This window comes from Pseudomonas sp. FEMGT703P, assembly GCF_002786345.1.
In the GTDB taxonomy this organism is placed as follows: Bacteria; Pseudomonadota; Gammaproteobacteria; order Pseudomonadales; family Pseudomonadaceae; genus Aquipseudomonas; species Aquipseudomonas peli.
Genome location: NZ_PGCM01000012.1, coordinates 169,061 through 225,204, shown reverse-complemented (window position 1 = coordinate 225,204; position 56,144 = coordinate 169,061). Strand labels below are relative to the sequence as shown.

General features: G+C 60.6%; 56 protein-coding genes (1 of these 56 cut by a window edge). 28 read left to right on the top strand and 28 right to left on the bottom strand.

Annotated elements, in window-relative coordinates; all coding sequences use genetic code 11:
* Positions 1–553, bottom strand: the 5' portion of a protein-coding gene (locus CUR33_RS18710; RefSeq protein ID WP_289240543.1) for an alpha/beta hydrolase. It extends 77 nt beyond the left edge of the window; only the first 553 of its 630 coding nucleotides appear in the window; it begins with the start codon at positions 551–553; its stop codon lies off the left edge, out of view.
* A gap of 154 nt (positions 554–707) precedes the next feature.
* Between CUR33_RS18710 and CUR33_RS18705 the strand changes: the two genes are divergently transcribed.
* Entirely contained in the window at positions 708–1,145 is a 438-nt protein-coding gene (locus CUR33_RS18705; RefSeq protein ID WP_090255468.1) for a YhcB family protein, read from the top strand.
* An 83-nt stretch (positions 1,146–1,228) separates the two neighbouring features.
* On the opposite strand, the gene cysN is transcribed toward CUR33_RS18705, so the two are convergent.
* The 3 genes from cysN to CUR33_RS18690 all read right to left on the bottom strand — a co-directional run bounded on the left by cysN (position 1,229) and on the right by CUR33_RS18690 (position 5,081).
* The gene (cysN, locus tag CUR33_RS18700) at positions 1,229–3,127 is read right to left on the bottom strand and encodes a sulfate adenylyltransferase subunit CysN (protein WP_282876757.1); all 1,899 of its coding nucleotides are present in this window, start codon (positions 3,125–3,127) and stop codon (positions 1,229–1,231) included.
* Position 3,128: 1 nt separating this feature from the next.
* A complete protein-coding gene (gene cysD / locus CUR33_RS18695) occupies positions 3,129–4,046 on the bottom strand; it encodes a sulfate adenylyltransferase subunit CysD (protein ID WP_069517898.1) in 918 nt (305 codons plus the stop codon).
* A 276-nt stretch (positions 4,047–4,322) separates the two neighbouring features.
* Positions 4,323–5,081, bottom strand: coding sequence for a Nif3-like dinuclear metal center hexameric protein (locus tag CUR33_RS18690; RefSeq protein ID WP_289240542.1), 759 nt, complete (start codon positions 5,079–5,081; stop codon positions 4,323–4,325).
* A gap of 111 nt (positions 5,082–5,192) precedes the next feature.
* Here CUR33_RS18690 and algW point away from each other — a divergent pair, with 111 nt between their 5' ends.
* From algW to CUR33_RS18675, 3 genes are all read left to right on the top strand, one after another.
* Entirely contained in the window at positions 5,193–6,335 is a 1,143-nt protein-coding gene (algW, locus tag CUR33_RS18685) for a Do family serine endopeptidase AlgW (protein WP_090255473.1), read from the top strand.
* A gap of 96 nt (positions 6,336–6,431) precedes the next feature.
* Complete coding sequence (locus CUR33_RS18680; RefSeq protein WP_289240541.1) at positions 6,432–8,516, top strand: TonB-dependent siderophore receptor; 2,085 nt, start codon at positions 6,432–6,434, stop codon at positions 8,514–8,516.
* A gap of 23 nt (positions 8,517–8,539) precedes the next feature.
* A complete protein-coding gene (locus CUR33_RS18675; RefSeq protein WP_289240540.1) occupies positions 8,540–9,268 on the top strand; it encodes a DUF4198 domain-containing protein in 729 nt (242 codons plus the stop codon).
* A gap of 66 nt (positions 9,269–9,334) precedes the next feature.
* Here CUR33_RS18675 and hisC read toward each other — a convergent pair whose 3' ends face one another.
* From hisC to CUR33_RS18625, 10 genes are all read right to left on the bottom strand, one after another.
* Positions 9,335–10,387 (bottom strand): histidinol-phosphate transaminase, encoded by a 1,053-nt coding sequence (gene hisC / locus CUR33_RS18670; RefSeq protein WP_289240539.1) that lies wholly within the window; start codon positions 10,385–10,387, stop codon positions 9,335–9,337.
* Positions 10,388–10,447: 60 nt separating this feature from the next.
* Positions 10,448–11,758, bottom strand: coding sequence for a histidinol dehydrogenase (hisD, locus tag CUR33_RS18665; RefSeq protein ID WP_289240538.1), 1,311 nt, complete (start codon positions 11,756–11,758; stop codon positions 10,448–10,450).
* A 124-nt stretch (positions 11,759–11,882) separates the two neighbouring features.
* The gene (gene hisG, locus CUR33_RS18660) at positions 11,883–12,518 is read right to left on the bottom strand and encodes an ATP phosphoribosyltransferase (protein ID WP_090255484.1); all 636 of its coding nucleotides are present in this window, start codon (positions 12,516–12,518) and stop codon (positions 11,883–11,885) included.
* Positions 12,519–12,522: 4 nt separating this feature from the next.
* Positions 12,523–13,788 carry a UDP-N-acetylglucosamine 1-carboxyvinyltransferase gene (murA, locus tag CUR33_RS18655; protein WP_090255485.1) on the bottom strand — a complete coding sequence of 422 codons (1,266 nt, stop codon included), beginning with the start codon at positions 13,786–13,788 and terminating at the stop codon, positions 12,523–12,525.
* A gap of 12 nt (positions 13,789–13,800) precedes the next feature.
* Positions 13,801–14,040 carry a BolA family protein gene (locus tag CUR33_RS18650; protein WP_090255487.1) on the bottom strand — a complete coding sequence of 80 codons (240 nt, stop codon included), beginning with the start codon at positions 14,038–14,040 and terminating at the stop codon, positions 13,801–13,803.
* A gap of 121 nt (positions 14,041–14,161) precedes the next feature.
* Entirely contained in the window at positions 14,162–14,470 is a 309-nt protein-coding gene (locus tag CUR33_RS18645; RefSeq protein WP_289240537.1) for an STAS domain-containing protein, read from the bottom strand.
* Entirely contained in the window at positions 14,467–15,099 is a 633-nt protein-coding gene (locus CUR33_RS18640; RefSeq protein ID WP_160089116.1) for an MlaC/ttg2D family ABC transporter substrate-binding protein, read from the bottom strand. The genes CUR33_RS18645 and CUR33_RS18640 overlap by 4 nt, the downstream gene beginning before the upstream one ends.
* A 14-nt stretch (positions 15,100–15,113) precedes the next feature.
* Entirely contained in the window at positions 15,114–15,584 is a 471-nt protein-coding gene (gene mlaD, locus CUR33_RS18635) for an outer membrane lipid asymmetry maintenance protein MlaD (protein ID WP_090255493.1), read from the bottom strand.
* Complete coding sequence (mlaE, locus tag CUR33_RS18630; protein ID WP_090255496.1) at positions 15,584–16,381, bottom strand: lipid asymmetry maintenance ABC transporter permease subunit MlaE; 798 nt, start codon at positions 16,379–16,381, stop codon at positions 15,584–15,586. Before mlaE ends, mlaD begins: the two co-directional genes overlap by 1 nt.
* A complete protein-coding gene (locus CUR33_RS18625) occupies positions 16,381–17,190 on the bottom strand; it encodes an ATP-binding cassette domain-containing protein (RefSeq protein WP_289240536.1) in 810 nt (269 codons plus the stop codon). Before CUR33_RS18625 ends, mlaE begins: the two co-directional genes overlap by 1 nt.
* Before the next feature lie 246 nt (positions 17,191–17,436).
* Between CUR33_RS18625 and CUR33_RS18620 the strand changes: the two genes are divergently transcribed.
* From CUR33_RS18620 to CUR33_RS18575, 10 genes are all read left to right on the top strand, one after another.
* Positions 17,437–18,411, top strand: a complete 975-nt coding sequence (locus CUR33_RS18620; RefSeq protein ID WP_160089120.1) for a KpsF/GutQ family sugar-phosphate isomerase — start codon at positions 17,437–17,439, stop codon at positions 18,409–18,411.
* Complete coding sequence (locus tag CUR33_RS18615) at positions 18,411–18,938, top strand: KdsC family phosphatase (RefSeq protein ID WP_289240535.1); 528 nt, start codon at positions 18,411–18,413, stop codon at positions 18,936–18,938. Before CUR33_RS18620 ends, CUR33_RS18615 begins: the two co-directional genes overlap by 1 nt.
* A 7-nt stretch (positions 18,939–18,945) precedes the next feature.
* The gene (gene lptC / locus CUR33_RS18610; protein ID WP_289240534.1) at positions 18,946–19,515 is read left to right on the top strand and encodes an LPS export ABC transporter periplasmic protein LptC; all 570 of its coding nucleotides are present in this window, start codon (positions 18,946–18,948) and stop codon (positions 19,513–19,515) included.
* On the top strand, positions 19,502–20,044 hold the full coding sequence (gene lptA / locus CUR33_RS18605) for a lipopolysaccharide transport periplasmic protein LptA (protein ID WP_090255504.1): 543 nt from the start codon (positions 19,502–19,504) through the stop codon (positions 20,042–20,044). The genes lptC and lptA overlap by 14 nt, the downstream gene beginning before the upstream one ends.
* Positions 20,045–20,046: 2 nt before the next feature.
* Positions 20,047–20,772, top strand: a complete 726-nt coding sequence (gene lptB / locus CUR33_RS18600) for an LPS export ABC transporter ATP-binding protein (protein ID WP_090255506.1) — start codon at positions 20,047–20,049, stop codon at positions 20,770–20,772.
* Positions 20,773–20,910: 138 nt separating this feature from the next.
* A complete protein-coding gene (locus CUR33_RS18595; RefSeq protein ID WP_160089126.1) occupies positions 20,911–22,425 on the top strand; it encodes an RNA polymerase factor sigma-54 in 1,515 nt (504 codons plus the stop codon).
* A gap of 193 nt (positions 22,426–22,618) precedes the next feature.
* Entirely contained in the window at positions 22,619–22,927 is a 309-nt protein-coding gene (hpf, locus tag CUR33_RS18590) for a ribosome hibernation-promoting factor, HPF/YfiA family (RefSeq protein WP_090255510.1), read from the top strand.
* A gap of 15 nt (positions 22,928–22,942) precedes the next feature.
* A complete protein-coding gene (ptsN, locus tag CUR33_RS18585; RefSeq protein ID WP_108488228.1) occupies positions 22,943–23,416 on the top strand; it encodes a PTS IIA-like nitrogen regulatory protein PtsN in 474 nt (157 codons plus the stop codon).
* A gap of 2 nt (positions 23,417–23,418) precedes the next feature.
* The gene (rapZ, locus tag CUR33_RS18580) at positions 23,419–24,276 is read left to right on the top strand and encodes an RNase adapter RapZ (protein ID WP_090255514.1); all 858 of its coding nucleotides are present in this window, start codon (positions 23,419–23,421) and stop codon (positions 24,274–24,276) included.
* Positions 24,277–24,288: 12 nt separating this feature from the next.
* Positions 24,289–24,561: an HPr family phosphocarrier protein gene (locus CUR33_RS18575; RefSeq protein WP_090255517.1), complete on the top strand. Its 273-nt coding sequence runs from the start codon at positions 24,289–24,291 to the stop codon at positions 24,559–24,561.
* A 67-nt stretch (positions 24,562–24,628) separates the two neighbouring features.
* Here CUR33_RS18575 and pmbA read toward each other — a convergent pair whose 3' ends face one another.
* The gene (pmbA, locus tag CUR33_RS18570) at positions 24,629–25,975 is read right to left on the bottom strand and encodes a metalloprotease PmbA (protein WP_160089128.1); all 1,347 of its coding nucleotides are present in this window, start codon (positions 25,973–25,975) and stop codon (positions 24,629–24,631) included.
* Positions 25,976–26,078: 103 nt separating this feature from the next.
* Here pmbA and yjgA point away from each other — a divergent pair, with 103 nt between their 5' ends.
* On the top strand, positions 26,079–26,600 hold the full coding sequence (yjgA, locus tag CUR33_RS18565) for a ribosome biogenesis factor YjgA (protein WP_160089130.1): 522 nt from the start codon (positions 26,079–26,081) through the stop codon (positions 26,598–26,600).
* Positions 26,601–26,648: 48 nt separating this feature from the next.
* On the opposite strand, the gene tldD is transcribed toward yjgA, so the two are convergent.
* From tldD to mreB, 8 genes are all read right to left on the bottom strand, one after another.
* Positions 26,649–28,106, bottom strand: coding sequence for a metalloprotease TldD (tldD, locus tag CUR33_RS18560; protein ID WP_289240533.1), 1,458 nt, complete (start codon positions 28,104–28,106; stop codon positions 26,649–26,651).
* Positions 28,103–28,972, bottom strand: coding sequence for a carbon-nitrogen hydrolase family protein (locus tag CUR33_RS18555; protein WP_289240532.1), 870 nt, complete (start codon positions 28,970–28,972; stop codon positions 28,103–28,105). The genes tldD and CUR33_RS18555 overlap by 4 nt, the downstream gene beginning before the upstream one ends.
* Positions 28,973–29,057: 85 nt before the next feature.
* Complete coding sequence (locus tag CUR33_RS18550) at positions 29,058–32,891, bottom strand: YhdP family protein (protein WP_289240531.1); 3,834 nt, start codon at positions 32,889–32,891, stop codon at positions 29,058–29,060.
* Between the two features lie 31 nt (positions 32,892–32,922).
* Positions 32,923–34,380 (bottom strand): ribonuclease G, encoded by a 1,458-nt coding sequence (gene rng, locus CUR33_RS18545; protein WP_160089138.1) that lies wholly within the window; start codon positions 34,378–34,380, stop codon positions 32,923–32,925.
* A gap of 61 nt (positions 34,381–34,441) precedes the next feature.
* On the bottom strand, positions 34,442–35,062 hold the full coding sequence (locus tag CUR33_RS18540) for a Maf family protein (protein ID WP_170049175.1): 621 nt from the start codon (positions 35,060–35,062) through the stop codon (positions 34,442–34,444).
* Between the two features lie 45 nt (positions 35,063–35,107).
* Positions 35,108–35,593 (bottom strand): rod shape-determining protein MreD, encoded by a 486-nt coding sequence (gene mreD / locus CUR33_RS18535; protein WP_289240530.1) that lies wholly within the window; start codon positions 35,591–35,593, stop codon positions 35,108–35,110.
* The gene (mreC, locus tag CUR33_RS18530) at positions 35,593–36,504 is read right to left on the bottom strand and encodes a rod shape-determining protein MreC (RefSeq protein ID WP_448703206.1); all 912 of its coding nucleotides are present in this window, start codon (positions 36,502–36,504) and stop codon (positions 35,593–35,595) included. The genes mreD and mreC overlap by 1 nt, the downstream gene beginning before the upstream one ends.
* 136 nt (positions 36,505–36,640) lie before the next feature.
* On the bottom strand, positions 36,641–37,678 hold the full coding sequence (mreB, locus tag CUR33_RS18525) for a rod shape-determining protein MreB (RefSeq protein WP_090255536.1): 1,038 nt from the start codon (positions 37,676–37,678) through the stop codon (positions 36,641–36,643).
* 266 nt (positions 37,679–37,944) lie between these two features.
* Between mreB and gatC the strand changes: the two genes are divergently transcribed.
* The 6 genes from gatC to CUR33_RS18495 all read left to right on the top strand — a co-directional run bounded on the left by gatC (position 37,945) and on the right by CUR33_RS18495 (position 43,178).
* Positions 37,945–38,232: an Asp-tRNA(Asn)/Glu-tRNA(Gln) amidotransferase subunit GatC gene (gene gatC, locus CUR33_RS18520; protein ID WP_160089142.1), complete on the top strand. Its 288-nt coding sequence runs from the start codon at positions 37,945–37,947 to the stop codon at positions 38,230–38,232.
* Between the two features lie 15 nt (positions 38,233–38,247).
* Positions 38,248–39,699 carry an Asp-tRNA(Asn)/Glu-tRNA(Gln) amidotransferase subunit GatA gene (gene gatA / locus CUR33_RS18515; RefSeq protein ID WP_289240529.1) on the top strand — a complete coding sequence of 484 codons (1,452 nt, stop codon included), beginning with the start codon at positions 38,248–38,250 and terminating at the stop codon, positions 39,697–39,699.
* Positions 39,700–39,710: 11 nt separating this feature from the next.
* The gene (gene gatB / locus CUR33_RS18510; RefSeq protein ID WP_289240528.1) at positions 39,711–41,159 is read left to right on the top strand and encodes an Asp-tRNA(Asn)/Glu-tRNA(Gln) amidotransferase subunit GatB; all 1,449 of its coding nucleotides are present in this window, start codon (positions 39,711–39,713) and stop codon (positions 41,157–41,159) included.
* 71 nt (positions 41,160–41,230) lie between these two features.
* Positions 41,231–41,602 carry a septal ring lytic transglycosylase RlpA family protein gene (locus tag CUR33_RS18505; protein ID WP_090255544.1) on the top strand — a complete coding sequence of 124 codons (372 nt, stop codon included), beginning with the start codon at positions 41,231–41,233 and terminating at the stop codon, positions 41,600–41,602.
* A gap of 100 nt (positions 41,603–41,702) precedes the next feature.
* Positions 41,703–42,797 carry a calcium/sodium antiporter gene (locus tag CUR33_RS18500; protein WP_289240527.1) on the top strand — a complete coding sequence of 365 codons (1,095 nt, stop codon included), beginning with the start codon at positions 41,703–41,705 and terminating at the stop codon, positions 42,795–42,797.
* 3 nt (positions 42,798–42,800) lie between these two features.
* The gene (locus CUR33_RS18495) at positions 42,801–43,178 is read left to right on the top strand and encodes a carboxymuconolactone decarboxylase family protein (protein ID WP_289240526.1); all 378 of its coding nucleotides are present in this window, start codon (positions 42,801–42,803) and stop codon (positions 43,176–43,178) included.
* A gap of 55 nt (positions 43,179–43,233) precedes the next feature.
* Here the strand turns inward: CUR33_RS18495 and CUR33_RS18490 are convergent, their stop codons facing one another.
* Positions 43,234–44,175, bottom strand: a complete 942-nt coding sequence (locus tag CUR33_RS18490) for an AEC family transporter (RefSeq protein ID WP_282876775.1) — start codon at positions 44,173–44,175, stop codon at positions 43,234–43,236.
* 350 nt (positions 44,176–44,525) lie between these two features.
* Here CUR33_RS18490 and CUR33_RS18485 point away from each other — a divergent pair, with 350 nt between their 5' ends.
* The gene (locus CUR33_RS18485; protein WP_289240525.1) at positions 44,526–45,833 is read left to right on the top strand and encodes a CitMHS family transporter; all 1,308 of its coding nucleotides are present in this window, start codon (positions 44,526–44,528) and stop codon (positions 45,831–45,833) included.
* A 56-nt stretch (positions 45,834–45,889) separates the two neighbouring features.
* On the opposite strand, the gene CUR33_RS18480 is transcribed toward CUR33_RS18485, so the two are convergent.
* On the bottom strand, positions 45,890–46,450 hold the full coding sequence (locus CUR33_RS18480; RefSeq protein WP_090255553.1) for a response regulator transcription factor: 561 nt from the start codon (positions 46,448–46,450) through the stop codon (positions 45,890–45,892).
* 13 nt (positions 46,451–46,463) lie between these two features.
* On the bottom strand, positions 46,464–47,717 hold the full coding sequence (locus tag CUR33_RS18475; protein WP_090255554.1) for an ATP-binding protein: 1,254 nt from the start codon (positions 47,715–47,717) through the stop codon (positions 46,464–46,466).
* Between the two features lie 258 nt (positions 47,718–47,975).
* Here CUR33_RS18475 and CUR33_RS18470 point away from each other — a divergent pair, with 258 nt between their 5' ends.
* The 6 genes from CUR33_RS18470 (at position 47,976) to CUR33_RS18445 (ending at position 54,827) form a co-directional block, all read left to right on the top strand.
* Positions 47,976–48,689 carry an SIMPL domain-containing protein gene (locus tag CUR33_RS18470; RefSeq protein WP_289240524.1) on the top strand — a complete coding sequence of 238 codons (714 nt, stop codon included), beginning with the start codon at positions 47,976–47,978 and terminating at the stop codon, positions 48,687–48,689.
* Positions 48,690–48,912: 223 nt separating this feature from the next.
* Entirely contained in the window at positions 48,913–50,511 is a 1,599-nt protein-coding gene (locus tag CUR33_RS18465) for an ABC transporter substrate-binding protein (RefSeq protein ID WP_289240523.1), read from the top strand.
* A 285-nt stretch (positions 50,512–50,796) separates the two neighbouring features.
* Positions 50,797–51,807 carry an ABC transporter permease subunit gene (locus CUR33_RS18460; protein ID WP_282876779.1) on the top strand — a complete coding sequence of 337 codons (1,011 nt, stop codon included), beginning with the start codon at positions 50,797–50,799 and terminating at the stop codon, positions 51,805–51,807.
* 152 nt (positions 51,808–51,959) lie between these two features.
* Positions 51,960–52,871 (top strand): ABC transporter permease subunit, encoded by a 912-nt coding sequence (locus CUR33_RS18455; RefSeq protein ID WP_160089164.1) that lies wholly within the window; start codon positions 51,960–51,962, stop codon positions 52,869–52,871.
* 10 nt (positions 52,872–52,881) lie between these two features.
* Positions 52,882–53,856 (top strand): ABC transporter ATP-binding protein, encoded by a 975-nt coding sequence (locus CUR33_RS18450; RefSeq protein ID WP_289240522.1) that lies wholly within the window; start codon positions 52,882–52,884, stop codon positions 53,854–53,856.
* A complete protein-coding gene (locus tag CUR33_RS18445) occupies positions 53,856–54,827 on the top strand; it encodes a peptide ABC transporter ATP-binding protein (RefSeq protein ID WP_289240521.1) in 972 nt (323 codons plus the stop codon). Before CUR33_RS18450 ends, CUR33_RS18445 begins: the two co-directional genes overlap by 1 nt.
* Positions 54,828–54,854: 27 nt before the next feature.
* Here the strand turns inward: CUR33_RS18445 and CUR33_RS18440 are convergent, their stop codons facing one another.
* On the bottom strand, positions 54,855–55,631 hold the full coding sequence (locus CUR33_RS18440; RefSeq protein WP_289240520.1) for a YdcF family protein: 777 nt from the start codon (positions 55,629–55,631) through the stop codon (positions 54,855–54,857).
* A gap of 26 nt (positions 55,632–55,657) precedes the next feature.
* Positions 55,658–56,101, bottom strand: coding sequence for a hypothetical protein (locus CUR33_RS18435; RefSeq protein WP_160089172.1), 444 nt, complete (start codon positions 56,099–56,101; stop codon positions 55,658–55,660).
* Positions 56,102–56,144: the final 43 nt, after the last annotated feature.

Here is a 56,144-nt window from a genome sequence, read left to right as displayed (position 1 = left end):
GCAGCTCATGGGCACGCCCGAGTGCCGCCGACCACTGGGACACCACCTGAGGGTCGATCACTTCGTCGTCTTCAGGCTGGATCAGGATCAGCGGGCAATGGCTGGCTGGGGGCGTTTCTTCGCTCAGGCGCTGCACGGCCGGCGCCACCATAAATAGCTTATCGAGCGTCACACCCTGGGCTTCCAGGCGTGCGCCGAGCGCAGCAGCGACAAAGCCACCAAAGGAAAAACCCAGCAGGGTCACGGGTAATTCGGGATGCTGCGCACGTAGCCAGTTGGCCACGGCCTCGGCATCATCCACCTCACCGCTGGCCATATCGTGGCTGCCCGCACTGGCGCCGACGCCACGGTAATTGAAACGCAACGTGGCCAGGCCACAGTCACGGGCCGTGCGTTGCAGGGTGGAGACCACCTTGTTGAGCATGGTGCCGCCCTGCACCGGATTGGGGTGGCAGATCAGCGCCACGCCACGGGCATCGGGGGTGTCCAGCCACAGGGCTTCGAGTTGGCCGCAGGGGCCGGCAATCATTAGAGGGGTTTCGCGGGTGAGCAACAGGGAACTCCGTGACCTCGCAGTGGGTCGACTCGTCTAGCTGACAGCCTGCGCCATACACACACCACCGCAAACGTTTCGGCATTGCATTGCGGTATACAGCACAGGTTCGAGCCGTTAACGTAAAGCAAAGCCGTTTAGAGAGGAAGGACTCGTGGAACAGACGCTCACCGCCTGGTTGCTACCCGCCATTACCCTGGTAGCTGGCATTGCCATTGGCTTCCTGATTGCCCGCCTGGCACCCAATGCGGCCCCTAGCCGCACCCAGCGTCAGCTGGATGAAATTCAAGAACGCTTCGACACCTACCAAAGCGAGGTGGTGACTCATTTCAACACCACCGCCAACCTGGTGAAAAAGCTCAGCCAAACTCAACTGGACGTGCAACAGCACCTGTCGGACGGGGCCAATCGCCTGGCACTCGACGAGCTGACTCGCCAGCGCCTGCTCGCGACCCTGCACGCCGATGAAAGCAGTGAAAAGCGCGAGCGTATCAAGGCACCGGTCCATCATGAAATGCCAAAGGACTACGCGCCGAAAAGCGCCGATGTGCCAGGTATGCTCGATGAAAGCTACGGTTTGAAGAACAAATAAACGCCGCTGACTCGGTCGTTTCGGCGACCGAACAGGCAATAAAAAGCCCCGCACTAGACGGGGCTTTTTAATGTGCAGCAGATTTAGATGGCGCCGCGCTCACGCAGCAGAGCCAACACCTGCTTGACGCCCTCTTCCACCGACAGCGACTGCGTATCGATCACCAGATCGGCATTCAGCGGCACATCATAGGGGAAGGATTCACCCGGGATATTGTCACCACCCGCCGCGTACAAGCCCTGCGGATCACGCTCAGCGCATACCTGCGGAGACGCCTGCACATAGACAGTGATCAGGCGCTCTGCACCGATCAATGCTTTGGCCTGTTCACGGCCTTCGGCATCCGGCGCCACAAAGGCGGCCAGGGTTAGCAGACCGGCTTCGTTGAACTGACGCGCCACATGCGCGGCACGGCGCCAGTTCTCGGTGCGCCCGGCACGATCCTGCGGCAGACCTTTGTTCAGGTCATGGCGCAGATTCTGGCCATCCAGCACATAAACCGCCCGGCCCATGTCGAACAGCTTGCGCTCTACGGCGTAGGCCAAGGTGCTCTTGCCCGCGCCGGACAGGCCGCTGAACAGCACGGTGGCCGGCTGCTGGCCGAAGCGCGTGGCACGCTCTTCGGTGGACACGTGCGCCAGCTTGCCATGATGGCCACCCGCGCCAGCCTCAACCGGCTCAGCGATGATCATGCCAGCGCCCACGGTGCCATTGGTCAGACGGTCGATGACGATAAACGAGCCAGTGGTGCGGTTGTGCGCATAGCCATCAAGCGCAATCGGCGCATCCAGGGCGATACGCACCTGGCCGATTTCGTTGAGCTGCAAGCTGCTCGCCGCGCCATGCTCCAGGGTGTTCACATCGACCCGGTGGGTGATGCTGGCAATCGAGCCCGGCACATAGCTGGTGGCACGCTTGATGTCGTATTTCTTGCCCGGCAGCATCGGCTCTTCGGCCATCCATACCAGCATGGCGTCGAAGCTGTCGACCACCTGCGGACGGTTGTCGGCATGCACCAGCATGTCGCCACGGGAGACGTCGATTTCGTCTTCCAGGGTGATGGTGATCGCCTGACCTGGACCGGCCTGCTCCAGCTCACCTTCGAAGGTGACGATGGATTTGACCTTGCTGCCCTTGCCCGACGGCAGCGCAATGATTTCGTCGCCCTTACGCACGATGCCACTGGCCAGGGTGCCAGCGAAACCACGGAAGTTCAGGTTCGGACGGTTGACGTACTGCACCGGGAAGCGCAAGTCGTCGAAATTGCGATCGCCCGCCACTTCCACGGTTTCCAGAATTTCCATCAGCGACTGGCCGGTGTACCAAGGCGACTGCTCGCTCTTGTTCACCACGTTGTCGCCCTTCAGCGCCGACATCGGCACGAAGTGCAGCGAGCTTGGCTTGAGCGCAATACCTTCGGCGAACTTCAGGTAATCGGCCTTGATCTGCTCGAATACGCCTTGATCGAAGCCCTTGAGGTCCATCTTGTTGATGGCCACAACGATGTGCTTGATGCCCAGCAGGCTGGCGATAAAGCTATGACGCTTGGTCTGGGTCTGCACACCGTAGCGCGCGTCGATCAGGATGATCGCCAGGTCGCAGGTGGAGGCACCAGTGGCCATGTTGCGGGTGTACTGCTCATGGCCCGGGGTGTCGGCGATGATGAATTTGCGCTTGGCGGTGCTGAAATAGCGGTAGGCCACGTCGATAGTGATGCCCTGCTCGCGCTCGGCCTGCAGGCCGTCGACCAGCAATGCCAGATCGACTTCCTCGCCAGTGGTGCCGGACTTCTTCGAGTCACGGGTGATGGCTTCCAGATGGTCTTCATAGATCATCTTGGAGTCATGCAGCAGGCGGCCAATCAGGGTGCTCTTACCGTCGTCGACGTTGCCGCAGGTAAGGAAGCGCAGCAGTTCTTTACGCTCGTGCTGGGCCAGGTAAGCGAGGATGTCTTCGCTGATCAGATCGGATTGGTGCGACATATTAAAAGTACCCCTGACGTTTTTTCTCTTCCATGGAACCGGCAGCATCGTGGTCGATGACGCGGCCCTGGCGCTCGGAAGTACGGGTCAGGAGCATTTCCTGAATGATGTCGGTCAGGCTGGTGGCCGTGGACTCCACCGCGCCAGTCAGCGGGTAGCAGCCGAGAGTGCGGAAACGCACCATCTTCTTGGTGATACGGGCTTTCTCTTCATCCGAGAGGTGCTCAAGGATGCGATCGTCGTCGATCATGATCAGCGTGCCATTCTTCTCGATCACTTCACGCTCGGCAGCGAAGTACAGCGGCACGATCGGGATCTGTTCCAAGTAGATGTACTGCCAGATGTCCAGCTCGGTCCAGTTGGACAGCGGGAATACACGGATCGACTCGCCCTTCTTGACGTTGCCGTTGTACACATTCCAAAGCTCGGGACGCTGGTTCTTCGGGTCCCAGCGGTGCTTGCTGTCGCGGAAGGAGTACACGCGCTCTTTAGCGCGGGATTTCTCTTCGTCACGACGAGCGCCACCGAAGGCGGCATCAAAGCCGTACTTGTCCAGCGCCTGCTTGAGACCCTCGGTCTTCATCACGTCGGTGTGCTTGGCACTGCCGTAGGTGAAGGGGTTCATGTCCTGCGCCACGCCATCGGGGTTGATGTGGGTGATCAGGTCCAGGCCGTACTCGTTGACCATCTTCTCGCGGAAGCTGTACATCTCCTGAAACTTCCAGCGCGTGTCGACGTGCATCACCGGGAACGGCAGCTTCCCTGGGAAGAACGCCTTGCGTGCCAGGTGCAGCATCACGGCGGAGTCTTTACCGATGGAATAGAGCATTACCGGGTTGTCGAATTCGGCGGCCACTTCACGAATGATGTGGATACTTTCCGCCTCCAGCTGTTTCAGGTGGGTCAGTTTATCGAGCATGGCTACTCACGAAATGCGATGTGTTTGGGCCGGCGGGCCGTGGACGAGGGCGCACTCTAGCACAGCACCCACTTCTAATCAGGAGCCCAGTTAGATCGAAACGATCTAGCTTTATACCTGCAGGAAAGACGATTCAGAACCTGCTCACGAGATAGCGAGCTAGAGCCGGACAAGGCAAAAATGGCCGAGGAAGCGGAGTTTACTGGCTGTAAATGAGCATTCCGAGGCCATTTTTAACGCAGTCTGGCCGACGCGCAGCAGATCGTGTGCAGGTTCTTAGATAGGGTTTGGGCAATCAATAAAAAGATGCTCAATAGCAAAGCGCCGCGCCAGATAATCACCCAGCGCCTGCACACCGTAACGCTCGGTGGCGTGATGGCCGGCGGCGATAAAGCTGATGCCATTTTCCCGGGCACTGTGGAAGGTCTGCTCAGAGGCTTCACCGGTTAGGTACAGATCAACCCCAGCGGCAATCGCCTGATCGATATACCCCTGACCGCCGCCGGTGCACCAACCGACTCGACGAATCATCTCGTCGCCTTCTACCAGCAGGGGTTCGCGGCCAAGCACCTGATGCACATGGCGGGCGAAATCGCGCGGGCTCATGGCCTCGGCCAGCGAGCCAATTAGACCGACGGTGCGCGGATTTTCTGGCTCCAGCGGGCCTTCCACGGTAATACCCAGCTGAGCGGCCAACTGCACGTTGTTGCCAACGTCGGCGTGCACATCCAGTGGCAGGTGATAGGCCAGCAGGCTGATGTCGTTGGCCAGCAGGGTCTGCAGACGGCGGCGCTTCATCCCGGTGATGCAGGGATTCTCACCCTTCCAGAAGTAACCGTGATGCACCAGCAGCACATCGGCGTCGGCTTCAACCGCAGCCTCGATCAGCGCCTGACTGGCGGTCACGCCACTCACGATACGCCGAACCTGCGGCCGGCCCTCGACCTGCAGGCCATTGGGACAGTAATCACTGATGCGCGCGGCATTCAGGTAGCGGTCGGCTTCGTCCACCAGGGTCGCCAGAGCAATGGCCATAGGGTTTCCTTATCAACAGGTGTGCAGGCGCTGCTTTATTCGCAGCCACCTCTCTATAATGGCGCACCTTAAGGGGCGCATCCGCCCCCGGCAACCCTCAGGATTGGATCGATGTTCAAGGCCCTGCGTTTCCTCGGCTGGCCCCTGTTGGTCGGTGTGCTGTCAGCACTGCTGATCATGCAGTATTTCCCTCAGTGGGTCGGCTTGCCGGGGCAGGACGTGCACGTGCGCCAGGCGCCGTTCTACAGCCGTATGCAGGAAGGTCCGGTGTCCTATGCCGACGCGGTGAACCTGGCCTCGCCGGCCGTCGCCAACCTGTACACCACCAAGTTCGTCAACAAACCTGCGCATCCATTGTTCGAGGACCCGCAGTTTCGCAAGTTCTTCGGCGATAACCTGCCCAAGCAACGGCGTATGGAGTCGAGCCTCGGCTCGGCAGTGATCATGAGCCCGGAAGGCTACTTGCTGACCAACAACCATGTGGTCGCGGGTGCTGATCAGATCGTCGTGGCCCTGAAAGATGGCCGCGAGACCCTGGCTCGCATCATTGGCAGCGACCCGGAAACTGACCTCGCGGTGCTGAAAATCGACCTGCAGGACCTGCCGTTTATCACCCTCGGTCGCTCAGACAATATCCGTATTGGCGACGTCAGCCTAGCCATCGGCAACCCGTTCGGCGTTGGCCAAACCGTGACCATGGGCATCATCAGCGCCACCGGGCGCAACCAGCTGGGCCTCAACACCTACGAAGACTTCATCCAGACCGACGCGGCGATCAACCCCGGTAACTCCGGCGGCGCCCTGGTGGATGCCTACGGCAACCTGGTGGGTATCAACACCGCGATTTTCTCCAAGTCCGGCGGCTCCCAAGGCATCGGCTTTGCCATCCCGGTCAAACTGGCGATGGATGTGATGCAGGCGATCATCGAGCACGGCCAGGTGATTCGCGGCTGGCTGGGTATCGAGGTGCAGCCGCTGACCCCGGAACTGGCGGAATCCTTCGGCATGGACGGCCGCCCTGGGATCGTCGTGGCCGGTATTTACCGCGACGGCCCCGCGCAGAAGGCCGGCCTGCAGCCAGGAGATCTGATCCTCAGCATCGATGGTGAAGCCGCCGGCGATGGCCGCCGCTCGATGAACCAGGTGGCGCGTGCCAAGCCGGGTGAGAAGATCAGCATCGACATCCTGCGCAACGGCAAGCCCCTGAAACTGACCGCTGAGATCGGCGTAAGACCGCCCGTCAACGGCAGCTAACCCTCCTCCTTTTTCACTTTGCGCAACGCAAGCGATAACTCTTCTCAATTTTAATGTTATGTTATTACATTAAATACAACAGAAGGATGTCTCCCCTTGCGCGCCGCCCACGCCTTACTCGCCAGCCTGCTGCTTCCCAGCACCTTTGCTGCAGCAGCAGAAAACCCCGTTGAGCTCTCTGCCACCACCGTCACCGCCCGCCAGGAACGCGCAGATGGCCCGGTTCAGGGTTACCGCGCCACCCGTTCGGCCAGCGCGACGCGTACCGATACGCCGATTGCCCAGATTGCTCAGAGCATCAATGTGGTACCCGCACAGGTGCTCGATGACCTGGGTACCTCGCGCATCGACCGCGCCCTGGACTTTGCTGGCGGCGTGTCCAGGCAAAACAACTTCGGCGGCCTGACCTTCCTCAATTACAGCGTGCGCGGCTTCACCACCGGCGAGCTGTACAAGAACGGCTTCGCCATCAACCGTGGCAGCTACAGTTCGCCGGACGCCTCCGGTATCGAACGTATCGAGGTACTCAAAGGTCCGGCCGCGAGCCTGTATGGCCGTGGCGATCCCGGCGGCATGATCAATATCGTCAGCAAGAAGCCGCAGGCCGAGGCTTTCAGCCAACTCAAGGCCAGCGCCGGCAGCTGGGACCGCTACCGCAGCAGTCTGGACGTCAACACCCCGCTGAATGACGACGCCACCCTGCTGTCGCGAATCAACTTGGCGGTCGAGGACAACCAGAGCTTTCGTGACCATGTCGGCAGCGAACGGCAGATCGTCAGTCCGTCGCTGAGTTGGCAGCTGAACCCCGACACCCTGCTGCTGATCGAGAGCGAATTCACCCGCACCGAGTCGGTGTTCGACCGTGGTATCCCGGCGGTGAACAACCGCATGGGCGCGGTGAAAGACTCCACGTTTATGGGCGAACCGAACGACGGCAGCATCCGCAACGACAACCAGATGCTGCAGGTCAGCCTGGAGCATTACCTCAATGACAGCTGGAAGCTGCGCCTGGCCAACCACTACGCCCAAGGTCGCCTGCAAGGCAATAGCTCCGAGCCGTCACGCCTGGTTGGCGACACCCTGACGCGTTTCTATCGCCAGCGCAGCTTCGAATGGAACGACAGCATCACCCAAGCCGAACTGCATGGCAGCTTCAACCTCGGCAGCTGGCAGCACCAGACCCTCGCCGGGCTGGAGTACGAGAACTACCGCAACAGCCAAAAGTACCCGCAAAGCGCGACCACACTGGGCTACGGCCAGAACATCTACCAACCGCAGTACGGCCAGGCCAAGCCGGCCATCGTCAATCCCAACGATTTCTTTGAGCACACCGAGAGCTTTGCCCTCAACCTGCAGGACCAGATCAGCTTCAGCGAACGCCTGAGTGGCCTGATCGGCGCGCGCTTCGAGCGCTTCGAACAGACCGCGCTGAACCGCAGCACCAGGGTCAGCAACGAACAGAACAAGGATGTCGCCACCGCGCGCACAGGGCTGCTCTATCAACTGACGCCGCAGATCGGGGTGTTCGCCAACGCCTCCACCTCGTTCAAGCCCAACAGCATCAGCAGCCAGGGCACGGTGTTCAAGCCGGAGAAGGGCCTGGGCTATGAAACCGGGCTGAAGCTCGACCTGCTCGACAGCCGCCTGGGCGCGACCATCGCGCTGTTTCATATCGACAAGGAAAACGTGCTAACCGCCGACCCGGCCAACCCCGGCGACAGCATCGCGGCCGGCAAAGCGCGCAGCCAGGGCCTGGATATGCAGTTCAGCGGCCAGCTCAGCGATGCCGTGCGCATCATCGGCGCCTACGCCTTTATCGATGCCGAAGTCACCGAAGACAACAGCCTGCCGGTGGGCAGCAAGTTACTCGGCGTCGCCCGCCACAGCGGCAGTCTGATGACGGTCTATCAGTTTCAGGAAGGCCGCCTGCGCGGCTCGGATATCGGCGCCGCACTCAACTATGTCGGTGATCGCTCGGGGCAGGCCGGCAGCGACTTCGAATTACCGGCCTACAGCACCGTCGACCTGCTCGCGCGCTACCAGGCCAATGAAGACCTGAGCATCGGCCTGAACCTCAACAACCTGTTCGACCGCGAGTACTACGAGCGCGCCTACAACAACGTCTGGGTCATGCCGGGTGATCCGCGCAACCTCAGCCTCAGCCTGACCCTCAATCTCTGACCCATCACTCAAGGAACCCCAGTATGCGTACCGTCAAACCCGCCATGCTTACCGCGCTGTTCGCCACCCTACTCGCCGGGCAGGTACAGGCCCACGGCCTGTGGACCGAACAGCGCCGCGGCCATATCGAAACCATCTACGGCCACGGTGCCGAGGACAACGCATTCAAGGCCGAGAAAATAAGCGGCGCCTGGGCCTATGACGCCGCCGGTAAGATGATTCCGGTGACCGTCCAGCGCCTGGAGGATCATGCCCGCCTGCAACCGCTGAAAACCCCAGCGGTACTTGGCGTGGCGCTGGATAACGGCGCCTGGTCACTGACCCCGGACAAGCAGTGGATCAACCAGGGCCGCAGCAAAGTGCCGAACTCGACCGAGTCGCTGCACACGTTCAAGTACAGCCTGGCGATATACCAGGAAGGCGCCACGTTGCCGAAGCTGGATCAGTTGAAGATGGTCATTCTGCCGGAAGTCGACCCACTCAAGGTCGGCCCCGGCAAGCCACTGGCGGTAAGGGTGCTGGTGGATGGCAAGCCGGCTGCCGGGGTCGAACTGGTCGGTGACTACCGTGGTGCGCCGCACCAGATCAGCGCCACCACCGATGCCGACGGCCGCGCCCAGGTGCTGGTACGTAACGAAGGGCTGAATATCATCAGCGCATCCATCGACCTGCCCGTCAAAGGTGACAAGGACATCGAGACGCGCGGTCTGTTTACCTCGCTGACCTTCCTCGGCCAGGCGCACCACGAATAACGCGCACGGATAAATAACAGGCAATAAAAAGCCGGAGCAGTGCTCCGGCTTTTTTACGGCTGCCAGTTAAAGACCTTGCAGCGCGTCCAGCAGTGCCTGGTTCTGCTCTGGCGTGCCGATGGTGATACGCAGGAACTGGGCAATCCGCTGTTGCTTGAAGTGACGCACAATCACGCCCTGCTCACGCAAACCGGCCGCCAGAGTCGCCGCGTCCTTGTCCGGATGACGGGCAAACACGAAGTTCGCCTGTGATGGCAACACCTCAAAGCCCAGTTTTTCCAGCCCAGCCACCACAGCCTCACGGCTTTCGATCACCCGCTGGCACGTCTGCTCAAAGTATGCCTTGTCCTCAAATGCCGCCGCCGCGCCGGCAATCGCCATACGGTCCAACGGGTAGGAGTTAAAGCTGTTCTTGATCCGCTCCAGCGCTTCGATCAGGTCCGGGTGCCCCACCGCAATGCCGACCCGCAATCCGGCCAACGAGCGCGACTTAGACAAGGTTTGGCTGACCAGCAGGTTCGGGTACTTGTCCACCAGACTGATCGCCGTCTCACCGCCGAAGTCGATATAGGCTTCATCCACCAGCACCACGGTATCCGGGTTGGCCTTGAGCAAACGCTCGATCGCCTCCAGCGCCAGCCCACAGCCAGTCGGCGCATTGGGGTTGGGGAAGATGATACCGCCATTGGGTCGCGCGTAATCCTCAACGCGAATCTGGAACTGTTCATCCAGCGGCACCTGCACAAAATCGATGCCATACAGGCCGCAGTACACTGGGTAAAAGCTGTAGCTGATATCCGGAAACAGCAGCGGCTGGCCGTGCTGGAACAGGCCGTGGAAGGCGTGCGCCAGCACCTCGTCGGAACCGTTGCCGACAAATACCTGAGCGGTCTGCACGCCGTAATAGTCAACCACCGCCTGTTTCAGGCGGTCGCTGTTCGGGTCCGGGTACAGGCGCAGGTTGTCATTGACCTCGGCCTGCATGGCGGCGATGGCCTTGGGCGAAGGACCATAGGGGTTTTCGTTGGTGTTGAGCTTGACCAGCTTGGCCAGCTTCGGCTGCTCACCTGGCACATAAGGCACTAGGTCTTTGACGAAGGGGCTCCAGAATTTGCTCATCTGCCCTTCTCTCCTCGAATTCGATTCTGGGGTGAGGCGCGCCTCGCGCGCCCTGAAAATTCAGTTCTTGATGCGGTATTCGGCGCTACGGGCGTGGGCGGTCAGCGACTCGCCACGGGCCAGCACACTGGCCACCTTGCCCAGTTCCGATGCGCCCTCGGCCGAACAATGAATGATCGACGAGCGCTTCTGGAAGTCATACACCCCCAGCGGCGAGGAATAGCGTGCGGTACCCGAGGTCGGCAGCACGTGGTTGGGGCCGGCGCAGTAATCGCCAAGGGCTTCGGCGGTGTAACGGCCCATAAAGATCGCACCAGCATGACGAATCAGCGGCAGGTACTCTTCCGGGTTTTCCACCGACAGCTCCAAATGCTCCGGCGCGATACGGTTAGCCACTTCAATGGCCTGAGCCATGTCGGCTACCTGAATCAGCGCGCCACGGCCTTCCAGTGAGGTGCGCGCAATCGTCTCGCGCTCCAGGGTCGGCAGCAGCTTGGCAATGCTTTCGGCGACGCGATCAAGGAAGGCGGCATCCGGGCTGACAAGGATCGACTGGGCGTCTTCGTCGTGCTCGGCCTGGGAGAACAGGTCCATGGCGATCCAGTCCGGATCGGTCTGGCCGTCACAGACCACAAGAATTTCCGACGGTCCGGCGATCATGTCGATGCCGACCTTGCCGAACACGTGGCGCTTGGCGGTGGCGACGTAGATATTGCCGGGGCCGACAATCTTGTCCACCGGTGGCACGCTTTCGGTGCCATAGGCCAGTGCGGCGACGGCCTGAGCGCCGCCGATGGTGAACACCCGGTCGACGCCGGCGATGCAGGCGGCGGCCAGGACGATCTCGTTGATCTCGCCACGTGGGGTCGGCACCACCATCACCACTTCCGGCACGCCAGCGACCTTGGCCGGGATGGCGTTCATCAGCACCGAAGACGGATAGGACGCTTTGCCACCCGGCACGTACAGACCGGCTCGGTCCAACGGGGTAACCTTCTGCCCCAACACCGTGCCGTCGGCTTCGGTGTAGGTCCAGGAATCCTGTTTCTGCCGCTCGTGGTAGCTGCGCACGCGCTCGGCGGCTTTTTCCAGGGCGCTGCGCTGCTCCGGCGTGATGCGGGTCAGGGCCAGTTCCAGACGCTCGCGCGGCAGAATCAGATCCGCCATGGACGCAACATCCAGGCCATCGAACTGCTTGGTGAACTCGACCAGCGCCGCATCGCCGCGCTCACGCACCGCCTTGATGATATCAAGCACGCGCTGGTTGACCGCGTCGTCCGAGACACTTTCCCAGCTCAGCAGATGATCCAGATGCTGGGCAAAGTCCTGGTCAGCGGCATTGAGTCGGCGAATAGCGATAGGAGCGGTCATAGCGGGCCTCTTAAATTGGCAAATGCTCGGGCGTCGCTAGGCTACCAAGCCCACCGTATGGACGCCCGAGATAATTGGCTATGACACGGATAGGCAGACGCGGCGTAATGCCGCGTTGAGGGTATTAGCGGGGGTGTCGCGCTTCAACTGCATCGCGCAGGGTGTCGATCAACGCCTGAATGCGCGCGTGCTGCATCTTCATCGACGCCTTATTGACGATCAGCCGCGAGCTGATCATGGCGATCAGCTCCTGAGCTTCCAGGCCATTGGCGCGCAGGGTGTTGCCGGTGTCGACCACGTCAATGATCTTGTCAGCCAACCCCACCAGCGGTGCCAACTCCATCGAGCCATACAGCTTGATGATGTCAACCTGACGGCCCTGTTCGGCGTAATACCGTTTGGCCACATTGACGAACTTGGTGGCCACTCGCAGACGGCCTTTCGGCTCTGGTGCGCCAACAGCACCGGCGGTCATCAGCTTGCATTGAGCAATCCGCAGGTCCAGTGGCTCATACAGCCCTTGGCCGCCGTATTCCATCAACACGTCTTTACCGGCCACGCCGAGGTCCGCTGCGCCGTGTTCGACATAGGTCGGCACATCGGTGGCCCGCACGATCAGCAGACGTACATCATCCAAAGTGGTCGGGATGATCAGCTTGCGACTTTTATCCGGGTTCTCGGTCGGTTCAATTCCCGCCGCTGCCAGCAGCGGCAGGGTGTCATCGAGGATCCGGCCTTTGGAAAGAGCAATAGTCAGCATGGTCTTAGCCCGGCACGCGGCGAATCTTCGCCCCCAGCAACTGCAATTTCTCTTCAATGCACTCGTAACCACGGTCGATGTGGTAAATGCGGTCGATCAGGGTGTCACCTTCGGCCACCAGTGCCGAGATCACCAGACTGGCTGACGCTCGCAGGTCGGTGGCCATGACGGGCGCACCCTTGAGCTTCTCGACACCGGTGACGATTGCGGTATTGCCCTCGACCTGGATCTGCGCGCCCATGCGGATCATTTCATGCACATGCATAAAGCGGTTTTCGAACACGGTTTCGATCACCGTGCCGGTGCCCTCGGCAATTGCATTGAGGGCAATAAACTGCGCCTGCATATCGGTGGGGAACGCCGGGTACGGAGCGGTACGCAGGTTGACGGCTTTCGGCCGCTTGCCATGCATGTTCAGCTCGATCCAGTCATTACCACAGGTCACTTCGGCACCGGCTTCCTGCAACTTGGAAAGCACGGCTTCCAAGGTAGTCGGATCGGTGTCTTTCACTTTGACGCGGCCGCCCGTGACAGCAGCAGCCACCAAGTAGGTGCCGGTTTCGATACGGTCAGGCATCACGCTGAAACGCGCACCGTGCAGACGCTCGACGCCATCAATGGTGATGGTGTCAGTACCAGCACCGCTGATTTTCGCGCCCATGGCAATCAGGCAGTTGGCCAGGTCGACCACTTCCGGCTCGCGCGCGGCGTTTTCCAGCACGCTGCGGCCACGAGCCAGGGTCGCGGCCATCATGATGTTTTCAGTACCGGTCACACTCACGGTATCGAAGAAGAAGTGCGCGCCACGCAGGCCGCCTTCAGGAGCCTTGGCCTTGATGTAGCCGGCCTCGACATCGATGATCGCGCCCATGGCTTCGAGGCCACGGATGTGCAGGTCAACCGGACGCGAGCCGATGGCGCAGCCACCCGGCAGGGCCACTTCGGCATAACCGAAGCGCGCGACCATCGGGCCGAGCACCAGGATCGAGGCGCGCATGGTTTTCACCAGTTCATAGGGTGCAACCAGGGTCTTGATGGCCCGCGCATCGACTTCGACGCTGAGTTTCTCGTCAATGATCGGCTCGATGCCCATACGACCGAACAGCTCGATCATGGTGGTGATGTCGTGCAGGTGCGGCAGGTTGCAGATGGTGACTGGCGCGTCACCGAGCAGGGTGGCGGCGAGAATCGGCAGGGCAGAGTTCTTCGCCCCCGAAATGCGGATTTCGCCATCAAGGCGCACACCGCCGGTAATAATCAGTTTGTCCATGATTCTCTCGGTTTAGGAGCGCGCGGCCCAATCGGCACGGCTGAAGAATTTCATACTCACGGCGTGGATGCTGCCATCAGCGATCCAGGCGTTGAGGTGAGCGTAGATCTGCTGCTGGCGTTTGACCGGACTGAGGGCGGCCAATTCGTCACTGATCAGGTTCAGCTGAAAGTTGCAGCCTTCGCCTTCAACTTCCACCTGGGTATCCGGCAATTTAGCCTCAAGGAGACTCTTTACTTCTAAGGCCTGCATGCTCAACCTCGATCAACGCATAAATTAACGACAGCCGAGCAGACGCTCGCGGGTCGAGCATCATACAAAAAAGCCCCCCGCCTGCGAACCCCGCATTACTGCCAGCCGACCGAAGCCTTGATCAGACTTGCAGCGGAAGAATCTCTAGCAAACCGCAAACACCAGCGATCTCGCGCATGTCCTTGGGCAGATTACTCACGCTGAGGGTCTTGCCGGCCGCACTGGCATCACGCATAAACGCCAACAACAGCGATAGCCCGACGCTGCTGGATTTCTCCACACCCGCGCAATCAATCACGCATGCCGCCGCCGTACTGACCTTGAGTAGGCGCGCACCGTGCTCACGCAGCGCCGGCGCGCTCAGGTAATCGAGTACACCGGTCAGGCTAAAAACGCCAGGTGACGCCTCACGGATACTGGCTTGACTCACGATGCATTGGCCCCTTGGCGGGCTTTGGCAACGGTCTCGGTCCAGTTGTCGATGACCTTGTCCAGGTCATTGCGATTGTCTTGCATGGCCTGGGCGAACTGATCACGGAATAACTTACCGACGTTAATGCCGTTGATCACCACGTTGCGCATCTTCCAGGTGCCATCGAGGCTGACCATGGTGTAAGACAGCGGGTAAACCACGCCCTTGCCGTCCTTGATTTCCATGTTCACCGAGGTGCGCTCAGGGTCCTGCTGACCGCTGACTGGCAGCACGCGGATATCCTGATTGTTGTATTCGAGCAAGGCATTGCCATAGAACTGCATCAAGCTGCGCTTGAAGTTCTCCTGAAAGCGCTGCATCTGCTCAGGCGAAGCCTGACGCGAGTAACGCACGGTCATCACGCCACGAGAAATTCCGTCAACATCCACCACAGGACCAAGAATGCTGTTCAGGGCGTTGTAAAACGCACCCGGATCGGTACGGTACTGCTCTTTGTTGGCCTTGAGGTCGGCTAGCAGCGTGGTGGTGGTCTGCTGCACCACTTCATGAGCGGCTGGAGCTGCCAACGCCTGGAATGAGATAGCGGCCAGACAGATAAACAAACCGTTACGCAGCGTTTTGAACATAGTCAGCACCCCTCTTAATTTGCCTGGTCTTTGTTGACCGAATTCAGCAAAAACTTACCAATCAGGTCTTCCAGCACCAACGACGACTGCGTGTCGTGAATGGTGCTGCCATCACGCAGCACCTCTTCTTCGCCGCCCACGCTAATCCCAATGTATTTCTCGCCCAACAAGCCCGCGGTCAGAATCGAGGCGGTAGAGTCTGCCGGCAAGTTATCCACGGCATCATCCAACACCATGGTGACGCGTCCCATGTAGCTGTTGCGATCCAGATCAATGGCGGTGACCTTACCAATCGTCACGCCGGCCATGGTCACTTTCGATCTGACCGTCAACCCCGCGATATTCTCAAAGTGCGCATACACCTTGTAGGTATTTTCACTGCTGCCAACAGTCAGGCCGCTCACGCGCAAGGCCAGCAGCAACAAGGCCAACAACCCAGCCAGCAGGAACAAGCCGACACCCACTTCCAGCGTGCGGTTCTGCATCAGAAATCTCCAAACATCAAAGCAGTCAGAATAAAGTCCAGCCCCAGCACGGCGAGCGAGGCGTACACCACGGTTTTCGTGGTAGCACGACTAATCCCTTCCGAAGTCGGCTCACAGTCATAGCCCTGAAACACGGCAATCCAGGTCACAACAAACGCAAAGACCACACTCTTGATCACACCATTGAGCACATCTTCACGGAATGAAACACTGCTTTGCATGTTGGCCCAGAACGAACCTTCATAAACCCCCAGCCAGTCGACGGCGACCATCGCACCGCCCCAGATACCGACCACACTGAAGATCATCGCCAGCAGCGGCATCGAGATAAAACCGGCCCAAAGCCGCGGCGCGACAATATATTTGAGCGGATCAACGCCGATCATCGCCAGGCTCGACAGCTGCTCGGTGGATTTCATATTGCCGATTTCCGCAGTCAACGCCGAACCGGCGCGACCGGCAAACAGCAAGGCAGTAACCACTGGCCCCAATTCGCGCAGCAGTGTGAGGGCGACCATTTGCCCCACCGCCTGCTCGGAACCGTATTTGGCCAGAATGCTGAAGCCCTGCAGCGACAGCACCATGCCGATAAAGATGCCGGACACCACAATGATGGCAAGAGACATCACCCCAACCGAATACAGCTGTTTGATTAGTAGCTGAAAACTGTTACCGGTCGAGCCACGCCCCAACAGCGCACGCAGCAAAAACAGCACCGAGCGCCCCAGCGTGGCCACCACATCAATACCGGCGCGACCGAACAGGCGCACCCGCTCGAGCACAGATGTCTTGCGCATCAGCGCACCCCCAGAAGATCGTCGCGGTAATTGGCCGCCGGAAAGTGAAACGGTACCGGGCCATCGGGGATGCCCTGCATAAACTGACGCACGCGCGGATTATCCGAGGCCATCAACTCCGCCGGCGTGCCCTGCCCCAGCACCTGAGTGTCGCCCACAATATAGATGTAGTCGGCAATACTGGCGGTTTCCGCCAGGTCATGAGACACCACAATGCTGGTGATCGCTAACGCATCGCTCAGCAGGCGAATCAGTCGCACCAGAACGCCCATGGCAATCGGGTCCTGGCCGACGAAAGGCTCGTCATACATCAGTATTTGTGGGTCCAAGGCAATCGCTCGAGCCAATGCCACACGACGCTTCATGCCGCCCGAGAGCTCATCCGGCATCAACTCCAACGCACCGCGAAGGCCCACCGCCTGCAACTTCATCAGGACAATGTCGCGAATCATCTCTTCAGGGAGTTTGGTGTGCACGCGCAGGGGAAAGGCAACGTTCTCGAACACGTCCAGATCTGTAAACAGCGCACCACTCTGGAACAGCACGCCCATCTGTTTGCGCATGTCGAACAGCTCACTGCGCGACAGCGTCGGCAAGTTCAGCCCGTTAACCCAAACTTCACCCTGACTCGGCTTGAGTTCAGCCGCGATCAAGCGCAACAGCGTGGTTTTGCCACAGCCAGACGGGCCCATGATCCCCGTGACTTTGCCGCGGGGAATCTGGATATCGATGTTTTTGAAAATATCCCGCTCGCCACGTTTGAAGCTGACGTTCTTCAGCTCAACCGCATACGGGTTCTCGGCGCTCATCTGGACTCCTTGCTCAACGCTTGCCTGACTGACGTATCGCCCTGAACAAAGGGCACTACAGATCGTCGAACGTACCGAAAATGGCCGCGAACTATACCACTGCGGCACTGACCGCCCAAGACTGAAGGTGTTGCCGAAGATAAGCACCGCACAACTGCAACCTGTCACGAACCACTCGAAATACTGGGCAGGCACACCTTTCTCGTTATAATCCCCAGCTTTTAGCCTGTTCACCGCAGAGATGTCATGAGCCAATCAACCGATCTGATTCAGTCAGCGCAGCGCACCATTCGCTTGGAGCTCGAAGCTATTCAGGATCTGCTGGCGCGCATCAATGATGATTTTGTGCGCGCCTGCGAGCTGATTCTCGCCAGCAAGGGTCGTGTAGTGGTACTCGGCATGGGCAAATCCGGCCACGTCGGCAACAAGATTGCCGCCACCTTGGCCAGCACCGGCACCACTGCATTTTTCGTGCACCCGGCCGAAGCGAGCCACGGTGACATGGGCATGATCACCCGCGATGACGTGGTACTGGCACTATCCAACTCAGGCTCTACCGCAGAAATTGTCACCCTGCTGCCACTGATCAAACGCCTCGGCATCCGCCTGATCAGCATGACCGGCAACCCAGACTCTCCTCTGGCAACTGCCGCTGAAGTCAACCTGGACGCCCGTGTATCTCAGGAAGCCTGCCCACTGAACCTGGCGCCAACGTCGTCGACTACCGTGTCACTGGTTCTGGGCGATGCTCTTGCCGTAGCCTTGCTCGAAGCTCGCGGCTTTACCGCCGAAGATTTTGCTTTTTCCCATCCGGGCGGCGCACTGGGCCGACGCCTGCTGCTTAAGGTGGACAACGTGATGCACGCCGGCGACAGCCTGCCACGCATCAAGCGCGGCACATCGCTGCGTGATGCACTACTGGAAATGACCCAGAAAGGCCTGGGCATGACCGTGGTAACAGAGGATGACGGTCGCCTAGCCGGGATATTCACTGACGGCGACCTGCGCCGTACCCTGGACCGCAATATCGACGTGCGCCAGACCATTATCGATGACGTAATGACCGTCCACGGCAAGACTGCCCGCGCAGACATGCTGGCGGCAGAGGCCTTGAAAATCATGGAAGACCACAAGATCAGCTCACTGGTCGTTGTCGACGAAAACGATCTGCCCATCGGCGCACTGAACATGCACGACCTGCTCCGTGCCGGAGTGATGTGATGATCGATGCCGACCTGCTGCAACGCGCTCAAGCCATAAAACTGGCCATTTTCGATGTCGACGGCGTCCTCACAGACGGCAAGCTTTATTTTCTGGTCGACGGCAGCGAATTCAAGACGTTCAACACCCTCGACGGTCACGGCATCAAGATGCTGATCAACTCCGGCGTGCGCACCGCGATTATCAGCGGCCGCAAAACACCCGTGGTTGAACGCCGCGCGCAAAATCTGGGGATTCAGCACCTCTACCAAGGTCGCGAAGACAAGCTGGTAGTTCTTGATGAACTGCTTGGCGAACTGGGCCTAGACTATGCACAGGTTGCATACCTCGGTGACGACTTGCCCGACCTGCCGGTGATTCGCCGCGTCGGCCTGGGCATGGCTGTCGCCAGCGCTGACAACTTTGTCCGCCAGCACGCCCATGGGGTTACCCGCGCCCGCGGAGGCGAAGGCGCCGCCCGTGAGTTCTGCGAACTGATCATGCACGCCCAAGGCACCCTCGAAGCCGCCCAAGCTGTTTACCTATAGGCCAAACATGCCCCGCAAATTATTCAACATTGTCCTGTTTGCCTTTGTCGCGCTACTGGTAGCGGCGCTCGGCTATTGGAACCTCAGCCCTGACAGTTTCAACGAACAGCCTCAGTCAGCCGAGACCGACACCACCATCGATTTTTACGCCACCAACACCTACACCGTTCAATACCAGGCCGATGGCAAACTGCACTATGAGTTGAAGGCCGACAAGGTAGAGCACGTCAAGGCCAGCGACATCACCCTGATGACCAGCCCGAATATGAACCTGTTCCGCGGCACCGAGCTGCCCTGGAAAATCCGCAGCGAGCGCGGTGAGGTATCGCCAGGTGGCGTTGAGGTCGAGCTGACCGACAAGGTACGCGTTGAGCGCACCGACGCCAAAGGCCGTCCGACTATTCTTACCACCAGCCGCCTGACCGTATTCCCCGAGAAGGAATATGCGCAGACCCAGCAAGCCGTTAGAATCGACGCGGCCAATGGGGTGACCACGGCACAAGGAATGAAAGCGTACATGAATGACGGCAGGATGCTCCTGCTGTCCAACGTAAGAGGTCAGCATGAGGCTCGTTAACACCCTCCCCCTACTACTCAGCCTCAGCGCCGCACTCGGAAGTGTCAGCGCCTGGGCCCTACCCTCCGATCGCGAACAGCCTATCCGCATCCAGGCTGACAGCGCGGAACTTGATGACAAGCAAGGCGTAGCGGTCTACCGCGGTGATGTCGTCATCACTCAGGGCACCATGAAGGTCACTGGCGACACAGTCACCATCACCCAGAATGCCCAAGGCGATGTCGAGGTATTTACCTCCGTCGGCAAGCCGGCCTATTACGAGCAACTGCCGTCAGCTGACAAGCAGATCGTCAAGGCTTACGGTCTGACCATTCAGTACTTCATGGCCAACGAGCGCGTCGTCCTGATCGATCAGGCCAAGGTGATTCAGGAAGGCAACACCTTCGAAGGCGAAAAAATCGTCTATGACACCCAGCGCCAGATCGTCAACGCCGGCCGCGCCACAGGCACCAACGTCACCGCGCCACGTCCGCGCATCGACATGGTGATCCAGCCGAAGAACAAACCAGCCGACCAGCAGGCGCAGTAATAATGGCCACATTGAAAGCCCAACACCTGGCCAAGAGCTACAAAGGCCGCCAGGTAGTGCGCGACGTCAGCCTGAGTATCGACAGCGGGCAGATTGTCGGCTTGCTTGGCCCCAACGGCGCCGGCAAGACCACGTGTTTCTACATGATCGTCGGCCTGGTACAGGCCGATCAGGGTCGCGTGATGATCGATGATCTCGACGTCAGTCATCAGCCCATGCATGGCCGCGCTCGCGCCGGCATTGGCTACCTGCCGCAGGAAGCCTCGATTTTCCGCAAGCTCAGCGTGGCCGACAACATCATGGCCATCCTGGAAACCCGCAAGGACCTGGATGGCGCTGCTCGTCGCAAGGAACTTGAAGGCCTGCTGCAGGAATTCCATATCAGCCATATCCGCGACAACCTCGGCATGAGCCTGTCTGGTGGTGAACGCCGCCGCGTGGAAATTGCTCGCGCCCTGGCGACCAACCCCAAGTTCATCCTGCTCGACGAACCCTTCGCCGGTGTCGACCCGATTTCCGTCGGCGATATCAAGCAGATCATCCACCACCTCAAGGCCAAGGGTATCGGTGTATTGATCACCGACCACAACGTGCGCGAGACCCTGGATATCTGCGAAACCGCCTATATCGTCAGCGATGGCCAGCTGATCGCAGAGGGTGATGCCGAGGCCATTCTGGCCAACCAGACAGTCAAAGAAGTGTATCTGGGGCATGAGTTCCGGCTGTAACCACAGCTTTTCTCAAGCCGACTGCAGCCAAGGCTAGGCAAAACCCTTAAAGTCAGGCATATAATTTGCTTCCTAGTGGCGTTTTTTGAAAACGCCCTGTTGTGGATTGCGCACAGACGCCGGTAAATAAGGTCTGCAATGAAACCATCGCTAGTCCTGAGAATGGGCCAGCAGCTGACGATGACACCGCAGCTGCAACAGGCCATCCGCCTGCTCCAACTGTCGACCCTGGATCTGCAACAAGAGATCCAGGAGGCTTTGGAGTCCAACCCGATGCTCGAACGCCAGGAAGATGGCGATGATTTCGACAATTCGGACCCTATGGCCGATGGCGCAGAAAGCGCCAGCCCCAGCGAACAGCCCGAAGCCCCCTATCAGGAAACCAACTACCAGGAAGCCACGCAGACCGTGGACAACCTGGAAGAAGGCGATTGGGGCGAACGCATTCCCAATGAGCTACCCGTCGATACCGCCTGGGAAGATATCTACCAGACCAGCGCCAGCAGTCTGCCCAGCAGCACCAACGATGATGACGAGTGGGATTTCACTACCCGCACCTCCAGCGGTGAGAGCCTGCAAAGCCACCTGCTCTGGCAGCTCAACCTGGCCCCGATGTCCGATAAGGATCGACTGATCGGCGTCACCCTGATCGACTGCATCAACGAACAGGGCTACCTGGAAGAAACCCTGGAAGAAGTGGTCGAGGCCTTCGACCCGGAACTGGACATCGAGCTCGACGAAGTCGAAGCCGTGTTGCACCGCATCCAGCAATTCGAGCCCACCGGTATCGCCGCGCGCAACCTGGGCGAGTGCCTGCTCCTGCAACTGCGTCAGCTGCCAGCGAAAACCCCTTGGCTGAGCGAAGCCCAGCGCCTGGCCAGCGACTACCTCGACCTGCTCGGCAGCCGCGACTACAGCCAGTTGATGCGCCGCATGAAGCTCAAGGAAGACGAGCTGCGCCAGGTTATCGACCTAATTCAAAGCCTCAACCCGCGCCCTGGCTCGCAGATCGAATCCAGCGAGCCAGAATACGTGGTACCCGATGTAATCGTGCGCAAACACAACGAGCGCTGGCTGGTTGAACTCAACCAGGAAGCCATGCCTCGCTTGCGGGTCAACGCGCAATACGCCGGCTTTGTGAAACGCGCCGATTCCAGCGCCGACAACACCTTTATGCGTAACCAGCTGCAGGAAGCGCGCTGGTTTATCAAAAGCCTGCAAAGCCGCAACGAAACCTTGATGAAAGTGGCCACGCAGATCGTTGAACACCAGCGCGGCTTCCTCGACTACGGCGATGAGGCGATGAAACCCTTGGTGCTGCACGACATTGCCGAAGCGGTGGGCATGCATGAGTCGACCATCTCGCGGGTGACAACGCAGAAGTTCATGCACACCCCGCGTGGCATTTACGAGCTGAAATACTTCTTTTCCAGCCACGTCAGCACCTCCGAGGGCGGCGAATGCTCGTCCACGGCAATCCGCGCCATCATCAAAAAACTGGTCGCCGCTGAAAATGCGAAAAAGCCGTTGAGTGACAGCAAGATCGCTGGTTTACTGGAAGCACAGGGCATTCAAGTCGCTCGCCGCACGGTCGCCAAGTACCGTGAATCCCTCGGAATAGCGCCTTCCAGTGAGCGCAAACGATTGATCTAAGGCGGCACGAAGAAGGAAGACATCAACCCATACAGAACATGCCCAGGCCTCGCCTTTTCGCAAAAGCAGCCATACTGCCAACATGCAATCAGCGACCGTGCCAGGCTCGTTCTGCCCGAGTCTTCCACGCCACAGTGTTCCGGCGGCAGGCCTCATGCCTGCCTCTTACACACGGCAACAAGGAGAAAGCGGTATGCAAGTCAACATCAGTGGACATCAGCTGGATGTGACCGACGCCCTACGCGACTACATCGCCGAAAAACTCGGCCGATTGGAGCGCCACTTCGACAAGATCACCAATGTACAAGTCACCATGGAGGTCGAGAAACTCAAACAGAAAATCGAAGCGACCCTGCACATTGCTGGCGGTGAAGTTGTCGCCAATGCTGAACATGAAGACATGTACGCAGCTATCGATCTACTGACTGATAAACTCGACCGACAACTCATCAAACACAAGGAAAAACAGCTCGAACGTCAACAGGGCGCTATGGCCCGCTGACATCGTCTATCTCCTATGATCCGACTTGAAACCATCCTGACCCCCGGCCGTTCTCTAGTGAACGTGCCGGGCGGCAGCAAAAAACGTGTCCTCGAACAGATTGCCAACCTGGTGGCCCGTGAGCTACCTGACCTGGACGGCCAAGACATCTTCGAAAGCCTGATAGCCCGGGAAAAGCTTGGCTCGACCGGTTTCGGCAATGGCATTGCCATTCCGCACTGTCGCCTGCCGGGTTGTACCGCGCCGATCAGCGCCTTGCTGCGCCTGGACGCTGCCGTAGACTTCGACGCCATCGACGGTGCGCCTGTGGACCTGCTGTTTGTCCTGCTGGTGCCCGAAGCTGCCACCGACGCTCACCTGGAACTGCTCCGGCAGATCGCCAGCATGCTCGATCGCAGCGATGTGCGTGCCAGCCTGCGCCAAGCGGAAAGCAGCGAAGCCCTGTATCAGGTGGTAGTGGACGTACAAAGCCAACTCAACCGAGCCTGAGCATGCGCCTGATCATCGTTAGCGGTCGCTCCGGCTCTGGGAAGAGCACCGCCCTCGATGTGCTTGAGGACAACGGTTTCTACTGTATCGACAACCTGCCAGCTGGGCTGCTGCCTGAACTGGCTGAGCGCGCCCTGCTGCACACCGAACTGCTGCATCCGCAGGTCGCAGTGTCGATTGATGCGCGCAACCTGCCGAGCCACCTCAAGCGCTTTCCCGAGCTGCTTGAAGAAGTTCGCGCACGGCACATCAAGTGCGATGTGATCTACCTGGATGCCGACGAAGAAACCCTGCTCAAGCGCTTCTCGGAAACCCGTCGGCGCCACCCGCTGACCAACGAGAGTCGCTCGCTGGCTGAAGCCATCGCCGATGAAGCGCTGCTGCTAGGGCCGATCATCGACCTGGCCGACCTGAAGATCGACACCACTCACCTCAACCTGTATCAGCTGCGCGACAGCCTCAAACTGCGCTTGCTTAACCAACCCGAGCCGGGTACCGCGTTTCTGCTGGAGTCCTTTGGTTTCAAGCGCGGCATGCCGGTGGATGCTGATCTGGTATTCGATGTGCGCTGCCTGCCCAATCCCTACTGGAAGCCGGACTTGCGCGACTTCTCCGGCCTCGACCAGCCGGTAGTCGACTACCTCTCGGCCCAGGCTGATGTCGAAGACATGTACCAGGACATCCTAGCCTACCTGACCAAATGGCTACCGCGCTTTGCCGCCAGCAACCGCGCCTATGTCACGGTGGCAATTGGCTGCACTGGCGGTCACCACCGCTCGGTGTACCTGGCCAACCGCCTGGGGGAAACCCTCAAACCCATCCTGAAAAACGTTCAGACTCGCCACCGCGACCTCAGTTAAGGAATTGCCGCGATGCCCGCCTGCGAAATCACCATTATCAACAAACTTGGCCTGCACGCCCGCGCGGCGGCCAAGTTTGTCGGCGTCGCTGGGCGTTTTCCCTGCCAGGTTAAGGTAGGTCGCACGCCGGAGAGTCTGGTCGACGGCAAAAGCATCATGGCAGTAATGATGCTCGCCGCCGGCAAAGGCACACCTGTGCACCTGCACACCGAAGGCGAGCAGGATAGCGAGGCGCTGCAGGCCCTGAGCGAGCTGATCAACAACTACTTCGACGAAGGCGAATAGCTGATCGAGAGACAGTAAAAAGGGGCTGAACGCTTACGCGTTAGCCCCTTTTTTCATGCGATCTGAATCAACTACCCGCCACAGTCATCCGCTCAATCAGCACCGAACCTGTGCGGATATTGCTGCGCAGTTCCAGATCATTACCGACTGCAACAATCTGCTTGAACATGTCGCGCAGGTTGCCGGCAATCGTGACTTCCTGCACCGGGAACTGGATTTCGCCATTCTCAACCCAGTAGCCACCGGCACCGCGCGAATAATCACCGGTGACCATATTCAGGCCCTGGCCCATCAGCTCAGTGACCAGCAGACCACGCCCCATGCGCTTGAGCAGCGCCTTCTGGTCTTCATCGCCATGGCTTACAAACAGGTTATGCACGCCACCGGAGTTGGCGGTGCTGGGCATACCCAGCTTGCGTCCGGAGTAGGTGCCGAGCACATAGGACAGCAGCTCGCCGCGCTCGACAAAGGATTTTGCATAGGTCGCCAGACCGTCGCCATCAAAGGCAGCGCTGCCCAGCGCACGGGGGATATGTGGGCGCTCATCCAGTGTCAACCACGTAGGGAATAACTGCTGACCTAGTGTCCCTTCAAGAAACGACGACTTGCGGTACAAATTGCCGCCGGAAATCGCCGCGAGAAAACTGCCAAACAGGCCACCCGCTAATTCTGCAGCGAACAGCACTGGCACTTCGCAGGTCGGCACCGGACGCGCACCCAACCGGCTTACCGCACGCTCGGCGGCACGACGGCCAATGCTGCTGGCATCGGCCAGCAACTCACCCTGGCGATTAACGTCGTACCAATAGTCGCGCTGCATCTGCCCGCCGTCTTCGGCGATCATCACGCAGCTCAAGCTGTGCCGCGTGCTGGCGTAACCGCTGATAAAGCCATGGCTGTTGCCATAAACCCGGCAGCCTTGATGGGTATTCAGCGTGGTGCCGTCGGCGTTCTTGATCCGCTGATCGGCAGCAAAAGCCGCAGCCTCACAGCTCAAGGCCTGCTCGATGGCTTGCTCAGGCGTGATCGACCAGGCGTGGTACAGATCCAGCTGGGGCAGCTCGCGGGCCATGAGTGCAGCATCGGCCAAGCCGGCGCATTCGTCTTCAGAGGCATGTTTGGCAATCGCCAGGGCGGCCGCGACCGTTTCACGGATCGCCGCCTCACCACTTGCAGAGGTGCTGGCAGAGCCCTTGCGCTGCCCCACATACAACGTGATGCCAAAACCTTGGTCGCGGTTGAACTCGACTGTTTCCACATCACCCTGACGCACTGTGGTGGACAAGCCCTGCTCCACCGAGACGGCAACCTCGCAGGCACTCGCGCCCTGCTTTTTAGCCTCGGCAATAATCTGCTCCACCTGCGCCTGTAAATGCGGCACAGCCTGCGGGCCGACGATGTCTACTGCACTCATAAGAACTCCTGAACGATAAGCGGCAAACGCGGCCACACAGGCCAGACGCTTACAGCTGGAAACTTGCTGCTATCATGTCGGCGTTTTCCACTGGACCGCCACCATGTCTGAATACCTTGACGACGACTTCTCCGGCGAGAAGAGCAAAACCCAGATCAAGCGCGAGTTTCATGCGCTGCAGGATCTGGGGCAACGCCTGACTACCCTGAAACTTGATCTGCTAAACAAGCTGCCGCTGACCGACGAGCTGCGCCGCGCGCTGGCCGAAGCGCCCAAACACACCGCCAATGCCGCGAAGAAGCGCCATGTGCAGTTTATTGGCCGCTTGATGCGCGATCAGGACATCCCCGCCATCCTGACCCTGCTCGACCAGCTGGATGCCTCAACCCGCCAGTACAACGAACGTTTTCATAACCTGGAACGCTGGCGTGACCGCTTGCTTAACGGCGACGACGACACCCTGGAAAAATTTGTCGTCGAATACCCCGACGCCGACCGCCAGCACTTGCGCCAGCTGATCCGTCAGGGCCAGCACGAACTGGCGCAGAACAAAGCGCCTGCCGCGTCCCGCAAAATCTTCAAATACATCCGCGAACTGGACGAAACCCAGCGCGGCTTGCGCTAGACCAGCACATCGATTGGGCTGCGCAACGCTCAACCCAATCGACGATTTTTAGCTGCCTGTCCCGCCCACCGTAATCGCATCAATCTTCAGCGTCGGCTGGCCCACGCCAACCGGCACCGATTGGCCGTCCTTGCCGCAGATGCCAACACCGCTGTCCAGTGCCAGGTCGTTACCAACCATCGACACCTTGCTCATGGCTTCCGGGCCATTACCGATCAGGGTGGCGCCTTTAACCGGGGCGGTGATCTTGCCGTCCTCGATCAAGTAAGCCTCGCTGGTGGAGAACACGAACTTGCCGCTGGTGATATCCACCTGACCGCCGCCGAGGTTGGCGCAGTAGATGCCCTTCTTCACCGAACGAATGATTTCTTCCGGGTCGCTCTCGCCGGCCAGCATGTAAGTGTTGGTCATGCGCGGCATCGGCAGGTGCGCGTAGGACTCACGGCGACCGTTACCGGTGGCAGCAACACCCATCAGGCGGGCATTCAGCTTGTCCTGCATGTAGCCCTTGAGCACGCCGTTCTCGATCAGCGTGGTGCACTGGGTCTGGGTGCCTTCATCGTCCATGCTCAGGGAACCACGGCGCTCGGCCAGGGTGCCATCGTCGACGATGGTGCACAGGCTGGACGCCACCTGCTCGCCCATGCGGCCGCTGTAGGCCGAACTGCCTTTACGGTTGAAGTCGCCCTCCAGGCCATGACCGACGGCCTCGTGCAGCAGCACGCCAGACCAACCGGCGCCCATCACTACGGGCATCGTGCCTGCTGGGGCTGGAATCGCTTCCAGATTGACCAGCGCTTGACGCAGCGCCTCACGGGCATAGCCCATGGCGCGCTCTTCGTTATTGCTGGTCTGTTCGAGGAAGTAGCGGTAATCGGTACGCCCGCCGCCGCCTTGGCTGCCGCGCTCGCGACGACCGTTCTGCTCGACGATCACGCTGACATTGAAGCGCACCAGCGGGCGAATGTCCGCGCCCAGGCTGCCGTCATTCGCCGCCACCAGAACGCGATCCCACACCCCGGCCAGGCTGACCGAGACCTGCTTGATGCGGGGATCAAGGGCGCGGGTGGCGACGTCGATGCGCTTGAGCAGTTCGACCTTTTCCGCCCGTCCCAGCACATCCAGCGGGTTGTCCTGGGCATACAGCGGTTTGACCAGCGGGCTGCTGAACGCTTGCACACGACCGTTCTGCCCAGCACGAGCAATCGAACGGGCCGCTCGCGCAGCCTGACTCAGAGCATCGGCAGTGATCGCATTGCTGTAGGCAAAACCGGTTTTCTCACCCGACTGAGCGCGTACACCGACACCCTGATCGAGGTTGAAACTGCCTTCCTTGACGATGCCGTCTTCCAGCGCCCAGGTTTCTGAGACCTGGCTCTGGAAGTACAGGTCGGCCGCATCGATTCCCGGCCCGGCCAAGTCAGCCAGAACCGCAGGCAGGTGTTCAATGGTCAAGCCGCCCGGCCCCAGCAGATGTTCACTGACGGATACCAACATACTGTTCATTGCTCAATCTCGTTGATGACTGTTGCACCTGGCAGCCGTGGTTCGGCTGCCGCAAAAAATCGTTTATGCCGCGCCACCGGCATGCGCTGGCGGATCGCCGCCTGCTCGGCTGCATCTCGTTCGGCCAGCAGCACCCCCGGCCCCTGCGGCAGCTCCGCGAGCACGCGACCCCATGGATCGACCAGTGCTGAATGACCAAAGGTTTCGCGCCCGCCAGGATGAGTGCCACCCTGTCCAGCCGCCAGCACGTAGCACTGGGTTTCGATGGCCCGCGCGCGCGTCAATATCTGCCAATGTGCCGCACCGGTAACCGCAGTAAAGGCCGCCGGCGCGCAGATCAGCTCGGCACCGGCTGCGCGCAGGGCACTGTACAACTCGGGAAAGCGCAGGTCATAGCAAACGGTCATGCCCAAGCGCCCGACCGGGGTATCGGCAACGACGACCTGAGCGCCGAAGGCGTAATCATCCGACTCGCGGTAACGGCCATGGCTGTCGCTGACATCCACATCAAACAGGTGCAGCTTGTCATAACGGGCCACGCGTTGGCCGGCATTATCGATCAGCAGGGAGCAGGCATGCGCCTTGGCGTCGGGCTGGCCATCCGGCGGTAAGGGCAAGGTACCGGCGACAATCCACAGGTCCAGGTCGCGGGCGGCCTGTTGCAGCCAGGGCAGAATCGGCCCCTCACCCAGCGCTTCGGCACGCCCCAGCACGGCTTGGTCACGCCGGCCCATGGCGGCAAAATTTTCCGGTAACACCGCAAGCCGTGCACCTTGCGCAGCGGCCTGTTCGAGCAACTGCCGAGCCTGCGCCAGATTGGCCAGGACATCGGCCTGGCTGACCATTTGAATGACTGCGAAGGTCATGACTGCCTTTATCTCAATGTCGGTATGGCTTCAGCTTACAAGCCATACCTGCAGACTGCACGGCTGCATATCAGCCATGCACGGTTTACTGAGGTTTTTCGAAGGGTTTGTCGAAGCTGATGTCCGGATTCTGCCAGGCACCCTTGACGTCGTACTGCACACTGGCAAAGCGCGCCACACGATCCCCAAGCAGCTTATCGGCGATAAACAGCGCACCACCGATGGCCGGCGCACCGACTATCAGCGCAGCCAGTGGCAGGTTGTTGGTCACCGGCAAGGTCACCAACAACTTGGCATCGATACGGTCATTGGCCATATCCAGGGTGCCATTAAGCTCTAGATTGCTCGAAGGGCCTTCAAGGGTGATCGGCTCACGGGTCACGAATACACCGTTATCGGCCACCAGCAATCCCTTAACCCGGTCATAGCTCAGGCCCTTGCCAAGCAGGTCGGAGAAATCCAGGCGCAGGCGTCGGCCGATCGAGTTGAAATTCAACAGGCCGAAAACCCGCAACGCCGAAGCCGGCCCCTCCACCTCGGAGAACTGGCCTTTGCGCAGCGAAGCATCCAGCGTACCGCTGAAACGCTTCAAGCCGAACCAGGCCGGCGAGCCGGGCCAGTCACCCTCGACATCCATATGGAAGTCACGACTACTGGCAGTCGGTGCAAAGCCCCAGGCAATCAGTACATCGGCCAGATCGGCACCGCCCATACGGCCCTTGTAGCTCGTGCGCACGCCATTTGCGGCGTTTAGCCAGGTGGCGCGGCCGCCAATCTTCAGGCCTTTGAGGTTGAGGTCCAACTCGTTGAAATGCACACCGGCACTGACCGGGCGCGCTTTGAGTGACCAGCTGCCCAGCGGTTCGATGCCTTGATAGACCTCGGCGATCCGCACGTCCAGCGCCGGGAAACGGCTCGGATCGAAACTGGCCAGCGGATCGGGCGCATCGACTACAGGCTCGCCGGCGATTTTCTTTTCTGCCGCTGGTAAGCGCAGATAGTCGAGTGTCAAAGCAATCGGCAGCTCACGGGCATCCGGCAAGCCGACCTGGCCTTTGAGCTGCGGGCTGTCGAGGCTGACGGCCCAGGTGGCAGCCTCACGCTGAACCGCGACCTCCAGCGTATCGAGACTGATGCCAAAGCCGCTGAAACGTCCAATACGCAGCTGCGCATCCTTGAACAGTCGCTGTGCATCACCGATCGGTACGCTGGCATAGGGCTGCAACACCGCCTGCCAGGCCGACCAATCCAACTCTGCCACGCGCCCACGCACGCGCAAGCCTTGGCTGGTAGGCAGGCTGGCTGGACCGTCGGCCAAGCGAATCTCACCACGCCCCTGATTGAACTGGCCTGGGCTAGCAGCGAAGGTCAGGCTCAGTAAATCGGCGTAATCCAACCAGTAGCGCTGCTCACGGCCGCCCAGGCTCATGCGCCACTGCGTCGCCCGCGCCTCGGTAGCGGCCTTGCCGAACGGTGCCGGCAAGGCCACCGTCGCGCCTTTAAGGGATGAACTCACGCGCAGTTGACTGTCGGCCCCCTCGAGAATCAGGTTGAGGCGATACGGCAGCGTACCGCTGATGGGCAGCGGCTGGGTCACCCCCAGCCAAGCGCTCAGTTCTTTGACGGCAATCTCTCCGCTGGCCTCAATACGGCTGCGTGCTTTACCTCGCGCACCTTCGGCCAACGCTTTGCCGCGCACCGCATGCCCCAGCACCTGGGCACGAATATCCGGGGCGCTCAGGCCACTGGCGGTGTTGTAACGGAAGGCACCTTGCAGCTGGCTGAATTGCAGCGGCGGGTTGGGCAAGCTGAGTTGTGCGCTTTCAGTAGCGAAATCCACCACCACTGCCGGAGCTAAGCCCTTGCGCAGCGGCAGATCGAGCTTGAGCTTGCCGGCCAGCGCACCAGCACCCGCCCATCCCGCAAACGTTTCGGCAGTGCCTATCGGCGTCTGTTGCAGGATATGCAAGGCATCCTCAACATTGCTGCTCAGCTCACTGGTCAGCAACAGACGCGGCGGCTGGCCCGGCAATGCCGTCGCAATCAATGCCTGAGCATCGCTCACCTGGCTATCGAGAATGCGCCCTTCGGCCAACTCAACGCGTACGCCGCTGTCCTCGATCAAGACGCGGCCACGGCCTTCACGCAGAGCTGGCCAGCCGGGCTGAAAGGCCAACTCGGCATCATGCACAGCAAAGAACAGGCTGATGCTGCGCGCAGCATTTTCTGCACCTTTGTTCAGCGAACCCTGGTATTGGAAATAGCCTTCATCCACCGCGCCACCCCGGATGGCACTTTTCAACCAAGCATCCAAGTCAGCACTCATACCCGGCGCACGGCTTGGCAGGTATTTCTCGGTAAAGCGCGCATCGCCGTTGCGCAGCCCGACACGCAGGTCCATGTAATCTTCCTGCGTCGGGTCAACACGCAGGCGGATGAGGAAGTCACCGGCGACCGGCCCCTCCTCACCCTGCACACGCAGGTACGGACTGCGTAAGGTGAAGGCGTGCTCGTCAATCTGCCAGGTCAGCAAGGCGTTGGCTTTCTGGTAGACCCAAGGTTTAGGGAACAGGGTGTCGAGGTGCAGGGAAAAATCTTCGCTGTCCAGGCGTAACTCACCCTGACCGAGATCACCGCTGATGCTGCCGCTGACGTTTTCTGCGGCCGGCGAGCCAAGGTATGCGGCAAAACCGATGCGTTCCAGGTTGGCCGAGAACTGCAGGCGTTTGCCATCGATCAACCGCGGCCGGTAGTCGAGTTGAAGATTGCGCAGCGCGCCATGCGGTTTGAGTTGTTCAAGCAGCGCCAGCCCCTTATCCGGCAGTGGTGCAAGCCCTGCCACCAAGGGCTGAAGTGGCGCCAGATCAAGGCGATCAGCACTCAGCAACCATTGTTCCTGTACCTCTGCGCTCTCTGCCTGCTGGGTCAATGCCAGACGCACATCGCCCCAACGCTGTTCACCCCGACTGAACGCCAGATCATCCAGGAGCAACTTGAAGCCTTGCTCGGTGCGGGTGAAATAAGCATTCAGCGCCAGATTATTCAGCGCCACCGACTCGCGTTCGGCGTAGCCGGCCTTGAGTTGTGGCACATGCAGGCGACTGACAGCCCGCTGCACGCCGCCATTGGCCCAGCTCAGCCAGACCTCACCGCCCAGCTGCAACTGCTCAAGCCGCCATTGCGCCAACAGGCTCGTCGGCACCCAGGCCGCCCAATCGCTCTGCGGCAGGCTCAGATACAGCTCGGCTTGGGCGTCTTGCCAGTGCTTGGCGTTTATACGCGTGCGCAACTGCAGGGCAAGCGGCTGGCCATCGGGCAACAGCAGGCGGCCGTCCAGGCGCTGACGCGCGCTGCCGTTACGCAGGGTGAGGTTTACATAGGTCAGGGTTCGTGCCGGCTGATCGAAGGCCTGTATGGTGACTTGGCTGTTGAACAGCGATAGGCGCTTGAGCATCTGCGACTGTGTCAGCACCTGAGCCAGATCGAGCGGCGCGGGTTCATTGCGTTGCGGTAAGCCCTTGAGCGACCAGCTGCCGTCTTCAGCTTGCTGCACGACCAGCTGCACGCCATCCAGCTCAAGCCGGGCAATGCGCAACTGACGCGCCAACAGGCTAGCCAGCACATCAGGCACTACGCGCACCTGATCCAGCTGCAAGGCGCCTGCGCCCTCACCGAGCGCAACATCGTGAGCGGTAAGTACGGGCGAAAAACCCTGCCAGAGGCCTTCCAATTCACCGATCTGCACTGGCATGGCCAACGCTTCACGGGCCTTGTCTTCGGCTTCCAGACGGTATTCGGCGACCAGCGGCACCAGCTCGCGCCCGAGGCTGACATACAGCGCCGCCAATACCAGCGTCAAAGCGCACAGCCCCAATGCCGTACGCAGCAGCAAGGTAACCCAGCGCGCCAACGCGGCCATTCAGTTCACGCCCAGGCGGTAAACGCGCATATCAGAGCAGCACCACATCGTACTGTTCCTGGGAATACATGGTTTCAACCTGGAACTTGATGGTGCGGCCGATAAAAGCTTCGAGATCGGCGACGTTGCCCGACTCTTCATCGAGCAGGCGGTCGACTACTTTCTGATTGGCCAACACGCGATAACCTTCCGGTTGATAGGCCCGCGCCTCACGCAGAATTTCGCGGAAGATTTCGTAGCAGGTGGTCTCCGCCGTTTTCAGCTTGCCGCGCCCCTGACAGGCACTGCATGGCTCGCAGAGCACCTGTTCAAGGCTCTCGCGGGTGCGCTTACGGGTCATCTGCACCAGGCCTAGCTCGGTAATGCCGATGATATTGGTCTTGGCGTGGTCGCGCTCCAGCTGCTTCTCCAAGGTACGTAGCACCTGGCGCTGGTGCTCTTCATCTTCCATGTCGATGAAGTCGATGATGATGATCCCGCCGATATTGCGCAGGCGCAGCTGGCGAGCAATCGCTGTTGCGGCTTCCAGATTGGTCTTGAAGATGGTCTCTTCCAGCGTGCGGTGGCCGACGAACGCGCCGGTATTCACATCAATGGTGCTCATCGCCTCGGCTGGATCGATGATCAGGTAACCGCCGGACTTGAGCGGCACCTTGCGCTCCAGGGCCTTCTGGATTTCATCCTCGACGCCATACAGATCGAAGATCGGCCGCTCACCGGGGTAATGCTCCAGGCGGTCAGCGATTTCCGGCATCAACTCATCAACGAACTGAGTGATCTTGCCGAAGGTTTCGCGCGAATCGACGCGAATCTTCTCGATTTTCGGGTTGACCAGGTCACGCAGGGTGCGCAGCGCCAAGGACAGATCTTCATAGATCACCAGCGGCGTCGGCCCGACCTTCATCTGCGTAGCGATCTGTTCCCACAAGCGGCGCAGGTAACGGATGTCTGCAAGGATTTCATCAGCACCGGCACCGTCAGCCGCCGTGCGCAGAATAAAACCACCGGCTTCCTCGATGCCTTCTGCCGCCACGCAATCGGCCACCACCTGTTTGAGCCGCTCGCGCTCGGCTTCGTCTTCAATTTTCAGCGAGATGCCAACGTGGGCGGTGCGCGGCATATAGACCAGGTAGCGCGAGGGAATCGACAGCTGGGTGGTCAGACGCGCGCCCTTACTGCCAATCGGATCCTTGGTCACTTGCACGACCAGGCTCTGGCCTTCATGCACCAGAGCGCTGATGCTTTCCACCGCCGAGCCTTCACGGGTGGAAATTTCCGCCGCGTGAATAAATGCTGCACGTTCGAGGCCGATATCGATAAAAGCCGCTTGCATGCCCGGCAGTACGCGCACCACTTTGCCTTTGTAGATATTGCCGACGATGCCACGCTTCTGCGTGCGCTCGACATGCACTTCCTGCAGTACGCCGTTTTCCACCACCGCCACGCGCGATTCCATCGGCGTGATGTTGATCAGGATCTCTTCACTCATGCGCTCATCTCTTCTGAGATAAAGCTGAAAGCCCAGGGACTGCGCCGTTAATGGCGGTCACTCACCCGCGACCCGCAACCTCTTGACTGTGAACTGGCAGCGACTGCCAGCACGGAATAGCAAATTCTGCGAGCAACGCGGCAGTTTCACACAGCGGCAAACCCACCACCGCCGAATAACTGCCCTGCAACTGGCTGACAAACACCGCAGCCAGGCCCTGAATACCGTAACACCCGGCCTTGTCCTGCGGCTCGCCGCTGGCCCAGTAAGCCTCGATTTCGGCCTGACTCAATGCACGGAAGGTGACCTGGCTTGTGACCACCCGCGACGCTTGGCGTTCGCGGCTGACCAGCGCCACGGCCGTCAGCACCTCATGGGTTCGCCCAGACAGATCACTGAGCGTCGACAACGCATCGGCGCGGTCGGTCGGCTTGCCAAGAATTCGTCCATCAAGCACCACAGCCGTATCTGCACCGAGCACCACGGCATCCGCGGTATCGGTCAATGCAGCCAGCCCAGCTTGCGCTTTGCTAAGCGCCAGACGCTCTACATAGGCGATTGGCGACTCGCCTGGCAATGCATTTTCATCAATCGGTGCGATTTGCGTGAGGAAGGGCACAGCAATCTGCGTCAACAGCTCGCGGCGACGCGGCGATCCGGAGGCGAGGTAGAGGGTGGCCATTCTGACTTCTCCCTGTCGGATAAACGCAAGGCCCAGCGGCCTTGCTTAATTGACGCCCAGACGCTGATGCAGCCCGCGCAGCAAAGTGCAGACCCAAGGCCAGAGCAGCGCACTGACCAGCGCTGGCAAGACAAAGGTCAAGGTTGGCGGGCGACTGCCGGTCAGCGCGTTCAGCCACAGCTGCACCAGCTGCGCCAAACCGAACACCACCAGCAGCACGGTGCTTTGCTGCCACATGGGGAACATGCGCAGACGCTGATGCAGGGTCAGCACCAGAAAAGTAATCAGAGTCAGGATCAGCGCATTTTGGCCGAGCAAGGTGCCATTCAGCACATCAGCTAACAGACCAATAACCCAGGCCGTAGTCATGCCCACACGATGCGGAACGGCCAAGACCCAGTAGGTCAGAAACAATGCCAACCAGAGCGGCCGCCCCAGCTCCATGAACTTGGGCATGCTCGACACGCTGAGCAGCAGCGCCACGGCAAGTGTCAGCCAGACCACCCAGATGTTGCTTGCTCGTGCGGCCATTATTGCGCGGCCTCCGTCGAATTGGCGGGCGCTGCGGGTGCGGGGGCCGCAGGTTGTTCGGGTTGCGCCTGCTGCAGAATTTCACGGTCCAGGGCTTCCTGCGCCTGCGCTGACTCAGTGGCGCGCTGCTCCGGGGTACGCGGATCGGTGAACACCAGCAGCATGTAACGGCTGCGGTTCAGCGTGGCCGTGGGCACTGCACGGACAATCGCAAAAGGCTGACCGGAGTCGTGAATCACTTCGGACACCATGGCCACCGGATAACCGGCCGGGAAGCGCTGGCCAAGGCCAGAGCTGACCAGCAGATCGCCTTCTTTGATATCAGCCGTGTCAGCAACATGGCGCAACTCCAGGCGCTCCGGGTTACCGGTGCCACTGGCGATGGCGCGCAGGCCGTTGCGATTGACCTGCACTGGAATGCTGTGGGTGGTATCGGTCAGCAGGAGAACGCGAGAGGTGTAGGGCATGACCTCGACTACCTGGCCCATCAGACCGCGTGCATCCAGCACGGGCTGACCCAGTACCACACCGTCTTTTTCACCTTTGTCGATCAGGATCCGGTGGGTAAAGGGATTGGGGTCGATACCAATCAGTTCGGTGGCCAGTACATCGTCGTCAACCAGCGCGGCCGAATTGAGCAGCTCGCGCAGACGCACGTTCTGCTCGGTGAGCGCAGCGAGTTTCTGCAGGCGGCGCTGCATCATCAACTGCTCGGCCTTGAGCTTTTCATTTTCGGCGGCAAGCTCGTTACGCGTGCTCAGCTCTTGGGTCGCGCTTTCCCACACCCGAACGGGCAGCCGACCAACCCAATACACAGGTTCAACAATCAGCCCCAGTTGGGCGCGCAACGGATGCAGCAAAGTGAAGCGCGCATCGACCACCATCAGCGCAGCCGACAACACGGTGAACACCAGCAGGCGTACACCCAGCGAAGGACCTTTGGCAAATAGCGGTTTGATCGGCAGCTCCTCACAGCGTCAGGCAGCAAAACAAAAGCTGCAAGCAGGTGATACCCGACTTGCAGCTCAAGACGTGGAGCGGTCGCGCTTATTCCGAGGACAGCAAGTCCATGGTGTGGCGATCCATCATCTCCAGCGCCTTGCCGCCACCGCGTGCAACGCAGGTTAGCGGGTCTTCAGCGACGATAACCGGCAGGCCGGTTTCCTGCGACAGCAGTTTGTCCAGATCACGCAGCAACGCACCACCACCGGTCAGCACCAGGCCACGCTCGGCAATGTCGGACGCCAGCTCTGGCGGCGATTGCTCCAGCGCGCTCTTCACCGCCTGGACGATGGTCGCCAGGGATTCCTGCAGCGCTTCGAGCACCTCGTTGGAGTTCAGGGTAAAGCTGCGCGGTACGCCTTCGGCCAGGTTGCGGCCACGCACGTCAACTTCACGCAGCTCGCCACCGGCGTAGGCGGTGCCGATTTCCTGCTTGATCCGCTCAGCGGTGGATTCACCGATCAGCGAGCCGTAGTTACGGCGCACGTAGGTGATGATCGCTTCATCGAAACGGTCGCCACCAACGCGGACGGATTCGGCATAAACCACACCGTTCAGGGAGATCAGGGCGATTTCAGTGGTACCACCACCGATGTCGACGACCATCGAACCGCGGGCTTCTTCTACCGGCAAGCCGGCGCCGATAGCAGCAGCCATTGGCTCTTCGATCAGGAACACTTCACGAGCACCGGCACCGAGGGCCGATTCACGGATGGCGCGACGCTCCACCTGGGTGGATTTGCACGGCACGCAGATCAGCACGCGCGGCGACGGTTGCAGGAAGCTGTTTTCGTGAACTTTGTTGATGAAGTACTGCAGCATCTTCTCGCAGACGCTGAAGTCGGCGATCACGCCGTCTTTCATCGGACGAATGGCGGCAATGTTGCCGGGGGTACGGCCGAGCATCCGCTTGGCTTCGGTTCCGACCGCCACAACGCTCTTCTGGTTACCGTGGGTACGGATGGCGACCACGGACGGCTCGTTCAGCACAATGCCGCGTTCGCGAACATAAATCAGGGTATTGGCAGTGCCCAGGTCAATCGACAGATCGCTGGAAAACATGCCACGCAGTTTTTTGAACATGGGATAAGGACCCTAGGCAACGCGTGGGTAAAGGCGAAGCGCGGTAAAGGCGCTGCTAAAAAGTGCGGCAAACTCTAACAACGGCAGGGATTTTGAGCAAGGCACCAATATGTTAGATTGCCGGTTTTTCAGGGCTTTAAGGCCCATCATCACGACCTTTGACCACCACCTATCACTATCTGTTCCCTGCGCACCTGTGCATGGCGACCCGTTCACATTTCCAAAGGCGGCCAGCAAATGCGCTGCTTCATATAGGGAGAAACCTGATGGCGCTTGAACGCTCCGACGTGGAGAAAATCGCTCATCTGGCCCGACTGGGCCTGAATGAAGCCGATATCCCGGGTACCACCGAGACCCTTAATAACATTCTTGGCCTGATTGATCAGATGCAAGCGGTCAATACTGACGGCATCGAACCACTGGCTCACCCACTGGAAGCCACTCAGCGCCTGCGCGCCGACCAGGTCACCGAACGCAACCAGCGCGAGGCCTATCAGGCCATCGCACCCGCCGTGGAAAACGGTCTGTACCTGGTTCCGAAAGTCATCGAGTAAGGGATAAGCCAAGCCATGCATCAATTTACCCTGGCCGAGATCGCCCGCGGACTCGCCGACAAACAGTTTTCGTCTGAAGAGCTGACCCGCAGCCTGTTGGCGCGCATCGCCCAACTCGACCCGCTGCTCAACAGCTTTATCACCGTCACCGAGGAGCTGGCCCTGAGCCAAGCCACCGCGGCTGACGCCCGCCGCGCCAACGGCGAGAATGGCGCCCTGCTCGGCGCACCAATCGGCCACAAGGATCTGTTCTGCACGCAAGACGTGCTGACCAGCTGCGCATCGAAAATCCTCACCGGGTTCAAGGCCCCCTATAACGCCACCGTGGTCGACAAGCTCGCCAGCGCCGGCGCCGTGACCCTGGGCAAGCTGAACATGGACGAATTCGCAATGGGCTCGGCCAACGAATCCAGCCATTACGGCGCTGTGAAAAACCCCTGGGACCTGACCCGCGTACCTGGCGGCTCTTCCGGCGGCTCGGCTGCAGCTGTGGCCGCACGCCTACTGCCTGCCGCGACCGGCACCGACACCGGCGGCTCAATCCGCCAGCCAGCGGCGCTGACCAACCTCACCGGGATCAAGCCGACCTACGGCCGTGTGTCGCGCTGGGGCATGATTGCCTATGCGTCCAGCCTCGACCAGGGCGGCCCACTGGCCCGCACGGCTGAAGACTGCGCACTGATGCTGCAAGCCATGGCCGGTTTCGACACCAAGGACAGCACCAGCGTTGATCAGCCGGTTGATGACTACCTGGCCGCCCTCAGCCAACCGCTGAATGGCCTGCGCATCGGCCTGCCGAAGGAATACTTCGGCACAGGCCTGGATGCGCGCATCGGCGAAAAGGTGATGGCGGTGGTCGAAGAACTAAAGAAGCTCGGCGCAACCATTAAAGAAATCAGCTTGCCGAACATGCAGCACGCGATACCCGCCTACTACGTAATCGCCCCGGCCGAGGCCAGCAGCAACCTCTCGCGCTTTGACGGCGTGCGCTTCGGCTACCGCTGCGAGAACCCGGTAAACCTGGAAGACCTCTACAAGCGTTCGCGCGGCGAAGGTTTCGGCGCAGAAGTGAAGCGCCGCATCATGGTCGGCACTTACGCGCTGTCCGCCGGCTACTACGACGCCTATTACCTCAAAGCGCAGAAGATCCGCCGCCTGATCAAGAATGACTTTGTCGCTGCTTTTAATGATGTCGACGTGATCCTCGGCCCCACCACGCCGAACCTGGCCTGGAAGCTCGGCGAGAAGAACAACGATCCGGTTGCCGCCTACCTGGAAGACATCTACACCATCACCGCCAACCTGGCCGGCATCCCCGGCCTGTCGATGCCTGCGGGCTTCGTCGATAGCTTGCCGGTCGGTGTGCAGCTGCTCGCCCCTTACTTCCAAGAAGGCCGCCTGCTCAACGTCGCCCACCAGTACCAACAGGTCACTGACTGGCACACCCACGCACCGAGCGGATTCTGAGGACGACTGACATGCAATGGGAAACCGTAATCGGGCTGGAAATTCACGCCCAGCTCAGCACCCAATCGAAGATTTTCTCCGCCAGCGCCATCGCTTTCGGCGCCGAGCCCAACACCCAGGCCAGCTTGGTTGACCTCGGCATGCCTGGCACCCTGCCGGTACTGAACGCTGAAGCCGTACGCATGGCCTGCAAGTTCGGACTGGCGATTGATGCCGAAATCGCCCCGCACAACATCTTTGCGCGCAAGAACTACTTCTACCCGGACCTGCCCAAGGGCTACCAGACCAGCCAGATGGACCACCCCATCGTTGGCAAGGGCTTCCTCGACATCACCCTGGAAGACGGTACGAGCAAGCGCATCGGCATCACCCGTGCGCACCTGGAAGAAGACGCCGGCAAGAGCCTGCACGAAGACTTCCACGGCATGAGCGGCATCGACCTCAACCGTGCCGGCACGCCGTTGCTGGAAATCGTCTCCGAGCCGGACATCCGCTCAGCCAAAGAAGCCGTGGCCTACGTCAAGGCAATCCATGCGCTGGTACGCTACCTCGGCATCTGCGATGGCAACATGGCCGAAGGCTCGCTGCGCTGCGACTGTAACGTCTCGGTGCGCCCGGTTGGCCAGGCCGAGTTCGGCACCCGCGCCGAGATCAAGAACGTCAACTCGTTCCGCTTTATCGAAAAAGCCATCAACCATGAAGTGCAGCGCCAAATCGAACTGATCGAAGACGGCGGCAAAGTGGTGCAGGAAACTCGCCTGTACGACCCGAACAAGGACCAGACGCGCTCCATGCGCAGCAAGGAAGAAGCCAACGACTACCGTTACTTCCCCTGCCCCGACCTGCTGCCGGTGATGATCGAGCAGAGCTTCCTCGACGAAGTGCGCGCCACCCTGCCGGAGTTGCCGGTCGAGAAGCGCGCGCGTTTCGAGCGCGAGTTCGGCCTATCCGCCTACGACGCCGACGTACTGGCCGCCAGCCGCGAACTGGCCAACTACTTCGAGGCCGTCAACACCGTGTGCGGCGACGCCAAACTGGCCGCCAACTGGGTGATGGGCGAGCTGTCCAGCCTGCTCAACAAGGACAATCTGGAAATCGACCAGTCGCCGGTTTCCGCCGAGCAGCTGGGCGGGATGATCCTGCGCATCAAGGACAACACCATCAGCGGCAAGATCGCCAAGATGGTCTTCGAGGCCCTGGCCGCCGGTGAAGGTGCAAGCGCTGACGAAGTGATCGAGAAGAAAGGCCTCAAGCAGGTCACCGACTCTGGCGCCATCGAAGCCATGCTGGACGAAGTACTGGCCGCCAACGCTGAGCAGGTTGAACAGTACCGGGCAGCGGATGAAGCCAAGCGCGGCAAGATGTTCGGCTTCTTCGTCGGCCAGGCCATGAAAGCCTCGAAGGGCAAGGCCAACCCCGGCCAGGTGAACGAACTGCTGAAGAAAAAGCTCGAAGCTTGAGCCTTGTAGCACGACATAACGCCGGGTCTACCCGGCGTTGTTTTGTCCGCCATCCACATTCAGGTACCGCTATGCGCCTGTTACTGATTGCATTCACCAGCTTGCTGCTCAGCGCCTGCGCCAGCCAGGGCCAGGTCGACCCGCAGGGCTATCGCGCCGAGGGCCAGGCGTCCTATTACGGCGCAAGGCACCACGGTAACAAGACCGCCAGCGGCGAACGCTTTGACCAGAATGCACTGACCGCAGCACACCGCACCCTGCCGTTTGGTAGCCGCGTGCAGGTGACCAATCTGCGCAATGACAAGACAGTGGTGGTACGCATCAACGACCGCGGCCCCTACGCCAAGAAGCGTATCATCGACCTCTCGCAAAAAGCCGCCGAACAGCTGGATATGCTGCGAGACGGCGTAGTGCCAGTGCGCGTGGAACAACTGGCCGACTGAACACAGCTGTTTACAAAGAATCCGTAGGCAGCCCAGTCCAGCCTCTGGCGCCAAGCAAGCCGATGATTAAACTAGCGCCACTTTTATGGAGCCCCTTGCAATGACCCTGATGACCTTTGTTTATCTGATCGCAGGCCTGGTGCTGCTGGTTGCCGGTGCCGAGGTACTGGTACGCGGCGCCGCCAAACTGGCCGCGCAATTCGGCATTCCGCCGCTGATCATCGGCTTGACCGTGGTGGCCTTCGGCACCAGCGCGCCGGAAACCGCCGTCAGCGTACAAGCTGCACTGGATGGCAGTGGTGATCTGGCGATTGGCAACGTGGTCGGCAGCAATATCGCCAACGTGTTGTTTATCCTCGGCCTGACCGCACTGATCGCCCCGCTGATCGTATCGCGCCAGCTGATCCGCCTGGATGTGCCGATCATGATTAGCGCCAGCCTGCTGACCTTCGCCCTGGCCTGGGACGGCAGCCTGAGCAAACTCGACGGCGCCATACTGTTCGCTGGCATCGTCGCCTACACAGCCTTTCTAATCATCAGTAGCCGCAAGCAGAAGTCCCTCGAAGATGATGAATTCAGCAAGGAATTCGGCCTCGATGAACCCGTTAAACCCTATGCCTGGGCAATCAATCTGGGACTGATCATCGTCGGCCTGGTACTGCTGGTCAGCGGTTCCAACTTCCTTGTGGAAGGTGCGGTTACCCTGGCGCGCACGCTGGGTATCTCGGAGCTGGTAATCGGCCTTACGGTGGTCGCCGTCGGCACCTCGCTGCCGGAGCTGGCCACCTCAGTGCTGGCTGCCATCAAGGGCGAGCGCGATATCGCCGTGGGCAATATCGTCGGCAGCAACATCTTCAACCTGCTCTGCGTGCTGGGCCTGGCCTCGATGGTCTCGCCGCAAGCCATCAGTGTGGCCGCCAATGCCCTGGCTTTCGACTTCCCGGTGATGATCGCCGTGGCTGTAGCCTGCCTGCCGATCTTCTTCGCCGGCTACCGCATCAACCGCTGGGAAGGTCTGCTGTTTCTGGCCTACTACGTGGCCTATACGGTCTACCTGGTGATGTCGTCGACCGGCCGCCCGTTTGCCGAAATCTTCGGTGACGCCATGCTTGGCTACGCCCTACCGCTGACTGCCGTAACCCTGGTGATCATCGCCGGCCGTGCCTGGCACAAGCAGCGGGGCCAGGAGGTTTAACCGATGAGCGATACCCATGAGCAGGGCCTGAAAGTCCGCCGCGAAGTGATGGGCGATGCCTTTGTCGAGCGCGCCCTGGGTAACGCCACGGACTTTACCCAGCCGCTGCAGGACTTCGTTAACGAACACGCCTGGGGCGGTGTGTGGACCCGCGAAGGGCTGGACCGCAAGACACGCAGCCTGATCACGCTGTCGGCGCTTACTGCACTGAAATGCCCGCAGGAGCTTAAGGGGCACGTGCGCGGTGCGCTGAACAATGGCTGTACGGTCGAAGAAATCCGCGAAACCCTGCTGCACTGTGCGGTGTATGCCGGCGTGCCGGCCGCCATTGATGCCTTTCGCGCGGCCCAGGAAGTCATCGACGACTTCCAGCAAGCCTGATCGCAGCACATCAAAAAGCCGGGCATTGCCCGGCTTTTTGATGCCTGTGGGATGGCTAAATCCAGCCGCCCCACTGCAGCACAAACAGCCCGATGTTGGTGGTGATCGCCGCCGCTAGGGTGGTAATGACGATGATCGCCGCCGCCAGCTGATGGTTAGCGCCGGCAGCCTTGGCCATCACGAAGCTGGCCGCTGCGGTCGGGCTGGCAAAGAACAGAAACAGAATGCCTAGTTCAGCCTCGCGGAAACCGCAGAAGAACGCACCAAGGGTGCCCAGCAGCGGCAGCCAGACCATCTTCATCACACTGGCCCCCAAGGCCACCTTGCCACTTTCGCGCAGCGATGCCAGCGACAGCGTGGCACCGATACAGATCAGCGCAAGAGGCAAGGTCAGTTGCGCCAGATACTCGCCCGAGGTGGTCAGCCAGGCCGGCAGTCGAACTTGCCAGTAGGCAAACGGTATCGCCGCCAGCACACCGAGGATCAGCGGATTACGCAGAATGTTTTTGCTGATGCTCCACACGCTGGCCTTGGCGTTCGGGCTGTAGATCGCTAGAACAATCGCCGACAGGCTGTTGTAGCTGAGGATCACCACGCCACCGAGTACCCCGCCGAGCGAAAGACCGTAATCACCGTACAGACTGGTGGCCAGTGCCAGGCCGATGATGCCGTTATTGCCGCGAAACGCTCCTTGCACATACACGCCACGGTCCACCCGCGGCACCCGCCACAGCGCCCAGCCCCATACCAGCAGAAAGCCCACCACAGTCGCCAGCACAAAATAACCGAGTAGCGCCGGCTGCAGAGCGGTGCGCAGATCGGCATGCAGGATGGCGAGAAACAACATGGCCGGCATGCTGACATTGAAGACCAGAGAAGTGGCTGTGCTGATAAAGGCGGCGTCGATCTGCCCCAGGCGCTTGAGCAGCAGACCGAGAAACAGCATGGCGAACACCGGCGCAGTGATGCCGAGAATTTCCGAGAAGATTGCAAACATGCGAAGGCACTGGGGAGCTGGAAGTCTGGCGATGATAACAGGCCAGACTTTCAGCCTGCTTTCAGATCGAGACAAACCCGCAGGCAAGCGCAGACCAACTGCAAGCCGGCGAAAGCTGGCTGAAAGCTTGTCTTCGTAGACTCGCCCCACGGCTGACTCGATTCGGCCACCCCGGCTGCCAGCACGCCTGCGCACCTGACAAAAACAACAACGGTAATTGCCATGTTTATTTTGCCGCTCTGCTCGCGCACCCGCGCGCACCGCCCCCGTCTCCGCCCGACTCGGCTGCAACCGCTGCCTCATTAAGGCCGCGCCCTGCTTTCCGCACTCTACCCACCCGGAGACTCGTCATGCTGACTTTCCTTGGCTTTGCCATGGTCATCACCTTTATGTACCTGATCATGAGCAAGCGCCTGTCCGCGCTGATCGCGCTGATCATCATCCCCATCGCCTTCGCCCTGATCGGCGGCTTCGCCAGCGACATCGGCCCGATGATGCTCGAGGGCATCAGCAAACTCGCGCCGACCGGGGTGATGCTGATGTTTGCCATCCTCTATTTCGCCATCATGATCGACTCAGGCCTGTTCGATCCGCCCGTGCGCCTGATCCTCAAGCTGGTAAAGGGCGACCCGCTGAAAGTGGCTGTCGGCACCGTGGCCCTGGCGTTGATCGTCTCACTCGACGGTGATGGCTCAACCACCTACATGATCTGCGTCGGCGCCATGCTGCCGCTTTACAGCCGCTTGAAGATGAGCCCGACCATCATGGCCGGCCTGATCATCATGGCCGGCGGCATCATGAACATGACGCCCTGGGGCGGACCGACCGCTCGCGCTGCCAGCGCCCTGCATGTCGACCCCTCAGATGTGTTTGTGCCGATGATCCCGACCATGGTGATCGGGGCCATCGTGCTGTTTGCCGTCGCCTATTTCTATGGCCTGCGTGAGCGCAAGCGCCTGGGCATTCTGCAACTGCCGGACGCTCAGGCCGGCCAGGAGCAGATCAGCGTTTCGCAGTACCCCGAAGCTCGCCGCCCCAAGCTGACCCTGATCAATGCCGCCCTCACCGTGGTACTCATGACGACGCTGATTGCCGGCCTGCTGCCGATGCCGGTGCTGTTTATGATCGCGTTCAGCATCGCCATGATCATCAACTACCCCTGCCTGCAGCAGCAGAAAGAGCGTATCGCCACCCACGCTGGCAACGTTCTGGCAGTGGTCGGATTGATCTTCGCAGCGGGAATCTTCACCGGCATTCTGTCCGGCACGGGCATGGTCGACGCCATGTCCAAGAGCCTGCTGGCGGTCATCCCTGATGCCCTCGGCCCGCATCTGGCGGTGATCACGGCACTGGTGAGCATGCCGTTCACCTTCTTTATGTCCAACGATGCGTTCTACTACGGCATCCTGCCGGTGCTCAACGAAGCCGCCGCCAACTACGGCATCAGCCCAGTGGAAATGGCCCGCGCCTCGATTGTTGGCCAACCGGTACACCTGCTCAGCCCGCTGGTGCCTTCCACCTATTTGCTGATCGGCCTGGCAAAGATCGAATTCGGCGACCTGCAGCGCTTCACCCTGAAATGGGCGGTGCTGATCTGCATGGCCATCATGTTTGCGGCACTGCTGTTAGGGGTATTCCCGCTCTTCGCCAGCCTCTAACGACTGACGTACAGGAACGTCGCGGCATCCGGTCAAACCGGCTGCCGCACACGTGTTCAGCGGCGTACCGGACGCTTCTGCAACTTGCGCTGCAAGGTCCGTCGATGCATGCCCAAGGCGCGGGCAGTGGCGGAAATATTACCTTCATGCTCGCTGAGCACGCGCTGGATGTGCTCCCACTGCAGACGGTCCACTGACATCGGATTTTCCGGCACCAGGCTATCCAGGTCGGCATGTTGAGTCAGCAGCGCGGCCAGCACATCGTCGGCATCGGCCGGTTTGCACAGGTAGTTGCAGGCGCCACGCTTGATCGCCTCCACCGCTGTGGCAATGCTCGAATAGCCAGTGAGAATCACCACGCGCATTTCGGCGTCCAGCTCCAGCAGCTTGGGCAGCAGCACCAGACCGGAATCACCTTCCATCTTCAGGTCGACCACGGCGTAGTCCGGCAGGTCCTGCACGGCCAGGGCAAGGCCTTCCTCAGCGGAACCGGCGGTCGACACACGCAAGCCACGTCGGCTCATGGCCCGCGCCATGACACGGGTAAAAGTCGGGTCATCGTCAACCAGCAACAGGTGCGGTTGTTCGTCGCCTTCGAACAGGATTTCGTCACTCATACTCAATGCTTCCTCAGGCTCGGCCGTAGGCGCGCGGCAGTTTCAGCTCGGTGAGCGTGCCGCCTTCTTCATGGTTATACAGTTTAACCGTGCCGCCGGCACGGGTGACGCTGGCCTGACTGAGGAACAGACCCAGACCAAACCCCTTGCCCTTGGTAGTGAAAAACGGCCGCCCCAGCTGCTCGGCAATCGCCAGCGGCACACCGGCACCAAAGTCACGAATGCTAAAGCGCAGCCACTGGTGATCCCAATCCAGGCGAATATCCAGCTTGTCCGGGCAGGCGTCGGCGGCGTTGTTCAGCAGGTTGAGCAACGCCTGGGTCAGATCGGCCGGCGGCATCATTTTTGGAGGGGTGCCACGGCCCAGGCATTGATAGCGATAACTGGCTTCAGGGCGCATCAGGTGCCAGCGATTGAGCGTGGTTTCCAGCCATTCGACTGACGACAGCTCGATCACTGCCTGACGGCGATCTGCTTCGGCGGCGCGCACCAGCTGCTGCAGGGTTTCTTTGCACAGTTTGACCTGCTCCTGCAGCACGGCTAGGTCTTCCTGCAGGGTCGGCTCCTGATGCTCGCGGCGCAGTTCCTTGATCAGCACGCTCATGGTCGCCAGCGGCGTGCCCAATTCGTGCGCCGCACCCGCCGCCTGGGTTGCTACGGCGAGCAGTTGCTGATCACGCAAGCCTTCTTCCCGGCGCTCGGCGCGCAGCTCTTCCTGACGGCGCAGCTCTTCGGCCATCTTCGCAACAAAGAAGGTGATTAGCCCCGCGGCCAGGGCAAAGCTCAACCACATGCCATAGATCAGCAGGCTTTCACGCGGGCCGGACGGCAGGTCCAGCGGGTGCGACCAGACCAGCAGAAAGGTATAACCGCCCAGCGCCAGCCCCGAGAGAGTAATGGTGTAGAGCCAGGGCAAGGTCGCTGCGGCAATCGTCAGCGGCACCAAGTAATAGGAAACAAACGGGTTGGTCGAACCACCCGAGTAATACAGCAACAGGCTGTGGATGATCAGGTCGCAGCCCAGTTGCACCGCGTATTCCTGCTCAGTCACCGGCCAGGGGCCGCGCAAACGCAACGCGGTCAGCAGACACAGCACCAGGGAGATGCCGAGGGTGACGCTGAGTTCCAGCCAGGGCAGCGGCAGCGCCCCCGACTTGTACGCCAGCCCCACAGAACCGGCTTGCGCGGCCAGCACCAGAATGCGGATCAGGGTCAGGCGCCAGAGGTTTTGCCGGCTCGCCGACAGTAGCTGCACAGGTGCGAGCATAGAATCTCCAAGATGCTCATTTAGCGAGCCGCAGGAGTATAACCAAGCCTCTCTACGCCTCACTGCGGCAACACGCCGCAGCACGCACCCTGTAGAGCAAAAGGGCACGCAGCCACGCTTATTCGCAACCAGTTGAAGCGCAAGGAATAACTGGCCGTAAAAATGTGGAACCGGATTTAACCCGTTCAGTCTGATAGCTACGTCTACCCTCTGGAAAGCCGCGCATACCCCATGCGCCCATCACACAAAGGAATCGTCATGTTGCCATTGTCCCGCCTCGCCACCGCCCTGCTACTGAGCGCCACCACCCTGATGAGCGCTACAGCCATGGCCGAAGAAGCGCGCTACAACCAGGTCGCTCTGCGCGCCGAGGTCAATAAGGAAATCGCCCACGACCTGATGCACGTCACCCTTTACAGCGAAGCCCAGGACAGCGACCCAGCCGCCCTCGCCGCGCAGATCAGCAAAACCCTGAATGCCAGTATCGCTCAGGCGCGCAAGGTCAAAGGCATCAGCGTTACCTCTGGCAGCCGTAACAGCTACCCGGTTTACGATGACAAGGGCCAGAAAATCACCGCCTGGCGCGAGCGCGCCGAGCTGCGCCTGGAGAGCGCCGATTTCAGCGCGCTGTCCAAGCTCACCGGGGAAATGCTGCAAACCCTGAAGATGGGCGGGATGAACTTCAGCATCGCCTCGGACACCCGTAAAACCCACGAAGACGGCCTGCTCAAGGACGCCGTGGCAGCCTTCAAGGCCCGCGCGCAATTGGCCACCGAAGCCCTCGGCGGCAGCGGTTATAAGCTGGTTAGCCTGAGCCTGAATACCGGCGGCTTCCAGCCACCCATGCCGATGCGCATGGAGGCCATGAAAGGCGCGGCGATGATGGATGCGGCGGTGACGCCGGAGATCGAAGCCGGCACCAGCCAGGTCAACATCAACGCCGACGGTGTGATCGAAGTGCAGATGCCATAAAAACTGCTACAAACAGAAGCAGCGCCGTTATCCGACGATAGCGGCGCTTTGCCATGTTTTTCTCGCACTTTTATAGATATGCGACACCAACATACTGTTGCATCGTCATTCCTGTTCTCTCTGCGACATGTCACTTGCCTACGGCATACGCCCTGCATAGTTTCTCCCAAGGTCTCCACAAGAGGCCCCTCAGGATCACAACCACAATAACCATGAGGTCACTATGCGTAAGAACGCCGTCATCCAGGCTTTACTCGCCGCTGGGCTGATCGCCAGCACGCCACTTGCCAGCGCCGCCGGCAACCTGGTGTTCTGCTCCGAAGGCAGCCCCGCCGGGTTCGACCCTGGCCTGTACACCACCGGCACCGATTTCGATGCTGCAGCGGAAACCGTGTTCAACCGCCTGAGCCAGTTCGAGCGTGGCGGCACCAAAGTGATCCCTGGCCTCGCCGAGAAGTGGGATATCAGCGAAGACGGTCTGAGCTACACCTTTCACCTGCGTCCAAACGTGAAATTCCACACCACCGAATACTTCAAGCCGAGCCGCGACTTCAACGCAGACGACGTGCTGTTCACCTTCCAGCGCATGCTCGACAAGGACCACCCTTTCCGCAAAGCCTACCCGTCGGAGTTCCCCTACTTCACCGACATGGGCATGGACGCGAACATCGCCAAGATCGAAAAACTCGACGACATGACCGTCAAGTTCAGCCTCAACGAAGTCGACGCTGCCTTTATCCAGAACCTGGCGATGAGCTTTGCCTCGATCCAGTCCGCCGAATACGCCGACAGCCTGCTCAAGGCCGGCAAGGCTGCCGACATCAACCAGAAGCCCATTGGCACCGGCCCATTCGTGTTCAGCCGCTACCAGAAAGATGCGGTGATCCGCTTCAAGGGCAACAAGGAATACTGGCAGCCGGATGAGGTGAAGATCGACAACCTGATTTTCGCCATCAACACCGACGCCTCGGTGCGCATGCAGAAGCTCAAGGCCGGCGAATGCCAGGTCACCCTGTTCCCGCGCCCGGCGGATCTGGACGCGCTGAAAAAAGACCCGAACCTGGACATGCCCGAGCAGGCCGGCTTCAACGTCGGCTATATCGCCTACAACGTCACCCACCCGCCGTTCGACAAACTCGAAGTGCGCCAGGCACTGGACATGGCGGTGAACAAGCAGGGCATCATCGACGCGGTGTACCAGAGCGCCGGCCAGCTGGCGGTCAACGGCATGCCGCCGACCCAATGGTCGTATGACGACAGCATCAAGGACCCCGCCTACGACCCAGAAAAAGCCAAGGAGTTACTCAAGGCCGCCGGCGTCAAAGAGGGCACCGAAATCACCCTGTGGGCTATGCCGGTACAGCGCCCGTACAACCCCAACGCCAAGCTGATGGCTGAAATGCTGCAAAGCGACTGGGCCAAGGTGGGCATCAAGGCCAAGATCGTCAGCTACGAATGGGGTGAATACCTCAAGCGTGCCAAGGCCGGCGAACACGACGCCATGCTGATCGGCTGGAGTGGCGACAACGGTGACCCGGACAACTGGCTCGGCACCCTCTATGGTTGCGACGCCGTGGACGGCAACAACTTCTCCAAGTGGTGCCATGCCGACTACGACAAGCTGGTGAAAGCTGCCAAACGGGTGACCGATACCGCAGAACGCACCGAGCTGTACAAGCAAGCTCAGGTGATTCTCAAGCGCGAAGTGCCGATCACCCCGATCGCCCACTCCACGGTCTACCAGCCGATGAGCAAGAAGGTCGTGGACTTCAAGATCAGCCCGTTCGCGTTGAACTCGTTCTACGGCGTCGGCGTCAAGTAACAGCGCTTCTCGACCAAGCTGGCGAGCGGCTTACCCCGCCACTCGCCAGCCGGACAACGGCGGCCTACCCGGCTGCCGTTTGCTGGCTCCGTATAACCCGAGGATTACGCTGATGACTGGACCGACCTGGACCGACCTAACTGCCAGGCACTCTGTTGCCTGCCGCACCCCGCCTGCAACATGCGCGCTCAACCGGCACCTGGCTGCCGAGCCACTCGCCGCACTACAACAGCGTCCGGCCATGCAGCCCGATGCACGCTCACCTTTTTTGGAGCACTGACCCGCATGCTGTCCTTTATTGTCCGACGCCTGCTATTGCTGATCCCCACCTTTTTCGGCGTCACCCTATTGACCTTCGCGCTGATCCGCATGATCCCCGGCGACCCGGTGGAAGTGATGATGGGCGAACGCCGCGTCGACCCGGTGATGCATGCTGAGGCCATGGAGCGCCTGGGCCTGAACAAACCGCTGTATGCCCAGTATTTCGACTATATCGGCCAGCTGGCCCAAGGCGACCTGGGGCAATCGCTGCGTACCCGGGAAAGCGTGTGGAGCGAATTTCTCACCCTGTTTCCCGCCACCGTCGAACTGGCGCTGGCCGCCCTGCTGTTCGCTGGCACCCTCGGGCTGATCGCAGGCGTGATTGCCGCCCTCAAGCGCGGTTCGCTGTTCGACCACGGCGTAATGGGCATCTCGCTGGCCGGCTACTCGATGCCGATTTTCTGGTGGGGCCTGCTGCTGATCATGTTCTTCTCGGTATGGCTGGGCTGGACGCCGGTGTCCGGGCGCATCGACCTGCTCTACGACATCCCGCCGGTCACCGGTTTTATGCTGATCGACACCTTGCTCAGCGGCGAAGAGGGCGCCTTTGTCGATGCCCTGCGCCATTTGATCCTGCCGGCCATCGTGCTGGGCACCATTCCGCTGGCGGTAATCGCGCGCATGACCCGCTCAGCGATGCTCGAAGTGCTGCGCGAAGACTATGTGCGCACCGCCCGTGCCAAGGGCCTGTCACCGGCCCGCGTGGTGTTTGTTCACGGCCTGCGCAATGCATTAATCCCGGTGCTCACGGTGTTCGGCCTGCAGGTCGGCGCGCTGCTGGCGGGCGCGGTACTGACCGAAACCATCTTCTCCTGGCCGGGCATCGGCAAATGGCTGATCGAGTCGATCGGCGCGCGTGACTACCCGGTGGTGCAGAACGGCATTTTGCTGATCGCCTGCCTGGTGATCCTGGTCAACTTCGTGGTGGACATCCTCTACGGATTGGCTAACCCACGCATTCGCCATCAGCGCTAAGAACCTGCCCATGGCCTGCTGCGCGTCGGCGATACGGCGTCAAAACCAGCTTCGGAATGCTCATGTGCAGCAGCACACTCCTCTTCCTCAGCCGCTTTTTCCTTGTCTCGCGCTAGCTCGCGAGGCCATGCACAGGTTCTACGGAGCCCACTATGACAACTGAAACCCTAAGCACCACACTCGATCAATCGCTGCTCTACCCTTCGCCGCTCAAGGAATTCTGGCAGGCCTTTGCCCACAACAAGGGCGCAGTCGCCGGGCTGGCCTTTATGATCCTGCTGGTAATCTGCGCGCTATTTGCGCCATGGATCGCCCCGCACGACCCCAGCGAGCAATACCGCGAATTTCTGCTCACCCCGCCAGCCTGGCTGGAGGGTGGCCAGCTGCAATTTCTGCTCGGCACCGATGAAGTAGGTCGCGACCTGCTGTCGCGGTTGATTCATGGCGCACGGCTGTCGCTGCTGATCGGTCTGGCCTCGGTACTGATGTCGCTGATCCCCGGCATCCTCCTGGGCCTGGTCGCCGGCTTCTTTCCGCGCCTGCTCGGCCCGTCGATCATGCGCCTGATGGACATCATGCTGGCCCTGCCCTCGCTGCTGCTGGCGGTGGCCATCGTCGCCATCCTCGGCCCAGGGCTGATCAACACCATCTTTGCCATCGCCATCGTCTCGCTACCGTCTTATGTGCGCCTGACCCGCGCAGCGGTGATGGGCGAGCTGAACCGCGATTACGTCACCGCCGCACGCCTGGCCGGTGCCAGCCTACCGCGACTGATGTTTATCACCGTGCTGCCCAACTGCATGGCACCGCTGATCGTGCAGGCCACCTTGAGTTTTTCTTCGGCAATTCTCGATGCCGCCGCCCTGGGTTTCCTAGGCCTCGGCGTACAACCGCCAACCCCTGAGTGGGGCACCATGCTGGCCTCGGCGCGCGACTATATCGAGCGCGCCTGGTGGGTGGTCAGCCTGCCGGGCCTGACCATTCTGCTCAGCGTGTTGGCGATCAACCTGATGGGCGACGGGCTGCGCGATGCACTCGACCCGAAACTCAAGAATGCGCAGTGAGGAACCCCGCATGAGCCTGTTGGATATCAAAAACCTCAGCGTGCGTTTCGGCGACGCCACGGCCATCCCGGTGGTCGACGGTCTCGACCTGTCCGTGGAAAAGGGCGAAGTGCTGGCGATTGTCGGTGAATCCGGCTCGGGCAAATCGGTGACCATGATGGCGCTGATGGGGCTGATCGACGCGCCCGGCATCGTCAGTGCCGACGGCCTGCAATTCGACGGCACCGACATGTTGCGGCTTAAAGGCCGCCAGCGCCGGCATATCGTCGGCAAGGACCTGTCGATGGTCTTTCAGGACCCGATGACCGCCCTCAACCCGAGCTTTACCGTGGGTTTTCAAATCGAGGAAGTACTGCGCCAGCACCTTGGTCTCAGAGGCCAGGCCGCACGCACGCGCGCCCTGCAACTGCTGGAACGGGTGGAAATCCCTGCCGCCGCCAGCCGCCTGAATGCCTACCCGCACCAGCTGTCTGGCGGCATGAGCCAACGGGTGGCGATTGCCATGGCAATTGCCGCCGAGCCAAAACTGCTGATCGCCGACGAACCGACCACGGCGCTGGATGTGACCATTCAGGCGCAGATCATGGACCTGCTGGTGGGCCTGCAGCGCGAACAGAACATGGGCCTGGTGCTGATCACCCATGACCTGGCCGTGGTCGCCGAAACCGCGCAACGGGTCTGCGTGATGTATGCCGGGCAAGCAGTGGAGATCGGCAACGTACCGCAGCTGTTCAACGCGCCCAGCCACCCCTACACCGAGGCGCTGCTCAAGGCGATTCCCGAACATAGCCAGGGCCAACGCCGCCTGACCACCCTGCCCGGCATCGTGCCGGGCCGCTACGACCGGCCGCTGGGCTGCCTGCTGTCGCCGCGCTGCCCCTACGCCCAGGCGCATTGCCGTGAACAACGGCCGACTCTGGATGCCCATGAACGTGGCGCGGCGCGCTGCTTCTACCCGCTCAACCTGACTGCGGAGGTGGCCTGATGAGCGCCGTCCTGACTGCTCGCGACCTCACCCGTCACTACGAAATCTCCCGTGGCCTGTTCCAGCCCAACGCTCAGGTGCAAGCGCTGAATGGCGTGTCCTTTGAATTACAGGCGGGCAAGACCCTGGCGGTGGTCGGGGAGTCCGGCTGCGGAAAATCCACCCTGGCCCGTGCGCTGACCCTGATTGAGGAGCCCAGCTCGGGCTCGCTGCAGATCGCCGGGCAGGAAGTGACAGGGGCCAACAAGGCCCAGCGCAAACAGCTACGCCGTGATGTGCAGATGGTTTTTCAAAATCCCTATGCCTCGCTCAATCCACGGCAGAAGGTCGGTGATCAGCTGGGCGAACCGCTACTGATCAATACCGCGTTGTCACGCCTGGAACGGCGTGAGCGGGTGCAGGCGATGATGCAACAGGTCGGCCTGCGTCCCGAGCATTACCAGCGCTACCCGCATATGTTCTCCGGCGGCCAGCGCCAGCGTATTGCCCTCGCCCGGGCGATGATGCTGCAACCCAAGGTGCTGGTGGCCGACGAGCCGACCTCGGCGCTGGACGTGTCGATCCAGGCCCAGGTGCTTAACCTGTTTATGGACCTGCAGGAGCAGTTCAACACCGGCTATGTGTTTATCTCGCACAACCTCTCGGTGGTGCGCCACGTTGCCGATGATGTGCTGGTGATGTACCTCGGCCGCCCGGTGGAAATGGGCCCCAGCGAGCTGATCTACAACCGCCCGCTGCACCCTTATACCCAGGCGTTGCTGTCGGCGACGCCGACTATCCATCCTGATCCGAGCAAACCGAAGATCAAGATCAGCGGCGAGCTGCCCAACCCGCTGTCGCCACCCAGCGGCTGCGCCTTCCATCAACGCTGCCCGCACGCCAGTGAACGCTGCAAGGTTGAACAGCCGGCACTGCGCCTGCTGGATGCACGGCAAGTGGCTTGCCATCATGCCGAGCAGATCAATAGCTAAATAATGCGAGCCCCGCCCAGGCGGGGCTTATTCCTGCACCGATCCCCGGTAGAACAACCTGTAACCCAGCAGTCCGACTGCTTCATTTAGCAGCAAACCGTTCTGCCAGACCGCCTTGCTTTCTGGCAGCCAGCCGCCGGCAGGCCGGCCATTGGGCGTACCGAGAAAGCCCATCGGCGCACTGATCACCTGCAAACCCGCCTGCTCAAAACTCCAGCGTGACCTGGGCATATGCCAGGCCTGGGTCACCAGCACCACGCGGGTAATCCCCGCCTGCTTCAGCAGTTCAGCGCTGTGGCTCGCATTCTCCCAGGTGGTGCGGCTCAAACCTTCCTGCCAACGCACCGGAACGTCGTAATCACGCGCCAGCACCTCAGCCATCAACGCCGCTTCACTGGGCGGTACGCCAAAGTGCAACCCGCCACTGGTTAGCAGCGGCAAACCAGAGGCCTTGGCCAGGCGAGCCGCGAAACGCACCCGTTCCAATGCCAACAGACTGGGCTGATCCGAACCCCAGCCGGGATCAGCCAGCTCACGCCCGCCACCCAGAACCACAATCACATCAGCCTGCCGAGCTAAATCAGCCCATTGCCGCTCATTTAATGCCGGCTCGGTTTCCAGTACCCGCGCCGAATACTCGACCACCACCGGCAGGCTAAACAGCCACATACCGCCCAGCCCGACAACCAAGCAGCCCGCCGCCAAGCGCGGAAAACGCCGACGCAGCCACCAGGCGGCCAGCAGCAAAAGCAGGAACAGGCCTGGCGGAAGGAAGAACTGTTTGAGGATGTAGCGAATCGGCATTGGGCACCTCCATGGGTGCGCGCAGCCTACCGATGATTGCTCGCCCGAAACAACTGCGAGCCACAGGCCTTGCAGGCCTGTACGCCATTGCCGGACTGCCAGCCCGCCAGAGTCCCACACAGGGCGCAGCACAACTGTAGACGGCGTTTAAGCAGCGGCTTGATCTTGCCGGGCAACGCGGCGGTGGGTTTGTGGCCGGACCGGCCAATCTTGCGTGAGCTTGGTAGTTGCTCAATCTGCGCCATTTCCTGCGCTGCGGCATGCCAGCCGCGCAGCCAGTCCAGGTCGCGATTCAGATAAGCGCGAATCAGCTCCATTTCCGCCGCCGTAAGCCCGCGCAGTTCAAGCTCTAGCGGCGGTTGTGCAGACAGCGCACTCAGGCTATCGGCCTCATCCAACGCCATGGCAAGGCGTTGCAGCAGCCGCTCATAGAGCCCGCCACCCGCTGCACCACGCCGAAACTCCGCCATCTTTCACCTCGCCCAGAGCAGGCTGCTGCTCCCTATAGCAAGC

Bases quoted from the DNA above. Each gene is read 5' to 3' on its own strand.
- CUR33_RS18490 (WP_282876775.1), bottom strand. From the start codon at position 44,175: ATGTTTGCAATCTTCTCGGAAATTCTCGGCATCACTGCGCCGGTGTTC.
- cysN (WP_282876757.1), bottom strand. From the start codon at position 3,127: ATGTCGCACCAATCCGATCTGATCAGCGAAGACATCCTCGCTTACCTG.
- CUR33_RS18540 (WP_170049175.1), bottom strand. From the start codon at position 35,062: ATGGCCACCCTCTACCTCGCCTCCGGATCGCCGCGTCGCCGCGAGCTG.
- CUR33_RS18625 (WP_289240536.1), bottom strand. From the start codon at position 17,190: ATGAGCGCCGAGAACCCGTATGCGGTTGAGCTGAAGAACGTCAGCTTC.
- yjgA (WP_160089130.1), top strand. From the start codon at position 26,079: ATGTCTGAATACCTTGACGACGACTTCTCCGGCGAGAAGAGCAAAACC.
- mlaD (WP_090255493.1), bottom strand. From the start codon at position 15,584: ATGCAGAACCGCACGCTGGAAGTGGGTGTCGGCTTGTTCCTGCTGGCT.
- CUR33_RS18620 (WP_160089120.1), top strand. From the start codon at position 17,437: ATGAGCCAATCAACCGATCTGATTCAGTCAGCGCAGCGCACCATTCGC.
- CUR33_RS18450 (WP_289240522.1), top strand. From the start codon at position 52,882: ATGAGCCTGTTGGATATCAAAAACCTCAGCGTGCGTTTCGGCGACGCC.
- CUR33_RS18575 (WP_090255517.1), top strand. From the start codon at position 24,289: ATGCCCGCCTGCGAAATCACCATTATCAACAAACTTGGCCTGCACGCC.
- mreD (WP_289240530.1), bottom strand. From the start codon at position 35,593: ATGGCCGCACGAGCAAGCAACATCTGGGTGGTCTGGCTGACACTTGCC.
- CUR33_RS18460 (WP_282876779.1), top strand. From the start codon at position 50,797: ATGCTGTCCTTTATTGTCCGACGCCTGCTATTGCTGATCCCCACCTTT.
- CUR33_RS18435 (WP_160089172.1), bottom strand. From the start codon at position 56,101: ATGGCGGAGTTTCGGCGTGGTGCAGCGGGTGGCGGGCTCTATGAGCGG.
- CUR33_RS18455 (WP_160089164.1), top strand. From the start codon at position 51,960: ATGACAACTGAAACCCTAAGCACCACACTCGATCAATCGCTGCTCTAC.
- mreB (WP_090255536.1), bottom strand. From the start codon at position 37,678: ATGTTCAAAAAACTGCGTGGCATGTTTTCCAGCGATCTGTCGATTGAC.
- CUR33_RS18500 (WP_289240527.1), top strand. From the start codon at position 41,703: ATGACCCTGATGACCTTTGTTTATCTGATCGCAGGCCTGGTGCTGCTG.
- tldD (WP_289240533.1), bottom strand. From the start codon at position 28,106: ATGAACAGTATGTTGGTATCCGTCAGTGAACATCTGCTGGGGCCGGGC.
- lptC (WP_289240534.1), top strand. From the start codon at position 18,946: ATGCCCCGCAAATTATTCAACATTGTCCTGTTTGCCTTTGTCGCGCTA.
- CUR33_RS18475 (WP_090255554.1), bottom strand. From the start codon at position 47,717: ATGCTCGCACCTGTGCAGCTACTGTCGGCGAGCCGGCAAAACCTCTGG.
- hisG (WP_090255484.1), bottom strand. From the start codon at position 12,518: ATGCTGACTATTGCTCTTTCCAAAGGCCGGATCCTCGATGACACCCTG.
- hpf (WP_090255510.1), top strand. From the start codon at position 22,619: ATGCAAGTCAACATCAGTGGACATCAGCTGGATGTGACCGACGCCCTA.
- hisD (WP_289240538.1), bottom strand. From the start codon at position 11,758: ATGACCGCTCCTATCGCTATTCGCCGACTCAATGCCGCTGACCAGGAC.
- gatB (WP_289240528.1), top strand. From the start codon at position 39,711: ATGCAATGGGAAACCGTAATCGGGCTGGAAATTCACGCCCAGCTCAGC.
- lptB (WP_090255506.1), top strand. From the start codon at position 20,047: ATGGCCACATTGAAAGCCCAACACCTGGCCAAGAGCTACAAAGGCCGC.
- CUR33_RS18465 (WP_289240523.1), top strand. From the start codon at position 48,913: ATGCGTAAGAACGCCGTCATCCAGGCTTTACTCGCCGCTGGGCTGATC.
- CUR33_RS18640 (WP_160089116.1), bottom strand. From the start codon at position 15,099: ATGTTCAAAACGCTGCGTAACGGTTTGTTTATCTGTCTGGCCGCTATC.
- CUR33_RS18440 (WP_289240520.1), bottom strand. From the start codon at position 55,631: ATGCCGATTCGCTACATCCTCAAACAGTTCTTCCTTCCGCCAGGCCTG.
- CUR33_RS18550 (WP_289240531.1), bottom strand. From the start codon at position 32,891: ATGGCCGCGTTGGCGCGCTGGGTTACCTTGCTGCTGCGTACGGCATTG.
- CUR33_RS18445 (WP_289240521.1), top strand. From the start codon at position 53,856: ATGAGCGCCGTCCTGACTGCTCGCGACCTCACCCGTCACTACGAAATC.
- CUR33_RS18480 (WP_090255553.1), bottom strand. From the start codon at position 46,450: ATGAGTGACGAAATCCTGTTCGAAGGCGACGAACAACCGCACCTGTTG.
- CUR33_RS18505 (WP_090255544.1), top strand. From the start codon at position 41,231: ATGCGCCTGTTACTGATTGCATTCACCAGCTTGCTGCTCAGCGCCTGC.
- CUR33_RS18495 (WP_289240526.1), top strand. From the start codon at position 42,801: ATGAGCGATACCCATGAGCAGGGCCTGAAAGTCCGCCGCGAAGTGATG.
- gatC (WP_160089142.1), top strand. From the start codon at position 37,945: ATGGCGCTTGAACGCTCCGACGTGGAGAAAATCGCTCATCTGGCCCGA.
- algW (WP_090255473.1), top strand. From the start codon at position 5,193: ATGTTCAAGGCCCTGCGTTTCCTCGGCTGGCCCCTGTTGGTCGGTGTG.
- ptsN (WP_108488228.1), top strand. From the start codon at position 22,943: ATGATCCGACTTGAAACCATCCTGACCCCCGGCCGTTCTCTAGTGAAC.
- CUR33_RS18675 (WP_289240540.1), top strand. From the start codon at position 8,540: ATGCGTACCGTCAAACCCGCCATGCTTACCGCGCTGTTCGCCACCCTA.
- gatA (WP_289240529.1), top strand. From the start codon at position 38,248: ATGCATCAATTTACCCTGGCCGAGATCGCCCGCGGACTCGCCGACAAA.
- pmbA (WP_160089128.1), bottom strand. From the start codon at position 25,975: ATGAGTGCAGTAGACATCGTCGGCCCGCAGGCTGTGCCGCATTTACAG.
- CUR33_RS18470 (WP_289240524.1), top strand. From the start codon at position 47,976: ATGTTGCCATTGTCCCGCCTCGCCACCGCCCTGCTACTGAGCGCCACC.
- CUR33_RS18555 (WP_289240532.1), bottom strand. From the start codon at position 28,972: ATGACCTTCGCAGTCATTCAAATGGTCAGCCAGGCCGATGTCCTGGCC.
- CUR33_RS18650 (WP_090255487.1), bottom strand. From the start codon at position 14,040: ATGCAGGCCTTAGAAGTAAAGAGTCTCCTTGAGGCTAAATTGCCGGAT.
- hisC (WP_289240539.1), bottom strand. From the start codon at position 10,387: ATGAGCAAATTCTGGAGCCCCTTCGTCAAAGACCTAGTGCCTTATGTG.
- CUR33_RS18485 (WP_289240525.1), top strand. From the start codon at position 44,526: ATGCTGACTTTCCTTGGCTTTGCCATGGTCATCACCTTTATGTACCTG.
- CUR33_RS18615 (WP_289240535.1), top strand. From the start codon at position 18,411: ATGATCGATGCCGACCTGCTGCAACGCGCTCAAGCCATAAAACTGGCC.
- rapZ (WP_090255514.1), top strand. From the start codon at position 23,419: ATGCGCCTGATCATCGTTAGCGGTCGCTCCGGCTCTGGGAAGAGCACC.
- mlaE (WP_090255496.1), bottom strand. From the start codon at position 16,381: ATGCGCAAGACATCTGTGCTCGAGCGGGTGCGCCTGTTCGGTCGCGCC.
- rng (WP_160089138.1), bottom strand. From the start codon at position 34,380: ATGAGTGAAGAGATCCTGATCAACATCACGCCGATGGAATCGCGCGTG.
- lptA (WP_090255504.1), top strand. From the start codon at position 19,502: ATGAGGCTCGTTAACACCCTCCCCCTACTACTCAGCCTCAGCGCCGCA.
- CUR33_RS18595 (WP_160089126.1), top strand. From the start codon at position 20,911: ATGAAACCATCGCTAGTCCTGAGAATGGGCCAGCAGCTGACGATGACA.
- murA (WP_090255485.1), bottom strand. From the start codon at position 13,788: ATGGACAAACTGATTATTACCGGCGGTGTGCGCCTTGATGGCGAAATC.
- CUR33_RS18690 (WP_289240542.1), bottom strand. From the start codon at position 5,081: ATGGCCATTGCTCTGGCGACCCTGGTGGACGAAGCCGACCGCTACCTG.
- cysD (WP_069517898.1), bottom strand. From the start codon at position 4,046: ATGCTCGATAAACTGACCCACCTGAAACAGCTGGAGGCGGAAAGTATC.